Raw genomic sequence first — 40552 nt, 5'->3', positions numbered from 1 at the left:
CTTCCTTCCCCCACCCGCCCCCCGCGGGGGCCCCCCCCCGGCGGGCCCCGCCCGGGGGGGGGGGCGCCCGGCGCGCCCCGCGCCCCCCCCCGGCTCCTCACGGCGATCCCGTCACTTCCGGTCCGCGTGAACGGAGTTGGCGTCCTGGATCTTCCGCCAGGACTTCGGTTCCGCCGGCCGCCGCCCGTCACCCCGATCCGCCGCCGCACCCGCGCCCGCACCCGGCGACGCGGCGGCCGCGGTCCCGTTCGGCACCGGGCCGGTGGCGGGCTTGCCGGGGGTGAACAGCCAGGTGTTCAGCAGATCGCCGAGGTTCCGGCCGGAGACCTTCTCCGCGTACGCCTGGAACTCCGCAATGGTGGCGTTGCCGTAGCGGCGCTCGGTGGGCCAGCCCTTCAGGATCCGGAAGAACGTCTCGTCCCCGACGGCGTTGCGCAGCGCCTGAATGGCGACCGCGCCGCGCTGGTAGACCGCGTCGGAGAGCTGGTTCTCCTCTCCCGGGTCGCCCGGCTTGACGCTCCAGAACGGGTCGTCGGCCGGGTAGAAGGCGTAGATGTAGTCGGCCAGCTCCTGCGCGGTGCCCTCGTTCTCGTGCTCGGACCAGAGGAACTGCGCGTACTGGGCGAAGCCCTCGTTCAGCCAGATGTCGCTCCAGCGGGAGAGCGAGACGCTGTCGCCGTACCACTGGTGGGCCAACTCGTGCACGACGACCGACGTGTTGGATCCCCGCGCGAACAGCCCGGGCCCGTAGAAGACCCGCGTCTGGGTCTCCAGGCCTCCGCTGCTCCGGACGTTGGGCACGACGCCGCCGACCGAGCTGAACGGGTAGGCGCCGAAGTAGCCGCTCAGCCAGTCCACCAGCTCGCCGGTGCGCTCCACGCTCGCCCGGGCCGCGCCCGCGTTCGCCCCGAGGTCCTTGCTGTAGGCGTTGTAGACCGGCAGCCCACTGGCCGTGGTGTCCTGGCTGATGTCGAACTTCCCTATCGCCAGCGTCGCCAGGTAGGTGGCCTGCGGCTTGTCCTCGCGCCAGTTGTAGCGGGTCCAGCCCGCCCGCGAGGCGGTGCCGGTCAGCACGCCGTTGCTGACCACCTGGGTGCCGTCCGGCACCAGCACCGAGACGTCGAAGGTCGCCTTGTCGCTCGGGTGGTCGTTGCTCGGGAACCACCAGCCCGCCGACACGGGCTCGCCGGCCACCACCGCGCCGTCCGGGGTGCGGCGCCAGGCGGTGTAGCCGCCGTACTTCTCCACGGTCGACGGCACGTCCTTGTAGCGCACCACCACGGTGGCCTGGGATCCTCTGGCCAGCGGCCGGGCCGGAGTGATCTCCAGCTCCTGATCGCCGCTGGTGGCGAAGGTGGCGAGCCGCCCGTTGACCCGGACCTCGGAGACCCTCAGCGCGAAGTCGAGGTTGAACCGGGAGAGGTTCTGGGTGGCCGTGGCCAGGATGGTCGTCGTGCCCTCCAGCTCGTCGGTGGCGGGCTGGTACTTCAGCCGCACGTCGTAGTGCGAGACGCGGTACCCACCGTTGCCGAGGGTGGGGTAGTACGGGTCCCCCAGGCCGTCCGCACCCGGCTGGAAGCCGGAAGCCGAGGCGGGGACGGCCAGGAACAGACTCAGGGCACCGGCGGCAGAAGCGATCAACCTCTTGCGCACGTGGTCCTCCAGGGATCACCGGAACGATCGGGTCGAACCGATCCTTGTCCCGGCGACCGCCCCGCTACTCCCCGATGGTGAGAACTTCATGAAGAGGCCCCGGCGGCGCCCCTCCCGTCGGCGCAGGTGGGCGGGCGCCTCGGCGTCGCGACCGACGTCGGGGCCGTGGTTCTAGGATGCGGACATGGACAGGATCACGCCGCCACCCGGAGAACCGATACCGATGACGACGCGGCGAACCCGCTGGCAGGAGGCGGGGCAGAGCGGGAGCTTCGGCAAACGGTTCGCCGAGCTCATCGCCGCCGGCGAGGACGTCGACGGCGAGGCCCGGCTCGCCGACACGCTCCTGCGGCGCGGCGCCCGGGTGCTCGACGCCGGCGCCGGCATGGGCCGGGTGGCCGCGGCCCTCCTGCGCCGGGGGCACGACGTGGTGGCGATCGAGCCCGACGAGGCCCTGGTCCGGCAGGCCCGGGAGACCTACCCCGGGCTGCCGATCGAGGAACGCGACATTCTCGGCCTCGGTCCCGAGGACGGCCCGTTCGACCTGGTCGTCTGCGTGGGCAACGTCCTCGTCTACCTCGCCGAGGGCACGGAGCGCAGGGCGCTGGGCGCGATGCGCGACGTGCTCGGCGAGAACGGCCGGATCCTGGTCGGCTTCCACCTGCAGGACCCGCCGCCGCACGCCAGGAACTACACCGCGGCCGAGTTCGAGGCGGATCTGGCCGCCGCCGGACTGCGGGTCGACCTGCGAGCGGGCACCTACCAGCTGCATCCCGCGAACGACACCTACGGCGTCTGGGTCCTGAGCCGCGCCTAGGGTTCCCCCGTCTCCCGGGGCCGACCCCCCGGGAGACCTCCAGGACGACTCCCCCACCGCGACCACGCCCCCTCGCCGCCGGACGCCGGCGCCGCGTCCCGGCCAAGTGATCATCTATCGGACAGGCCACAACCGGCCGGCCATGGCCAGGCCGGCCTCGCAGTTGTCGATCGCCCGCTCGTCGCGGCTCTGCGGGGGCTGTTCCCGCAGTATCGCGAGGGCCTCGCGGAAGTAGGTGGTGGCGGCCTCGTACTGCTCGGTGAGCAGGCTCTGGTGGCCCAGGTTCCCGAGCACGTGGGCTTCGCCCGCGCGGTCGCCGACCGAGGCCAGCAGCGCGCGGGCCGTGCGCAGTTCGCCGAGGGCGGGTTCGTGCCGGCCCTGCGCGCTCAGGGCGGTGGCCAGGTCGTTGCGGGCATGGCCCTCGCCGCCGCGGTCACCGATCCGGCGGGCCGCCGCGACCGCCGACCGGTCCGCCACCATCCAGTCCGCCAGGTACGGGCCGGCCTGGAAGTGGCCCCAGAGCGCCACGGGCAGCTGCCAGGCGTGGCCGTCGAGGCCGTGCTCGGCGGCGTACCGGACGGTCTCCATCAGCTGGGGGTGCTCGCTCTCGCACCACTGCCGTGCCTCGGCCGGGGTGGTGAAGCCCGGCGGCTCGTACCAGGGGCCGACGGCGGTGAGCGGCAGGCGCCGACGCTGCGGGGTGAGCAGGCGGGCCGCCGCCTCCGCGTGGTGCAGGTACCAGGAGCAGAGGCGTTCCCGGGCGGCGGCGCGGTCGGCGGGGCCGGTTTCGGCGGTGGCGCGTTCGGCGGCGTAGCAGCGCAGCAGGTCGTGCAGGCGGTAGCGGTCCGGGCCGGCGGGGTTGAGCAGATGGGCGGCGGCGAGGTGTTCGAGCACCGGCCCGGTCGCGGCGGGGGCCGAGCCGGAGAGCGCGGCGGCCGCGGCCGTGCTGATGCGGCTGCCGGGGGCCAGACCCAGGAGTCGGAAGAGCCGCTGGGCGGTGGGTCGCAGGGCGCGGTAGGAGAGGTCGAAGGCGGCCCGGACGGCCGAGGTGGCGTCGCCGTCGATCTGGAGCGCGGTGAGGCGGTCCTCCGCGTCGCGCAGTTCGGCGGCGTGGTCCACCAGGGTGCGGTGGGGTCGTTCCGCGAGGCGGCCCGCGGCGATGCCGAGGGCGAGCGGCAGGTGACCGCAGGCGGCGGCGAGTTCGGCGGCGGCGCGGGGTTCGGCGCGGGTGCGGTCGACGCCGGTGATCCGGGCGAGCACTTCGACGGCTTCGGGCTGGGGCAGGACGTCGAGCACCAGCCGCCGGGCGCCGTCGCAGGCGGTGAGCCCGGCCAGCCCGTCCCGACTGGTCACCAGGGCCAGCGAGCCCGCCGAACCGGGCAGCAGCGGGCGGACCTGCTCGGCGTTGCGGGCGTTGTCGAGCAGTACCAGCACCCTGCGGTCGGCGAGCAGCGACCGGTACAGGGCGGCGCACTCGTCGATGGTGCCGGGTATCTGCTCGCGGTCGGTGCCGAGGGCCCGGAGGAAGCGGGCCAGCGCCTCGTACGGGGCCAGCGGCGGGCCGAAGGCGTACCCGCGCAGGTCGAGGTGGAGCTGACCGTCGGGGAAGCGCTCGCGGACCCGGTGCGCCCAGTGCACGGCGAGGGCGGTCTTGCCCGTCCCGGCGCCGCCGGTCACCACGCCGATGCCGGCGGCGACGACCGGGCCGGCCGGGTCGGCGAGGCCGTCCAGGACGGCGAGTTCCGCCCTCCGTCCGACGAAGGTGGCCAGCGCGGGCGGCAGTTGGGCGGGCCTGGGCACCTGCGGCCGGGTCCCGGGCGAGCGCACCGCCGGGGCGGGCCCGCCCTTCAGCAACTCCTGGTGCAGCACCTGGAGTTCCGGCCCGGGGTCGAGGCCGAGTTCGTCGGCCAGCTGTCGCGCGAACCGGCGGTAGGCGGCGAGCCCGTCGGCCTGTCGGCCCGCCCGGTGCAGGGCCCGGACGAGCTGTGTCACGAAGCGGTCCCGGAGCGGGTGTTCGGCGACCAGCGCGGTCAGCTCCGGGACGGTCTGCCGGTGCCGGCCGAGTTCGGCCTCCAGGTCCAGGCAGTTCTCCCAGGCGGTGAGCCGCAGTTCGTTCAGTGCCACCGAGCCGGCGGCCAGCAGGCTGCCGGACAGCCCGTCCAGCACCGGGCCGCGCCACAGGCCGAGCGCCGACCGGAACTCCTGGACGGCTGCGGCGGGTTCGCCGCGCTCGGCCAGCCGGCGCGCCACCGACACCCGGTGGGCGAAGGTCAGGGCGTCCACCGGGTGGCCGTCCGGTGCGATCCGGTAGCCGGGGCCGTCGGTGAGCAGCACCGGCGACCCGTCGTGCGCGGCGGCGAGCTTGCGCCGCAGCAGCCCGGCGAGGTTCCGCACCTGGCGGTGGGCCGTGGCGGGCGGTTCGTCGTCCCAGACCGCGTCGACCAGGCGGGCCACCGGGACGACGGCCCCGGCGTTCAGCAGCAGGGTGCCGAGCATCCGCTCCTGCTTGGCGCCTTCCGTCCGGGTCCGCCGACCGTCGTCGGCCCACACTTCCAGTGGCCCCAGGATCTTGAACTCCATGTGTCCCTCCCGTGGTTGGCCGACGTCGAGGCGACCCGGACACCTTCGAGGCTTGTGACCATTTCATGACGGACTCGTGTCGACTTTGTGCATCCGGTTGGGAGTCTTCTCTCACCGGCCCCGCTGGGCCGGCTCCCCCACACTCAAGGAGCAGTTGGATGAAGCGCATGAAGCAGGGCGCGGCCCTGGCCGTCGCACTCGGCCTGGCCCTCGTGCCCCTCTCGGCGAGCACCGCGCAGGCCGCCGGGCCGGCCACCCACAAGGGGATGACCTGGCAGGTGCTCGCGACGGGCCCGGACGGGACCGTCCAGGTCGGCGGCCCCCAGCACTCGACGCCGAGCGACCCGTACAACGGCGACACCCTGCCGTCCGTCTCGCTGCCGGTCCTCTGCATCAACGTGGACGACAGCCCGGCGCCGGACGGCATCAGCATCGGCTTCTACAGCGGCTGGTCCGGCGGCACCGTCGCGCTCAGCCAGCCGGTGAAGGGCTCGCGACTGAACAGCCAGGCCGCCGCGAACAGCGTCTGCCAGGCGTCCTTCGGCATCGGCTGGCGCCAGGCCGAGTTCCACGACGGCCGCTACGGCCCGAACCTGGAGTACGTCGGCGGGTGGAGCTTCTGGGCGTACGGCAACATCAGCCCCAACGCCCGCTTCTGGACCGCCATCAACGACCAGCAGGCCAACCCCTGGAACTGACGGCGGCGCGGTGGTGACGGCCGGGCGGGGCAGTGGGCAGTCCGCCCGGCGGTACCGCCTACGGTGCCGGTGCCGGTGCCGGTCCGGAGCCCTCGGGGCACGGCGTGAGGGCTCCCGTACGAGCGGCCCGGTCACCCTCGGGTGGCCGGGCCGTCCGGCGTTCGGGGTTCCTCGGCGGTACGGGAGGCAGGGCGGGGGTCTCGTCGGCCGGCGGGGACTCCGGGGTGAGGGGCGCGTGGCACGGGGCAGGAACTCCTCTGCCGGGAAGGTGTCATGGGTACGGGGGCGGACCCCGTCGCAGGGGCGGCGCCGGGACAGACCCTCCCATCCGGCGGCGACCGGTGGCATCCCAGGTTTGCAGGGGGCGCGACGCCTCTTCCCTGTGGTAGGAGGACGACCCGTTGCGGACCGCTCAACGACCAAGCCCCAGGTCAGTGACCTGGGGCCCGCGTGCTGTCCGGGCGCGTGCCGGGTTCCGGGGCGGGACCGGCCGGGTGGGGGCGTCAGGCCGGGGGACGGCCGAGTCCGGCGGTGTACGGGGCCGCGAGGAGCGCGACGAGTTCGCGGCGGCTGCGGACGCCGGTCTTGGTGAAGGCCGACTTCAGGTGGTCCTGGACGGTGGCCGGGCTCAGGAAGAGCCGGTGGGCTATGTCCCTGGTGCTCAGGCCCCGTACTGCCTGGAGCACCACCTCCTGCTCGCGGGGGGAGAACCGGTGTGCCAGCAGGGACAGCGGGATGACGTCGACCGGGCTCGCGGGTTGGGCGACCAGGGCGACGCTGCCCCGCGGGCTCCGGTCGAGCAGCGAGGCGCGGACCGCGAGCCACTGGCCGCTGGGACGGCGCAGCCGGGCCCAGGCGTGGGCGCCCGCGTTCGCGGAGGGCACGTGGGTGCGGGCCCGCTCCGAGAGGTAGACCAGCGCGGTCGGCACTCCGGCGGGGCGGTACTGCGGCTCGGAGAGTTCCTCGAACAGCTGCCGGGCCCCGGAGTCCGCGGAAGTGAGCTGACCGGTGGGGCCGATGACGGCGACCCCGAGCCAGTACGGTCCGTCCTGCGGGTCCGCTCGGACGTCCTGTCCGTCAGGGCCGCCCGCGGCGGGCAGCGCATAGTCGCGAAGGGCGGCGGCCACCGCCCGGGCGGCCCGTTCGGCCAGTCTCTGCTCGCGCGCGCCGAAGGGCGCCGAACCGGCCTCGCGCATCAAGGCGGCGGCTCCCCACCGTCCGCCGCCGACGTCGAAGTTCATCCGCAGCTCGTCGCCCAGTCCGAACTCGGCGAGCAGCTCCCGGTAGCGCACGCTGCGTTCGGGGCGGCCACCGGTGGCGCGGTGGACGGTCTCCACGACGCGTCCGGCGGCCCGGATGTCGACGAACCGGGTGGTGTCGTCGGACCACATCTCCAACCGGATGGCGTGCTCGAAGGCGGTCGGCTGCAGGCCCTCGGCAACGGTGGAGGTCAGGAAGCCGGTGACCGGATCGGCCCCGTGCAGGCAGCCCGCTTCGGATCCGAGAGCGGGCCCGAGGACGGTGAGGAGCTGCCGGAAGAACTGTTCGAGCGGAAGCTTCGCCGCCGCCAGATCGTCGATCTCTCCCATCATGCGGCGTTCCCTGTCGCGGAATGAGGTCATCTCTTTACCATAGGGCCGAAGTTGGCGTACTCCCCACAGTCCTGGGACGTCGCCGGTCGCCACCGACCGAGGAAGGGCGGCAGTCGCGCCAGGTGCCGGTCGGCACCGACCTGACCACGCCTGATACCTTGCAATCGCCATGGTGTTCGGGAAACCGGTCTGAGTCCGGTGCGGCCCTCGCCACTGTTGCCGCGGAGTATCGCGGCCCTCGCTGACCGGCTCCGCCAGCGGTCAGGACCACTGGGCGGGCTGGAAGAGCCGCCCGGGAAGGTCGGCTGCGGTGTGTCGATGCGGAAGCCAGGAGACCGGCCACGGCGCGACATGTTCCACGAGGGTTTTGGAGAACACGTGCCCAGCGCTCTGCCGCGCCCGTTCCGATCCATGCGTTCCGCACGCCCCGCAGGCCCGACGCGTGTCGGCCGGACGGTCGCGGCCGTCCTGTTCACCGGCGTGCTCAGCGCCTGCGCGGGCGCCCCCGCGCCCGTCGCGTCCAGTGCGACGACCGGAAGTGCCGAGCCGGTCAGCGTGGACAACTGCGGGACCACCGTGACGGTCGGCGCTCCGCCCGACCGGCTGGTGACGCTCAACCAGGGTGCCACCGAGGTGGCCCTGGCCCTCGGCCTGCAGTCCCGCATGGCCGGCACCGCCTATCTCGACGACGCCGTCCCGGAGAAGTGGAAGGCGGCCTACGACTCCGTTCCGGTGCTCTCCAAGGGCTATCCGACCAAGGAGAAGCTCCTCGCGGCCCGTCCCGGCTTCCTGTACGCCTCCTACTCCAGCGCGTTCACCGACAAGGTCGCGGGCACCCGGGAGGAGCTGCGCGGCCAGGGCATCCCGTCGTACCTGTCCCCGTTCGGCTGCTCGGACAAGAGCCAGGTGCCGCCGACGACCTGGCAGGCGATGTGGGGCGAACTGAACGACGTCGCCAAGGTCTTCGGCGTCGCGGAGCGGGCCACCGCGATCCAGCGCCAGCAGGAGCAGCAGCTGGCCCGGTTCACGGCGGCGGCCGCGGGCAAGGACCTGAAGATCCTCTGGTTCGACTCCGACACCAAGACGCCCTACGTCGGCGCCGGCCACGGCGGACCTCAGCTCGTGCTCGACGCCGTGGGCGCCCGCAACGTCTTCGGGGACCTGCCCGGCAGCTGGCAGAACGTGAGCTGGGAGAAGGTCGTCGCCGCGGACCCGGACGCCATCGTGCTCGCGGACGCCGACTCGGACACGGCCCAGTCCAAGATCGACTACCTGGAGAACGACCCGGTGCTGAGCAGGCTCACCGCCGTGCAGCGCAAGGCCTTCGTGGTGGTGCCGTTCTCGGAGTCGACCCCCGGCGTGCGGCTCGCCGACGGCGCCGCCCGGGTGTCCGAGGGGCTGGCCGAGCTGCGCCCGGGTTCATGACCACGGCAGCCCGCCCCGCCGTGCGGCCCGCCGGTCCGGGCCGCGCGGCGGCGGCCCTGGCCGTCGCCGCGGCCCTGCTGCTGACCACCGTGCTCCTCGGCCTGGCCGTGGGCTCGCACCACGAGCCGGTCCGGACGGTGATCGATGTCGTGGTGCGCCGCCTCGGGCTGGGAGACCCGCAGGTGACGCTGCTCGACGACCGGATCGTCTGGCAGCTGCGGCTGCCCCGGGTCCTGGGAGCGGCCGCCACCGGCGCCGGCCTCGCGGTCTGCGGCGCGGTGTTGCAGACGCTGACCGGCAACGACCTGGCCGATCCCTTCCTGCTCGGGATCTCGGACGGAGCCGCCGCCGGCGCGGTCACCGTGATCGTGCTCGGCGTCGGCGTGTCCGGCGCCGTGGGCACCGGCGCGGTGGCGACGGCGGCCTTCGCCGGTGCCCTGATCGCCGCCGTCGTCGTGCTGGCACTGGCCGGCGCGCGCACCCGGTCGCTGCCGACCACCCGGACCGTGCTCGCCGGCATCGCCGTGGGACAGATGTGCGGGGCCTACACCTCGTTCGTCGTGCTGGTCCTCGGGGACCGCAACGCGGCGCGCGGTGTCATGGAGTGGACGCTGGGCTCGGTCGCCGGCGTGCGGTGGCCCACCGCCGTCTTCCTGACCGCGGTCGCGCTGGCCGGTGTCACGGTCCTGGCCTCCTCGGCCCGCGACCTGGACGCCTTCGCCTTCGGCGAGACCGCCGCCCGCTCCCTCGGCGTCCACGTCGAGCGCACCCGCTGGCTCCTCGTCGCCACCGCCGCGCTGGTGACCGCGTGCCTGGTCGCCAACACCGGCGTCATCGGCTTCCTCGGCCTGGTCGTACCGCACGTGGTCCGGCTCGTCTGCGGCCCGCGCCACGCCCTCCTGCTGCCCGTGTCGGCGCTGGTGGGCGCGTCCCTCCTGGTGGGCAGCGACATCGTGGCGCGCTCGGTCCTCCCCGACCGGGAGATCCCCGTCGGCGTCATCACGGCCGGGCTCGGAGCGCCCTTCTTCGCCTGGCTGCTGTGGCGCCAGGGGCGGGCCGACGGGAGCGGTCAGTGACGGCGACGCCCGCCGGGCTGCGCGCGGAGGGACTTCGTGTGCGCATCGGCGGAGCCACGCTGCTCGACGAGGTCTCGCTCGCGTTCGCCCCCGGCCGGGTCACCGGCCTGCTCGGACCCAACGGCGCCGGGAAGACCACCTTGCTGCGCGCGGTCGCCGGACTGACCCGGCCGAGCGCGGGACGGGTCCTCCTGGACGGCGAGGACCTCCACGCGCTCACGGCCCGCCGGCGAGCACGCCAGGTGGCCTTCATGGAGCAGCAGGCGGACACCCGGCTGTCGCTGTCGGCCCGTCAGGTCATCGACCTCGGACGCACCCCGCACCGCGGCCGCTGGCCCGTGCCGGCGGACGCCGCCGCCGACGCCCACGAGCGGGCGGTGTTCGCCGGTGCCGTCGCGGCGGCCGACGTCGGCCACCTGCTCGACCGGTCCTGGCCGACGCTGTCGGGCGGCGAGCGCCAGCGGGTCCAGCTCGCGCGGGCGCTGGTGCAGGAGCCCGGGGTGCTCCTGCTCGACGAGCCCACCAACCACCTCGACCTGCGCCACCAACTCGCCTTCCTCGGCACCGTGCGCGGGCTGGGCATCACCACGGTGGCCGCGCTGCACGACCTCGAACTCGCCGCCGCCTACTGCGACGAGGTCGCCGTCCTGCTCGACGGCCGGCTGGTCGCCCACGGGCCCGGCTCCGACGTGCTCACCTCGTCGATGATCGCGGACGTCTACGGCGTCGACGCCACCGTGGAACGACACCCCCGGCACGACCGACCGCACATCCGGTGGAACGGACTGCTCCACGAAAGGACAGCACCATGACCTCCCCGGTCCCGGGCGCCCCCGCCCGCCGCAGCGCCGTGCTCCTGGTCGGCATGTCGGCCGGGGAGGCCGTGCGCCGTGACGAACTCCTCCGCACGGCCGCCTCGCACCGGGCCTCGATCGCGTTCCTGCAGCAGGCGGACCCCTCCCTGTCGGCCGAGCTGACCAGGCTGGCCGACGCGGGCGCCGAGACCGTGGTCGTGATCGGCGTCCGCCTCGCGGCGTCCGGCCCCGCCCAGTCCTGGCTGCGGCGGATCGCCGCGTACTGGTGGCGCGAACGCGCGGGCCACCGCCCCGAACTCCTCGTCGCGACCCGCCTCGCCGACTCGCCGGACGCGGTCGCCACCGTGGCCGCGGCGACGAAGGCCATCACCGGCGATGAGCCCGGCCTCACCTCCGCGGCCTGGGAGGACGTCCCCGGTCACCGGCACCAGGTCCTGGTGTGCCGCGGCCCGCGTTGCACGGCCAAGGGCGCGGAGGAGGGGCTACGCGCCCTGGTACAGAAGCTGACCGAGCAGGGCCTCGGCGACGACGACGTGCTCGTCACCCAGACGGGGTGCCAGTTCCCCTGCAACCAGGCCCCCGTCGTCAGCGTCCAGCCGGACGACATCTGGTACGGGAGGATCGACCCGGCCGCCGCCGGCCGCATCGTCACCGAACACCTCGCCGACGGCCGACCGGTGGAGTCCCACCGGCTCCCCCGCCACAAGAAGGAGCAGGCGGACCACCACAGCTGATCGCGATCACCAGGATCGGGGCGAACTCCATGACCGGCTCACCGCGATCCACCCGCGCCGACCTGCGCAGCCAGGCAGACGGCGACGCGGAGGGGCTCACACGATCGGGGACCGCCAGTGCGCGGTGGAGCTGACGACGACGATGCCGACGCCGCCGTGCCGCTGACCGAGTTCGTCGGCGAGGCGGGCGATGGCCTCGGCGTCGGTGACGCGCCGGCGGTCGCGGCCGGCGAGCAGGACGAGAACCGCCCCGCTCCACCCGTCCCCGCCGTGCTGTCGAGCACCGGCCGCCGTCACGGGGCCGGGCGCTACCCGCGTCCTGCCGATCAGTGACACCGTCCCGTGTCACCGGGCCGCGGATCCGATCGGCCGCTAGCGTCGGCGGCATGAGAATCCTGGTCACCGGCGGCGCCGGCTTCATCGGCGCCACCGTGGTACGAGCCCTGGTCGCGGCCGGACACCGAGTGCGTGTCCTGGACGCCCTGCTGCCCGCGGTCCATCCGACCGGGAGGGCGCCCGCGCTGCCCGCGGGTGCCGACTTCCGGCGCGGTGACGTCCGGGACGCGGCGACCGTCGAGGAGGCGCTCGCCGGGGTGGACGCGGTCTGTCACCAGGCGGCGATGGTCGGCCTGGGACTGGACCTCCAGGACGCACCGAAGTACGTCGGCTGCAACGACCTCGGTACGGCGGTGGTGCTGGCCGCGATGGTGCGGACCGGCGTCCGGCGGCTGGTCCTGGCCGGATCCATGGTGGTCTACGGGGAAGGGCGCTACCACTGTGCGAAGCACGGCGAGGTGGCACCGGGGCCGCGGCGGCCCGCCGATCTGGACGCCGGACGGTTCGAGCCGCCCTGCCCGGTCTGCGGTGCCCCCCTGCGGCCGGGCCTGGTCGCGGAGAGCGCACCGGCCGATCCGCGCAGCGTCTACGCGGTGACCAAGCTCGCGCAGGAACACCTCTGCGCTGCCTGGGCACGTGTCTGCGGAGGAACCCTGCTGACGCTGCGTTACCACAACGTGTACGGCCCCGGGATGCCGCGCGACACCCCGTACGCGGGGGTGGCGTCGCTCTTCCGGTCGGCCCTCGCCCGGGGCGAGGCGCCCCGGGTCTTCGAGGACGGCGGCCAGCGCCGGGACTTCGTCCACGTCGACGACGTCGCCGCCGCGAACCTCGCGGCGCTCGCGGCCGTGGGTGACCGGCCGCCGGGCAGCGTCCGGGCGTACAACGTGGGCAGCGGCGAGGTGCGCACCGTCGGTGAGATGGCGGCCACGCTGGCTTCGGCCTACGGCGGTCCGGCGCCGACGGTGACGGGCGAGTACCGGCTCGGCGACGTGCGGCACGTCACCGCCGACTCGAACCGGCTGCGCGCCGAGCTGGACTGGCTGCCTCGTGTGCCGTTCGACCAGGGCATGACGGACTTCGCCGCCGCACCGCTGCGGGTCTGAGGCCGGCTCCGGCGGGCGGCAGGGCGATCCCCGGGCAGCAACCGTCCGTCACGCTGCCCACGCGGTCACGCCCGGGTGGCCACGACGGCGCCCGGGTGGGCCGTCGGCGGGACGTTCGGCTTCCGCGAGGAAGCGGCACCACCATCCCGGGCCGGCACACCCTTAGCGTGGGCGGCGTGACCTCCGTTACCCCTCGTTCGTCCGGTGTCGACGTCATCCTGCCCTGCCTCGACGAGGCCGAGGCGCTGCCCTGGGTGCTCGGGCGCGTCCCTCCGGGCTGGCGGGCGATCGTCGTGGACAACGGTTCGCAGGACGGCTCGGCAGAAGTCGCCCGATCGCTGGGAGCGACCGTGGTCGAGGAGTTCCGGCGCGGATTCGGCGCCGCCTGTCATGCCGGACTCCTCGCCGCCACCGCCGAGCTGGTCTGCTTCCTCGACTGCGACGGCTCGCTCGATCCCGCCCAACTGCCCCGGGTCACCACCCCGGTGACCGAGGGCCAGGCGGACCTGGTCCTCGGCCGCCGTCGGCCGGTGACCATGAACGCCTGGCCCGCGCACGCGCGGCTCGCCAACACCGTGCTGGCCCGCCGGCTGCGGGCGCGCACCGGCGCCCCGCTGCACGACCTGGGCCCGATGCGGGCCGCCCGACGGGAACGCCTGCTGGCGCTGGGTCTGGGCGACCGCCGCTCCGGCTACCCGCTGGAGATGGTGCTCGCCGCCTCGGCCGCCGGGATGCGGATCATCGAGACGCCGGTCGACTACCTGCCGCGCGCGGGCCGGTCGAAGGTCACCGGCACGGTGCGCGGCACCAGGCAGGCGGTCCGGGACATGCGGGCCGTGCTGGCCGCCCCGCCGCCCACCCTGCTGGTCATCGCCAAATCGCCCGTACCGGGCCGGGTGAAGACCAGGCTCGTCCCGGCATGCACGCCCCGGCAGGCGGCGGCACTGGCCGAGGCCGCGCTCTCCGACACACTGCACACCCTGTCGACCGTACCGGCCGGGCGGCGCCTGCTGGTCCTGGACGGCGAACCGGGCGGCTGGCTGCCGCCGGGGTGGCACGTGCTCCCCCAGAGCGGCGGCGGGCTGGACGTGCGGCTGGCGGCGGCCTTCGGGCACGCGGCCCGGCTGGCCCCGGACGCGCCCGCGCTGCTGGTCGGCATGGACACTCCGCAGCTGAGCGCGGCCACCCTCGCCGAGCCGCTCTCACCGATGGGCCGGGCCGGGGCGGACGCCTGGTTCGGGCCCGCGTCGGACGGCGGTTTCTGGGCTCTCGGCCTGGCCCGGCCGACCGAGGACCTCGCCCGCCGGCTCCTCCTGGGGGTGCCGATGTCGGCCCCGGACACCGGGCAGGTACTCCTCGACCGGCTCGGGACGGCCGGCCTGACGGTGCACACCCTGCCCGAAGCCACCGATGTGGACACCATCGAGGACGCCCGGCTGGTCGCCTCCCAGGCGCCGCGGAGCCGGTTCGCCGCCAGCCTGCGATCCTTCCGGGCAGCCCCCGAGGTGGCGGGTTGACGGGCACCTCGACGGCATGGATCGACGACCCGTTCGCCGACGCCGTCCGCACCGGACGCGGTCCGCTGTGGCTGCGCGACGCCGACGGGCGCCGGATCCCGCTCGACATCGAGCGCTGGTGCGCACCGGCCGCCGGCGGCGACCACAGCCTCCTGATGCGCTGCTTCCACCTGTCCGCGCCGGTCGTGGACCTCGGCTGCGGGCCCGGCCGACTGGTCGCCGCGCTCCTCGCCGTGGGTGTCCCGGCGCTCGGTGTGGATGTCACACCCGCGGCCGTCACCCGCACCCTGCGGATCGGCGGTGCGGCCCTGTGCCGGTCGGTGTTCGACCGGCTTCCCGCCGAGGGCCGCTGGGGCGCGGCCCTGCCGGCGGACGGCAACCTCGGCATCGGCGGGAACCCCGAGGCCCTGCTGCGGCGCGCGGCCGAGCTGATCGCGCCGGACGGGCTGCTGCTGACGGAGGTCGAACCGCGCGAGGTCGACGAGCGCGTCACCGTCCGGGTCGAGGGCCTGGACGGGCGACTCGGGCCGCCCTTCGCCTGGGCGCGCCCAGGACCTCTCTTTCGGATCACGCCGGGCGGTCGCCGCCGGAGCACGCACGCCCCCAGCCTTCGGCCGGGAGGTACCCCCACGCCGACTTGTCGTCCGTCGCCGATGCTCCGCATGGACTCCCTCCTCCGCGCCGCCGATGCACGCACTCCAACGACGCCCGCTTGTCCGACGTGATCCGAAAGAGAGGCCCTAGGGGCCAGGGCCGCCGTACGGCGGGCCTGCGGTGCCGGGCTCGTCGAGGCGGAACGGTGGACCTCCCACGGCCGGCACTTCCTCGCCCTGCGCAGGTGCGACGCACCCGCCCGCTGAGACCGTCCGCCACCCCGACGGCGGCGGGTCCGGGTCCGCCGGCACCGGCGGTTCGACCGGGACGGCCGCGGCCCCGCCAGGGTCGGCCGCCATCGCGTCAGAGGTCCGTCGGTTGTCGGCCCCCGTCACCGCGGCTGCCCGCCCCACCCGGTACCGGCGCAGCAACGGGACCAGGAGGACGACGCACAGGGCCGTCCCGTAGGCGAGTCGCTGTGCCTCCTGGCCCGCCGTCAGGTAGAGCGCCTGTCCGGCGGCCGGGACGGCCAGCCACTCCCAGCGGCCGTCGAGCGCCACCAACGCGACCACCAGGAGCCCGTACCACGGGTAGGTGGGCGAGACCAGCAACAGCGCCGTACCCGTCACCAGGAGCGCTCCGGCCCACGGCCGGCACCGGTCGCCGCGCCGGAGGACCCGGACCACCACCGCTGCCAGGACGAGCGCCGCCGCCCACGGCGCGAGGCGGTCGGACAGCACCAGCCGCAGCAACCCGAACCGGTCGATGTGGCCCTGCTCGTAGCCCTCCTCCTTCAGGTAGCCCGGCAGGTAGCCCAGGACCGAGGTGCCCGAGACCACGACGTACGGGAGGTAGGACAGGGCGAAAGCGCCGAGCGCCGATCCGACCAGCAGGACGTGCTTCCGAGACGGACGCCCGGCCGGCAGGCCCGACAGCGCGCCGGGGAGGACGAGGGCCGGCAGCAACTTGGCCGCGACCGCGCCGCCCAGGAGGAGCCCCCCTCGCACGGCCCTCCCGCGCGCCGCGCAGCCGAGCCCGGCGACCGTCAGCAGGGCTCCGAGCGTGTCCACGTGCGCGTCGTTGACCGCCCACACGGCCACGCCGGGGAACCACCCCCACAGCGCGGCCCGCCGCTGCTCCCGCCCCACCCTCAGCAGCAGGGCGGTCGTCGCCACCGCCAGCACCGCGCCGCCGGCCTGCACCCCGCGGACCCCGCCGCCGAACGGGTGCACCACGGCGAACCAGGCCTGCGCCACCGGAGGATAGACGGTGTGCACGGCCGGGCGGTTGATCCGGGTGCAGTCCCCGGCGGTGGTGCGCCGCTCGTCCCAGCCCGTGCAGCCGTCACCCGCCGGGAAGAGTCCCGGATCACGCAGCCGGGCGAGCACGGGATCGTCCGGGGTGCGGGCGTAGGGCGAGATCCCGGCGGCCTGGACCCGGCCGTCCCAGACGTAGCGGTAGGCGTCGTCGCTGGTGCGCGGCGGGGCCAGCAGTCCGACGGCGGCGACGGCCGCGCTGCCGGCCAGGACCAGCGGCGCGACCCGTCGGCCGGGCACCCCGCGCAGCAGCAGCACCGCGACCGCGAAGAGGGCCGCGTCGAGGAGGTACCAAACGGGGAGCGGTACGGAGCCGTCGTCGGTGACGGTCAGCGCCAGAGCGGTGACCAGGGCCGCGAGCGCGAGGGCGCAGGACGGAACGGTACGGTCGATCACCCTGCCCACCCTCCCACCGGCGAAGCCTCGCAGCCCCGGTGGCGAGGCCGCCGTTCGGGTTCCGTCGGCGCGTCGAAAGCCACGGGGGGCGTGCCGGGGTGCTTCGACCGACGGGTGGGATGCGCCCGGCGCCCTCGCCGCCCGCCACCACCACCCGCCGCCGCCACCCGCTCCCCGCCGTTCCTGCGCCGGGGCGGGCCGTCAGACGCCGGGTACCCCGGGAAGACCGGTCGTGAGACCGTCCAAGGCGTGCGGGCAGGGGCACTCACGCACCAGCGGCAGCCGTTCCACCGCCTTGAACAGCACGGTCCGCAGTCGGTCGACGTTGCGGGCGAACTCCTTCAGCACCTCACCGTGGGTGACGCCCGCACCGCGTTCCACCCCGGCGTCGAGATCCGTGACCAGGGCCAGTGAGGTGTAGCAGAGCCCGAGTTCACGGGCGAGTACGGCCTCCGGATGTCCCGTCATGCCGACCACAGACCAGCCGTTGCCCGTGAACCAGCGGGACTCGGCGCGGGTGGAGAAGCGCGGGCCCTCGATCACCACCAGCGTGCCGCCGTCCACCGGCGCCCAGGCCGCCTCCCGGGCGGCCCCCAGCACCGCCTCCCGCCCCGCCGGGCAGTACGGGTCGGCCATGGACACGTGCACCACCTCCGGCACCACGCCGTCCGGCAGCGGCAGGCCGTCGTAGAAGGTCTGCGGGCGCCCCGAGGTCCGGTCCACGAACTGGTCGGGCACCAGCAGCGTGCCCGGCCCGTACTCCGGGCGCAGCCCGCCCACCGCGCAGGGCGCGACCACCGTCCGCACGCCCAGCGTGTGCAGCGCCCACAGGTTCGCGCGGTAGTTGATCCGGTGCGGGGGAAGCCGGTGGCCGCGCCCGTGCCGGGGCAGGAACGCGACCCGGCGGCCGGCCACCTCTCCCAGGAACACCCGGTCGCTCGGTTCGCCGTACGGGGTCTCCACCCGCACCTCGGTCACGTCGTCCAGCAACTCGTAGAGCCCGGAGCCGCCGATGACGCCCACCTCGGCGCTCAACAGGACGTCCTGGTCGACCGTCATCCCGGTCCACCTCTCTTCTCGGGAACAACCTCCCGGCAACTGTAGGAACGGACCGTGCCGGAACCCGGACGCCATGCCTGACGCATCACGAAGGTTCCCGCACCGCGGGCTGGACGGCGGTCGCACAGCGAGCAGCCGGGAGGCGCATCCTCGCGGCCGGTCCCGGCGCCTACTCGGGTTCTGCCACCGCCGGCTCGCGGCGGGGTCCGCCCGGCCGCCGCCGGACCGTCGCGGCGAGCAGGCAGAGCGCCGAACAGGCGAAGAACGCCGCGGTCAGCAGCAGCCAGCGTCGGAGAAAGACCTCGGGATCCAGGCCGGTGGCCGAGTGGTAGCCGGGGACACGGCGCAGGACGAGCGGGTACCAGACGACCAGCAGCAGCAGCGAGAGGAAGGCGGGGACACGGACGTAGTTGACCGCCGGCATCCGGTGCGTCCCGCCCACCGGAGCCCCGCGGACGCCCGTCAGGGCCTGGGCGGCCCGGTCGGTGAGCGTGTAGAGCGGCAGCAGGACCAGGTCGTGGAGCAGCGCGGCCCCGACGAACCAGATCGCGACCCCGAGCGGATCGCCCTCGAGGAGGCGGATCCCGGCGTACAGGGCCAGGGCGAAGGAGCACACGACGAGGAGCAGGTGCAGGGGGGAGGCGCCGTAGCGCTCGCGGAATCCGCCGAGGCGGGTCATCCGGTGGCTCCGAAGGTGAGACGGGTGACCCATTTGGTGTTGTGGACACCAGGGTTGGCGGGAACGATGATCCGGGCCGGGTAGCCGTGGTCGGGCGAGAGGTCGGCGCCGTTGACGCGCAGGGCCAGCAGGGACCGGGCGTCGCGGACCTGGTTGTCGCGCAGGACGGTGGAGCTGAAGGACCCGCCGCGCTGGACGGACTCCACGAAGACGTCCGGTGGGCCGTCGGTCAGGCCGACGAGCGCGGCCAGGTCGGTCAACCGGACGCCGGTCCAGTCCTGGTCGGGGGTGGACCATCCCTCGACGCAGGCGATGGGCAGGGCCGCGGTGGTCTGCGGCAGGCGCCTCAACTGGTCCAGGGTGAGGACGGCTTCGCGGCCGGGGCCGCGGACGGTCAGGCGCCAGTCGGGACCGATGTCGGCGGGGCGGATGCCGACGTCGGCGGCGGTCTTGTTGATCTGGAAACCGTTCGGGCCGGTGCCGGGCTCCTGGCCGTGCGGGGCGAGCAGCGCGGTCCTGCGCCACCATCCGCCGATGCTCTGGCCGACCGTCACCGCGAACAGCGTCAGGGAGCCCGCACCGACCACGGCGAGGGCTCCGCGCCGGGAGACGGTCGCGGGGGCGGGACTCGGGGAGACCAGGCCGGTGGCGTCGAGCGGCTCGGGCAGCGTGTCGGCGGCGCCCGTGCGCAGTTCGGTGCGCAGGCGTCGGCTGCGCACCGCCCGGACCACGACCGGGATGCGGAACACCACGTGGACGACGAAGGCGCCGATGAAGACCCACGCGCCGTAGAAGTGCAGGGTGTAGAAGGAGCCGGGGAAGATGTAGTGCAACTGGATGTTGAGGACGCCTGTGGCGAACTCGAACAGTGCGCCGCCGACCAGGAGCAGCAGCGACAGGCGATCGACCGCCTGGGCGGGCGAGCGGAGCGGGGGCCAGGAGAAGAGCCTGGGGATGACCGACCAGAGCTTGGCCAGCAGGACCGGGATCAGCACGACGCCGAGGGTCACGTGGATCCCCTGGTTCAGCCGGTAGAGCCAGCTGGGACTGGTCGGCCAGGAGAAGAGGTAGAAGCCGAGCCGGCCCTTGTCCGGCGTCTGGTCGTTGACCGCGGCGAGGTCGGGGTTGTAGGCGGCGTAGGACAGCAGCCCGGTCACGAACATCACCGTGATCCCGAACAGCAGTACCAGGCCGAACACCGAGGTGATCCAGGGGCCGCGCAAGGGGCTGCGCCAGAACTCCGGGCGCGCGGGCCCGGGCGGGGGTCCTCCGGCGAGCGCGGCGTGCAGGCGGGAGCCCCTGGGCCGGGGAGCTGTGCGTGTCAGCGCGCGGGGAGCCGGCCGTCGTCCTTCCACGGTGTGGTCGCGTGACGGCTCCGGGGGCCGGTCGGGCCGCGGCGGCGACGGTGGGGGTCCGGCGGCCGGCTCGCCCGCGGAGGGCTGCGGTGCTGGAACCGGCCCGGGCTCCCGCTCGGGGCCGGGTGGGGGGCGACGGGGCCCGTCGGCGTCGTCGTCGTGAGCGTTCAGGGTGGCGCTCCTTCCCGGATGCGCGCGGAGGCGGAACGGCCGCGCTGACACGACCGTATGCCGCAGATCACCCGTGGTCCGGCAATCGGCCCATGACGGATTTCGGGTCGTCGTCGGCAGCGAGGGAGCGCCCTGCGACTCGAGTCCCCTCGTCACGGATGTCGACGGCCTGCACGCCCCTGCCGGGATCACCGGGCGCGAGGATCCGCACGCCCTGCGCGGCACGGCGCAGCCACCACGACAGCCGGCCCACCGGAGTCCCCATGGGGCGGCCCTGCCGGCCACGGTCTCCTGACCGGGGGCCTCCGACCCGGGGACACCAGCCCGCGGCCCGGGTCGGAGGCCCCCTGCACCCTGCCGTCGCCTCGGGGCGACGGTTCAGTAGAGGCCCTCGGGGGACGAACTGGTGGTCTGGAGGGGGCGGACGTTGGCGACGCCGTCGGTGGGCCAGCGGTCGGTCGGGTGACGGAGGGCTTGGTCGCGTTCCAGGATGTTGGGCAGGAAGAGGTCCTCGTGGAGGACGGTGAGCCGTACCTGGCCGACCGTGCCGGGGGCGACCGGGGTCGAGGGGTCGGCCTTGTCGACCACCGCCATGGTGACCTGCGGGTAGTTCGGGACGTAGCTGATCAGCTCGCCGTCCCGCTCGATGTCCAGGCAGGCGGCGTTGCCGAAGGTGTTGCCGTAGGTCAGTCCGCAGATCCCGCCCTGCAGGGCGGTGGTGAAGGTCCGGTACATGTCGGCGCTGATCTGGGTGCCGCTCAGGCGTACGCCGTCGAGGGCGGCGACCAGTTCGGGCCGGTGCTGGCGGAGGGCCTGGAAGAGGGCCGGGGTGGTGTTGAGGTAGTGGACCCGGCCCTGCTTGAGGACGTCGGTGATCTGCTCCAGCAGGTGGGTGGTGTAGTCGCTGACCTCGGCCAGTCGTCCCGCCCGGATGAGGCGCTTCACCCACCGGGGGTCCATGTCCACGGCGTAGACCTGGCCGGCGTGGAGTTCGGAGACCTCCCGGACGCCGTTCCCGATCAGGTGCGGTCCGGTGGGGGTGGCCTGCAGCCAGGTGCGGCCCGGTGCGAAGCCTTCCCTGACGAAGGACCAGCGGCGCCAGAGCGCCCGGTGCAGCAGCATGTCGGGGGTGTAGAACGCCCGGCAGGGGGTGCCGGTGGTGCCTCCGCTGTCCCAGACCCGCCCGGCGAGCGGCCTGGGCACCGACAGCGGGACGAGGTCCGCGGGGTCCTCCGCGCGCAGCCGGTCGAGCGGGAACGGGCCGAAGGCGCCGAGCTGGTCGTAGCGGGTGATGTCGCGGGGGTCGAAGTCCAGCCGGGGGGCTTGCCCGAGCCAGTAGGGGCTTCCGGACACCGGGTCGAAGTGCCGTCGGACCACGGTGCGGGTCCACTCGTCGAGGTCGGTGTCCAGCCATCGCGCGATCTGGGCGTCCGGGTCGGCGCGGGTGGCGGCGGTCACGGCAGGGCCGGGGCGCCGGAGAGGTCGATGCCGAGGTCGTAGGCGGTGGTCAGGGCCTGCTCGATGTGCTCGGGCTGCTCGATGTGCACCACCGGGAAGGGGAACGCGAGGATGCCCTCGGGGATCGAGGGGCCCATCACCAGCCCGAGCTGTACGCCCTGCTCCTTCATCCCGGCGTAGACGTCGACCAGGCTGATCGGGTCCGTGGAGTTGCGCTGGAAGAGGTCCCTGACGTCGGCCGCCGTGCGCAGGACCTTGGGCTCCAGGCAGGACAGCAGGGGGATTTCGGGGGCGGTGAAGGGGATCGCGTCGATGCGCGGGGCCATGAAGTCGCGGTAGGGCCGGCGCAGCGGGGTGTGGACGGCGATGGTGCGTCCGGGGAGCGGTACGACCGTTCCCGGCGGGGCCTCGGCGGCGAGCAGGCCGAGTGCTTCGGCATGGCCGGCGAGCATCATGATGCGCCGGGTGCCGTCGGCCGTGGGGCCGAAGTCGCCTGCCAGGTAGATGCCGGGGACGTTCTCGCCGGGGTGGGAGGGGGCGCCTTCGGCGAGGGAGCCGAAGGCGATGGCGATCCCCTGCTGCGGGTCTTCGGCGGGCGGTTCCGGGGTGTCGCGGGAGCCGGCCAGCATCTCGAACAGTTCCCGTCGCCCCAGCGATCCGGCGAGGCAGCTGGCGGTCATCGCGCCGAGGCTGAGGCCGCCGATGGCCGCGGGCCGCAGGTTGAACGAGGCGAGTACGTCGTGCACGCCGATCGCGAGGGCGGCTTCGCGGACCGTGCCGACGCTCTGGCGCTCCTCCTGGGCGGTCGGGAGGTCTTCCTCCAGGATCTGTCCGACCGTCAGCCCGGTCCATGCGGAGACTTGCTCGTACCAGCCCCGCACGACCTCGTAGGTCCGGTAGAGCTCCAGGCCGTGCGGCTCGGTCCCGACGCCGCCGCCGAACAGGTACCCCAAACTCATGACAGCTCCTGTGAATCGTTGTGAAAGGAGGGGACGGTGGTGCGGCCCATGCGTAGTGCGGCAGAAGCGGGCCCGGCAGCACAAATGCCGCAGAATCCGGCGTTCGATCGGACGCCGGGAACCCGTCTCGTGGCGCGACATCGATGCGATATCCGGGTCTGGGAAAATATCCGACAGCACACCGGCGGAATGCGTTTCCGCCTTCGGAAAGGACTTCTGTGCGGCCCGTCCTCCGGGAGGCGGCTTACGGGGGGAGATCAGGGAAAAGTGCGCTCCGCCCTCTTCTGGGACTCAAGGAATTCCGGGAGAACGCGTGGTGGCCATGCCCCGACGCTCAGCACACCGAGGGAGTGCGCCCGGGATACCAGGGCGGGCCGGTTCGCGGCCTGGAAATGGCGCATCATCAGCCCGATGCGGTACTCGATGCCCTGCCGGCTCAGATAGAGCGATGCCGCCAGCCGTGCGGTCGAGGTGCCGATCGCGACGCCTTCCAGGATGCGGACGTCCACGGCGGTCAGCCGCCGGACGCCAGGGCCGCCGGCAGGGCCCCCATCCGCCGGAAGGGCGTCGTCAGCGGGCTCGGACCGCGGCGGCGGCGCGGGCTCGATCTCCTCAGAGGTCGCTGACGCTGTCACTCCTCCGTCCCCCCTTCCCTGTCGTCCGTGGTCTCAGGTGCGCAGCGCGCCGGCGAGGTGGTCGCGGAGCATGCCGGTCACCTCGTTCGCCCGGCTGCTGAGGTAGAAGTGCCCGCCGGGGAAGACCTTGAGGTCGAACGCCGCCGTCGTGCGGTCGCGCCAGCGCCCGGCCTCGGGGACCGGCGTCCAGGGGTCCCGGTCCCCGACCACGGCGGTGACCGGGCAGGTGACCGCGGCGTCGTGGTCGGCCCGGTAGGCCCCCAGGGCCCGGTAGTCGCCGCGCAGCGCGGGCAGCACCATCCCCAGCAGTTCGTCGTCCTCCAGGAGCCGGGCGTCGGTGCCGCTCATGGCCCTGACCTCGGCCACGATGCCCTCGTCGTCGAGCGGGTGGGAGGGCTCGGGCCCGTCCGCGGACGGCCCCTTGCGGCCGGAGACGAAGAGGTGGTCGATCCGACCGCCCGCGCGCTCGATCCGCCGGGCCACCTCGAAGGCGACGAGCGCGCCCATGCTGTGCCCGAAGAGAGTCAGGGGGAGGTCGTCCCAGCGGCGCAGCGCTTCGGACACTTCCTCGGCCATGCGGTGCAGGTCCTGGACGCCGGGTTCCTCCCGGCGGTCCTGCCTGCCGGGGTACTGCACGGCCAGGACGTCGGCCGGGCCGCACAGTGCGGCGGACACCGGGAAGTAGAAACTCGCCGAGCCGCCGGCGTGCGGAAAGCAGACCAGTCGGCGCGTGGCCGTCGGCGAGGGATGGAAGCGACGGCACCACCGGTCGCTGTCCAAGGAGAGGGAGGTCATGTCGGCCTTTCATTCCTTTCTCGAAATCCGCGCGGTGCCGGCGGGCGGGGTGTGGTGAGCACGTGGGACATCCGCGGCACCGGTGGGCCGGCTGGCACTTGCCAATACGGGGAGATCCGCTCCACGGCGATCGGCGAGCCACGGGCACGGCATATGACAGCCTGCCATGCCCGTCGGAATGTCAGCAAGTACGCATCGGAGCGCATCCCGGCCCACTCATGTCCGGGTTCAATTCCGGCCGATACTTCGGCAAATGGTGAGAACGTCGCAGTGCGGAGCAATCCTGTGGGATCCACTCGGCTCCGACTCGGCGGCAACGGTCCGGCCGGACCGCGCACCGCGGCCCGGTCGAGGAGGCGGGGGCGCCTCAGGGCAAGGCCGTACGCCGTCAGCGACCTCCGTGTCGCCCCTCCGGAGCACACGCCGGGATGGGCGGCCCGGTCCCGACTGCCGTGATGGTGCCGCGCAGCGTAAACCCGGCATGAGCGCAAGACCTGCGCTCTAGGAATACATCTAGATACGACGGGACCGCGTTGACCCGCACATGGCCACCCAAGACGCTGGGGGCAGTCTTGCCCACCGGTCGTGCGATCAAGAGGACTCCCGTTGAACTTCCTGTTGCTGGGCCCGCTCTCCGTCCGGTTGAACGCGCGTGAGGTGCACGTGTCGGCGCCGAGGCAGCGCGTGGTCCTGGCGGCGCTCCTCCTCAACGCCAACCGGGTGATCTCGGTCGACCGGATCGCCGAGTACGTCTGGGACGACGCGCCGCCGCCGAGTGCCGCCGCGACCGTCCGCACCTATGTGATGCGCCTGCGGCAGTCACTGGGGGAGCACGCCTCCGCCCGGATCCTCACCCGGGCGCCCGGCTACCTCCTCGAACTCGGCGAGCACGAGAGCGATCTCGGGCAGTTCACGGCCCACCGCCGGCGCGCGGCGGAGCTGGCCGACCGCGGAGACCTGGAGGGCTCCTCCGCCGAACTGGCCGAGGCGCTCGCCCTGTGGCGCGAGGAGCCGCTGGCGGACATCCCGTCGCGGACGCTGCGCGATGTGGAGGGCCGCTACCTCCAGGAGCTTCGCCTGCAGACCATGGAGCTGCGGTTCGACGCGGAGCTGGCGCTGCTGAGGCACGCCGAGGTCGTGCCGGAGCTGGTGCGGCTGGTGCGGAAGCACCCCTTGCGGGAGGCCCTGGTGGGCAAGCTGATGCTGGCGCTGTTCCGCTCGGGACGGCAGTCGGAGGCCCTGGACCTCTACCGGCGCACCCGGGTGCTGCTCGTCGAGCAGCTCGGCGCCGAGCCGAGCGCCGATCTGCGCGAGATCCACCGGAACATCCTCTCGGCCCACGACCGGCCCCGTCCGCCCGACCCGCTGGAGCAGCCCGCGACGGCCCCGGAGGCGGCCGTCGCGACGGCCCCGGCCGCGGTCCGGGAAAGGTCCTGCTGGCCGAGTCCGGCGCAGCTCCCCTCGGTGCCGCTGCCGCTGTCGGCCCGCTCCGGTGCGCTGGCGCGGCTGCAGCACTTCCTCACGACCGGCACGATGCCCGCGGGCATGGTGGCGACGGCGGTGGTGACCGGCCGGGGCGGTGTCGGCAAGAGCGCGCTGGCCCTGCACGCGGCGCACGCCGTGCGCGGTTCCTCGGTGCACGGCCAGCTCTACGCGGATCTCGGCGGAGCTGCGCGGCCGCTGACCGCCCGGGCGGTGCTGCCGCGGTTCCTGGCGGACCTCGGTGTGCCCCGGGACGAGGTACCCGAGGAGGAGCCGGAGCAGGAGAGCCTCTACCGCTCGCTCACCGCGGGCCGCCGTCTGCTGGTGGTACTCGACAACGTCTCCAGCACCGCGCAGGTGCGGCCGCTGATACCGGGCAGCGGGGGCAGCAGGCTGCTGGTGACCAGTAGACGGCGGCTGGCCGATCTGGAGGGGGCGCGCACCCTTCTGCTCGACCCGCTGGACGAGGCCGGATCGCTGGAACTGCTGGGCAGCATCGTCGGCCCGGCCAGGGTCGGTGCCGAGCCGCGGGCGGCCCGTTCGGTGCTGACGGTCTGCGCGGGCCTGCCGCTGGCGATCCGGATCGCCGGGACCCGGCTGCTGGAGCGCCCGCACTGGAGCATCGGGCACTTCGCCCGGCGGCTCACGGAAGCCCCGCGGCTGCTGGACGAACTGTGCGCGGGCGACAACGGTGTCCGGCCCTGCCTCGACGCCGACCACGCCGGGCTCCGGCGGACGGCTCCGGCCGGGGTCGACCCGGCCGAGGCGTTCACCGCGCTGGGGGCTGCCGGAGCGTGTTCGGTCTCCAGCAGTAGGGCCGCGGTGATGTTCGGCTGCTCCGAGGCGCAGGCCGAGGAGGCCCTGGACGCCCTGGTCGAGGCGAATCTGCTGGGTGCGCCGCTGGGGGGCCGCTACCGGCTGGACGCACTGCTGCGGGCCTACGCCCGTGAGCGGGCCGAGGCGGTCGCCGTACAGCAGCACGGTCACCCGTACATGCGCGCCGGGTGACCGTCCCGGCGGCCCGGCGACGGACACCCGGCGCCTGATCCCCCTTCGCCCCGATCCTTTCCGCCCCGATCTCCTTCGACCCGATCTCCTTCGAGAGGACCCCTTCGCCATGGCCGACCAGACAGCAGCCACCCCCGCCCTGCTCGCCTACGTCCGGGAGGTCTCCCTCCGTGACGACGATCTGCTCAGGGAGCTGCGGGAGACCACCGCGGACCTGCCGGGCGGTACCGCCCTGCAGGTGATGGCGGAGGAGGGCCAACTGCTGGCCCTGCTGGTCGGGTTGACGGGGGCGCGGGCGGTGCTGGAGATCGGCACCTTCACCGGCTACAGCACCCTGTGCATGGCCCGCGCGCTCCCCGCCGACGGGGTGCTGGTGTCCTGTGACATCGACGACCGGTGGCCGGCCGTCGGCGCCGACTTCTGGAAGCGGGACGGGGTCGACTCGCGGATCGACCTGCGGATCGGCGATGCCGCCGCGACCCTGGACGCACTGCTGGCGGAACGCGGGCCGGAGAGCTTCGACCTGGTGTTCATCGACGCGGACAAGACCAACTACGTCCGCTACTACGAGACTTCGCTGGCCCTGCTGCGCGCCGGCGGCCTGATCGTGGTCGACAACACCCTCTTCTTCGGCCGGGTCGCCGATCCAGCCGCCACGGACCCGGAGACCGCCGGGGTCCGGGCATTGAACCGGCTGCTGCACGAGGACCCCCGGGTGGAGCTGTCGCTGCTGGTGATGGCCGACGGGATCACCCTCGTCCGCAAGCGCTGAGGGCAGCGGACCGGAGCCCGGGAGCGCCGGCCGCTGCGGCGGTCACGACGTTCCCGGGCCCCCTTCCGGCACGTTCAGGTCGGGTGCGTCCACGCTGATGACGGTGGACACCACGCGCGGGCCGGGGACCAGGTGCAGGCGCTGGAGTCCGGTGTCCTCCGCAGCCGGTGCGAGGACGGCGGCGCACGGGCACGGGGCTTCGTCCAGGCCCTCGAAGCCCGCGAACCGGTAGGCGATCTCCATCATCCGGTTGCGTTCGGTCGCCCGGAAGTCGGCGACCAGGTGGACTCCGGACCGGGCGGCGGCGTCGGCCAGCCAGTTCAGCAGGGTCGCGCCGGCGCCGTAGGCGACGACCCGGCAGGAGGTGGCGAGCAGCTTGAGGTGCCACAGGCCCGGGCGCCGCTCCAGCAGCAGGACGCCGACCGCGCCGTGCGGGCCGAACCGGTCGGTGAGGGTGACCACCAGGACCTCGTGCCGGGGGTCGGTGATCAGGCCGCGCAGCACCGCGTCCGGGTAGTGCACCCCGGTCGCGTTCATCTGGCTGGTGCGCAGGGTGAGTTCCTCGACCCGGGACAGCTCCTCGCCGGTGGCCCGGCCGATGCGCATCCGCAGGTCCAGGGAGCGCAGGAACTCCTCGTCGGAGCCGGGGGCGGCCGCCCGTTCGGCCTCGCGGCGGAAGCCCGCCTGGTACATCCGGCGGCGCCGCCGGGAGTCGACGGTGCTGGTCGCGGGGGTGAACTCGGCGAGTTCGGGAAGGGCGAGGACCTGCTCGGCCGGGTAGCACCGCACGTCGGGCAGGTGGAAGGCCACTTCGGCGCGTTCGGCGGGTCGGTCGTCGACGAAGGCGACGGTCGTGAGCGCGAAGTTCAGCCGGTCGGCGATCCGGCGCACCGACTCGGACTTGGCGCCCCACCCGATCTCCGGCAGGACGAAGTACTCGGCCACGCCGAATGCCTCCAGCCGGGCCCAGGCGTGCTCGTGGTCGTTGCGGCTGGCGACGGACTGGAGGATGCCGCGGGAGTCGAGCTCGATCACCACCTTGCGCACCTCGTCCGGCAGGTGCACCTCGCCGTCCTCCAGCAGGGTGCCCTGCCAGAGGGTGTCGTCCAGGTCCCAGACCAGGCACTTGACGGTCTCGGCCATGTCGTCCTTCCTCGTCTCGTCGGCCGCGGGCCCGCTCACGGTGCCCCCTGAGCGGAGAGGGCGTGCTGGGCCAGCATCAGCCGGCACAGCTCGTTGCTGCCCTCGATGATCTCCATCAGCTTGGCGTCCCGGTACGCCCGGGCCACCGCGTGCCCGTCCCGGGACCCGGCCGAGGCCAGGACCTGGACGGCCGTCGCCGCGCCCCGGGCGGCCTGGGTCGCGCTGACGTGCTTGGCCAGTACGGTCGCCACCACCTGGTCCGGCGATCCTTCGTCCCAGCAGCGGCTGGCGTGCTCGCAGACCCGCGCGGCCACCTGCTCGGCCGTGTAGAGGTCGGCGAGGTGCCCGGCGACCAGCTGGTGCTCCGCGAGCGGCCTGCCGAACTGCTCCCGTCCGGCGGCGTGTGCGGTGGCCGCCGCCAGACAGGCCCGCAGGATGCCCACGCACCCCCAGGCGACGGACATCCGCCCGTAGGCCAGCGCGGTCGTCACCAGCAGGGCGGGCGGCAGTCCGTGACCGCCCAGGACGCTGTCGGCCGGCAGCCGGACCCCGTCGAGGTGTACGTCCGCGTGTCCGGCCGCGCGGCAGCCGAGCGGGTCGGCGATCCGCTCGATCCGGACGCCGGGCGTGTCGGCGGGCACCACGACGGCCACCGCGCCGTCCTCGAAGCGGCCGACGATGACCAGCAGGTCGGCGTAGTGGGCGGCGGTCACCCACTTCTTGTGTCCGTCGACGACGACCGCGTCGCCGTCGCGGCGGATGGTCGTCGTCATCGCCGCGAGGTCGCTGCCGGCGCCGGGCTCGCTGAAGCCGACCGCCGCCAGTCCGCCACCGGTCAGCCGGGGGAGGTGGACGGCCGACTGCTCGGCGGTGCCCAGGCGCTGGATGGTCCATGCCGCCATGCCCTGGGAGGTCATCACGCTGCGCAACGAGCTGCACAGGCCGCCCACGTGGGCGGTGTACGCGCCGCTGTGCGTGCTGCTGAGCCCCCAGCCGCCGTACTGCTCCGGGACTTCGGCGCACAGTCGGCCCTCGGCGCCCAGTTCGCGGAGCAGGTCCAGCGGGATGAGGCCGGTCCGGTCCCACTCCCCCGCCAGGTCGCCGACCCGCAGGGTGACCGAGGCCATGGCGCCGCTCAGGTCCTCACCCATGCCGGCCCCCGGCGGCGGGCACCCGGAGCCGGTCCACCAGCTCCGCCATCCGCCGCACGGTGCGGAAGTTGTCCAGCCGCAGGTCCGCGCCGCGGACGGCGATGGCGTAGGTCTTCTCCAGGTGCACCACCACCTGCATGGCGAACAGGGACGACAGGCCGCCGGCGTCGAACAGGTCGGTGTCGGCGTCCCAGGCGGTTCCGGTGCGTCCTTCCAGGAATCCCAGCAGTTCCTTCTCCAGGTCGTGGGTGTTGGGCGTGTCCGCTGTGGTCATGGCCGTCTCCTTGTCGGGGTGATCAGGTGTAGTCGTAGAAACCGCGCCCGGACTTGCGGCCCAGTCGGCCCTCGCGGACCAGCCGGAGCAGCAGTTCGGTGGGGCGGCAGCCGTCGTCGCCGGTGCGTTCGTGGAGCACGGTGAGGGAGTCGACGAGGTTGTCGATGCCGATCAGGTCCGCGGTGCGCAGCGGGCCGGTGGGGTGTCCCAGGCAGCCCTGCATCAGGGCGTCGACGTCCTCGGCGGTCGCCGTGCCCTCCTCCACCACCCGGGCCGCGTCGTTGATCATCGGGTGCAGGATGCGGCTGGTCACGAAGCCGGGTGCGTCCCGGACGACCACCGCCCGCCGCCGCAGTGCCGTGAGCAGGGCTGCCACGGCGGCCATCGCGGGGTCCCCGGTCCTGGCGCCGCGGACCACTTCGGCGGTTCCGATCAGATAGGGCGGGTTCATGAAGTGGGTGCCGACCAGTTCCTCGGGCCGCTCCAGGGCCCCGGCCAGTTCGTCGACGGGGATGGAGGAGGTGTTGGTGATCAGCAGGGTTCCGGGCCGGACCAGTCCGGAGACCTCGGACAGGACAGCGGCCTTGATCGCGGCGTTCTCGGTGACCGCCTCGACCACGGCGGTGGCTCCGGCCGCGGCCTTGAGCGAGGTGTCGGTGGCCAGGGTGCCGAGGGCCGTCCCGGCGGGCAGGGCGCCCATCAGCTCGGCCAGCCGGAGTTCGCCGTCGATCAGGTCCGCGGCCCGGTCGAGCCGTTCCCGGTCGATGTCGACCAGGTGGACCGGCAGGCCGTGTCCGAGGGCGAGGACGGTGATTCCGACGCCCATCACCCCGGCTCCCAGCACGGTGAGGGCGTGTCGCGGGCGGGAATCGTCGTACGGGGCTGTGGTCAACGGGTTCTCCTTCGTCTTCACAGGTCGTCGGGGGTGCGGAGGGTGGTGCCGAGCCAGTCGGCGACGGTGTCGCCGGTGCTCGCGACATGCTGTTCCATGATCGAGAAGTGGTCTCCGGGAACGTCGACGACGGTGTCGGCACCGGCCCAGGACGAGCGCCAGTCACCGGCTTCGGCGGACGGGCGGCCGAGCGGGGTGGAAGCGCGGACCAGCAGCAGCGGGGCGCGGACCGCCGGGGGTTTCCAGTCGTCGAGCAGGCGGAAGTAGCCGCCCATCGCGGTCAGCCGGGTCCCGTCCATCGGGGCCGCCCGGTCCTCGCGGGCGAACATGCCGCCCAGCAGGACATCGTTGAACTGGGTGATGCCCTGGTTGTCGGAGAGGTAGGTGTCCAGCAGCACCACGGCCGCCGGGCCCTCGCCGCGCCGCTCCAGCGCGGCGGCCACTCCGTGGGCGAGCGTGCCGCCGGAGGAGGAGCCGGCCAGGACGAGCGTCCGTCCGGGCAGTTCCCGGAGCAGTGTCGTCGCCTGGAAGTCCAGCAGGGCCGACATGTCGGCGGGCAGTTCCTCCTCGGGGGCGAATCCGGGGGCGTCCAGGGCGGCGACGGCGTAGCGGTCCCGGAAGCGGGCGGCGAAGCGGGCGTACTGGTGGGCGCCGCCGAGGGCGACGACGGAGCCGAAGCAGACGAGTACGGGGGCGTCGGCGCGCTCGTGCAGGCGCAGCAGCCGCGGGCCGGTGCCGGCGGCCGCGAGGTCGCTGCCGCTGTGGAAGGCCGGGCGCAGGGCGGAGGCGTTCTTGAGCAGGGCGATGCCCTCGTCGATCCGGCCGAGTTCGCAGGCCCGGCGGAACAGCACGCTCACCGGGTCGGTGTCGGCGGCGTCGGGTGCAGCGGCTCCGGTTCCGGTTGCGGGTGCCGTTCCGGGCCGGGGGGTGTCTTCCGTCCGGGCCTCGGCGGCGAGGCGCGCCGCGAGCGCGGCGGGGGTTCCGCTGTCGAAGACGGCGGAGGGCCGCAACCGCAGTCCGGTGGCGGCGGCCAGCCGGTTGCGGAGCTCGACCGCGGTCAACGAGTCGAATCCGACGGAGAGGAAGGGCACCGTCGCGGACAGCGCCCCGGAGTCCGTGTGGCCGAGGACTTCGGCGGCCTGGGCCAGGACGAGTTCACGCAGGACCAGCTCGCGTCCCTGTTCGTCGGCGGCGGCGTCGAGCCGCTGCCGCAGCGCTGCGGCAGCGGTCGGCGTCCCCTTCGCCCCGGTCGTCGCGGTCGGACTGCGCCGGACCAGGGATTGCAGCATCGGGTGCACCGGGCCGTCGCCGCGCACGGTGAGGTCGAGGTGGGCCAGGACGACGGGGCTCCCGTCTCCCGGCGGGGCGGCGTCCGGGGCGCACACGGTGTCCAGCAGGGCCATGGCCTCCTGGTCGGAGAGGCCGCGGGCGCCGCGCCGGTCGATGCGCTGCCGTTCGGCGCCGCCGAGCTCCGCCGTCATTCCGCTCACCCGCTCCCAGGGCCCCCAGGCCAGGGACAGGCCGGGGAGCCCGAGCCGTCGGCGTTCCGCGACAAGGGCGTCGAGCGCGGCGTTGGCGGCCGAGTAGGACGCTTGGCCGGGGCTGCCCAGTACGCCCGCGGCGGAGGAGAAGACGACGAACGCGGAGAGGTCCGCTCCGCGCGTCAGCTGGTCGAGGTGGCGGGCGGCGTCGAACTTGGGCCGTAGGACGGCGGTCATCCGCTCCCCCGTCAGCCCGTCCAGCAGACCGTCGTCGAGCACTCCGGCGGTATGGACCACGGCACACAGCGGATGGCGTTCGGGGATGGCCGCCAGGGCGCCGGCGAGCGCCTGACGGTCGGACACATCACAGCTGAGGGCGGCCAGTTCGGCCCCGGCCTCGGCCAGCTCCGCCGTCAGCTCCGGCATGCCCGGGGCGTCGGCGCCGCGGCGGCTCAGCACGAGGAGGTGGCGTACCCCGTGCGCGGCGACCAGATGGCGCGCCAGGACGGCCGCGAGAGCGCCGCCGCCGCTCACCAGTACGGTCCCCTCGGGCGGCCCGAACGGGCCCGCCGACCGGTTCGCTGTCGCGGGGGCGGACGCGGAGGTGGTGGCCGTGGCCGTGGCCGTGGTGACCGTGGTGGCCGCCGGCCGTATCAGTCGGGGCGCGTACAGGACGCCGCCGCGCAGGGCTGCCTGCGGCTCGCCCGTGGCGAGGAGGTCGGCGAGCGCGTCGCCGAGACCGTCCGGGTCCGGCCCTTCGGTGTCCAGCAGCACGAACCGGTCGGGGTGTTCGAGCTGAGCGGCCCTGAGCATGCCCCACACGGCCGCCGCGCCGAGGTCCGCCGGCTGCGGCTGCGGCTGCGCGCCGAACGGGCCGGTCGCACCCCGGGTGAGCACCACCAGGGGTGTCCGGGCGGTGGTGTCGTCGGCCAGGTGGGCCTGGACGCGGTCCAGGACCCCGGACGCGACCGCGTGCACCGCCGCGGGGTCCGCGTCCCGGGCGGGGGCGTCCGCGGTCGCACCGTCCGCGGTCACGGCGTCGGCGGACGGGGGGCAGGTCAGCAGCATCGCGTCGGGTGTCGCGGACAGGGGTTCGGCGGCGAAGGCGGCCGGCAGCAGCCGCTCGTCCCGCGGGCCGAGGAGGCCCCAGCGGGTGACCGGGCGCGGCCCGGGCCCGGCGGTGACCGGTGTCCAGCCGACGTGGAAGACGGAGCCGGAGGACGCCCGCAGTGCGGCGGTGGACGCCGTGCGCAGGGTGAGCGAGCCGACCGTCGCCACCGTGCGCCCCGAGGGATCGGTGATCCGCGCGGCGACGGCGTCCGGGCCGTCGGGGCGCAGCCGGACGCGCAGGACCGGCGCGTCGGAGGTCTCGATCGCGACGCGCTGCCAGGAGAACGGCAGGGGGACGCCGTCGGCAGGCTCCGCGGTCGCGGCGCCTTCGCGCAGACCGGTCGTCTGGAGGGCTGCGTCCAGGAGGGCCGGGTGCACTCCGAAGCCGTCCGCTCCGGTGCCGGGGAGGCCGTCGGGCAGGGCCACTTCGGCGTGGACCGCGTCCGTGGTGCGCCATGCGGCGCGCAGGCCCCGGAACGCCGGGCCGTAGGCGACGCCCCGGGTTTCGAGCAGCCCGTACAGTTCGTCCACGTCGAGGGGGACCGCGTCGGGCGGGGGCCAGGTGCCGGCCGGTTCGGTCGTGTCGTCCCGGTTGGCCGAGGGGTCCCGGGGGCCGACCGCGCCGGTCGCGTGCCGGGTCCAGGGCCGGTCGGCGGAGCCCGGGGCGGCCTCGGGCCGGGAGTGGAACTCCACCGGGCGCCGTCCCGTGCCGTCTTCGGCGCCCACCCGTACGCGCAGTTGCACGGCCTGATCGTCGGGCAGCAGCAGCGGGGCGGCGAGGGTCAGCTCCTCCACGAGGGCGCAGCCGAGGCGGCGGCCCACGTGCGCGGCCAGCTCCACGAGGGCCGCGCCGGGCAGGATCACGGCTCCGGCCACGGCGTGGTCGGCGAGCCAGGGGTGGGTGGCCGAGGAGAGCCGGCCGGTGAAGAGGGTGCCCGCGTCGTCGGGCAGTTCGACCACGGCGCCGAGCAGCGGGTGGTCCGCGGCGGACTGACCGGTGGCCGCCTGGTCCCGGTCGGCCGGAACGGCGTCCAGCCAGTAGCGGCGTCGTTGGAAGGCGTAGGTGGGCAGGTCCACCCGCTGGGCACCGGTTCCCGCGAACAGTCGTTCCCAGTCGACGCGCAGGCCCCGGACGTGTGCCTCGGCGAGCGCGAGCTGGAGTCGGCGGAGCCCTCCGGCCCCGCGCCGCAGGGTGTCGAGCACCAGCGTCTCCGGAGCGCCCGCGTCGGCGGCCGTGTCCTCGATCGCGTACATCAGGGCGGGCTGGGGGCTGGACTCGATGAAGACGCGGTGCCCGGCCGCGAGGAGCGAGCGGGTCGCCCGCTCGAACTCGACGGTCTGCCGGAGGTTGCGGTACCAGTACTCGGCGCCCAGGGACTTCGTGTCCAGCAGGCCGCCGGTCACGCTGGAGTAGTACGGCACCGCACCCGCGAGGGGGGTGATCCCGTCAAGGTCGGAGAGCAGGCGCTCGCGGATCTCCTCCACGTGCGCGGAGTGCGACGCGAAGTCGGTTTCGATGCGAGTCGCCCACACCCCTTCCTCCAGGAGTTCCTCCACCAGGGCCGTGACCGCGTCGGCGTCGCCCGACACCGCCACCGACGACGGGCCGTTCACCGCCGCCACCGAGAGCCGGCCCGCCCACGGGGCGATGCGCTCCCGTGCCACGTCCACCGGCAGGGGCACCGACGCCATCCCGCCACGGCCGGCCAGCGCACCCACCGCACGGGAACGCAACGCGACCACCCGCGCCCCGTCCTCCAGGCTCAGACCACCCGCCACCACGGCCGCGGCGATCTCGCCCTGCGAGTGGCCCACCACCGCGTCCGGAACGACGCCGAACGCACGCCACACCTCCGCCAGCGACACCATCACCGACCAGAGCACCGGCTGCACCACATCGACGCGCGCCAACAGCGCCTCCGAACCCAGCGCCTCCGCCAACGACCAATCCGCGTAAGGCGCCAGAGCCCGCTCGCACTCCGCCATCCGTTCCGCGAACACAGCCGACTCGGCCAACAGCTCCGCGGCCATCCCCACCCACTGCGAACCCTGACCCGGGAACACCAGCACCGAACGGCCCGGGAGCAGCCCGCTGCCGACCGTCACGCCCGCCGCACGCACGCCCCGCGACAGGGCGGCGACACCGGCCAGCAGTTCGCCCCGGTCCGCTCCCACCACCACCGCGCGCTCCGCGAACCGCGAACGCCCCGCCGCCAGCGAATGGCCGACGTCCGTCACGCTCAGGCCCGGTTCCGCCACCACCCGCTCGTACAGCGCCGTCGCCTGGGCGCGCAGCGCATCCGGAGTACGCGCCGACAGGATCCAGGGGACGGCGGCGGGCACCGGTTCCGGCGTGGCGGGCCCGTCGGAAGCCGCCGGGTCGGCCGGGGCCTGTTCGAGGATGACGTGGGCGTTGGTGCCGCTGGCGCCGAAGGAGGACACCCCGGCCCGGCGCGGCCGTCCCGTCTCCGGCCAGGGGGTGGCCTCGGTGAGCAGGGAGACGGCTCCCTCGGTCCAGTCGATCTGGGGCGAGGGACGGTCGACGTGCAGGGTGCGCGGCATCACGCCGTGCCGCATCGCGAGCACCGACTTGATCACCCCGCCGACGCCCGCGGCGGCCTGGGTGTGGGACAGGTTGGACTTCAGCGATCCCAGCCGCAACGGCCGCCCGGCGGGCCGGTCCTGCCCGTACGTGGCCAGCAGCGCCTGGGCCTCGATGGGGTCGCCGAGGGTGGTGCCGGTGCCGTGCGCCTCCACCATGTCCACCTCGGACGGGTCGAGTCCGGCACGGGCGAGCGCGTCGTTGATGACGCGCTGCTGCGCGGGCCCGTTCGGGGCGGTCAGCCCGTTGCTGGCGCCGTCCTGGTTGACGGCCGAGCCGCGGATGACGGCCAGGACGGGATGCCCCGCGCGCCGGGCGTCCGAGAGCCGTTCCAGCAGGAGCAGGCCCAGGCCCTCCCCGAACCCGGCTCCGTCCGCCGCGGACGAGAAGGACTTGCTGCGCCCGTCGGGCGCCAGGCCGCGCTGGCGGCTGAATCCGACGTACAGGCCGGGGGTGGACATCACGGTCACCCCGCCGGCCAGGGCGAGGGTGGTGTCGCCGGAGCGCAGCCCCTGGCAGGCGAGGTGGACGGCGACCAGGGAGGACGAGCAGGCGGTGTCCAGGGTGACCGCCGGGCCTTCCAGGCCCAGGGTGTAGGCGATCCGGCCCGAGGCGACGCTGGGGATGGTACCGGTGCCGAGGAAGCCTTCCACTTCGTCGGGCACCCGGCCGAGCCGGGACCCGTATTCGCTGTAGATCACTCCGGTGTAGACGCCGGTGCGGCTGCCGCGCAGGGTCGTCGGGTCGATGCCCGCGCGTTCCACCGCCTCCCAGGACGCTTCCAGCAGCAGCCGCTGCTGCGGGTCCATGGCCAGGGCCTCGCGCGGAGAGATGCCGAAGAAGCCGGGGTCGAAGCCGGTCGCGTCGTGCAGGAAGCCGCCTTCACGGACGTAGAAGGTGCCGGGGGCGTCGGGGTCGGCGTCGAAGCCGCCCTCGACGTCCCAGCCGCGGTCGGTGGGGAACGGCGAGACCGCGTCGCGTTCCTTGACCAGCAGCTCCCACAGGTCTTCCGGGGTGCGTACGCCGCCGGGGTAGCGGCAGCTCATCGCCACGATGGCGATGGGCTCGGCGGAGTCGTCGCGGAGCCGTCGGTTCTCCTGCCGCAGGCGCTGGTTGTCCAGCAGCGAGGCACGCAGGGCGGCGACCACCTGGTCCGTGTCGGTGGGCATGGGGTCGGGCTTCTCCTTCTGCGACTGTCGGTCAGTCACGTTCTGCGGCTGCCGGTCAGTCACGTTCGCCGTCCAGGGCCATCCGGACGAGTTCGTCGACGGCCATGCCGTGGATGTCGGCGGCGGGAGCCGGTGTCTGCGGTCGGTCGGCGAGGTCCAGGAGCGCGTCGAGGAGACCGGCCCGACGCAGTGCGGCGGGCGGGATCGCGGCGAGCAGGGAGCTGATCTCGTGGTCCTCGCGGTCCACCCGGCGCGGCGCCCCGGCGGCCTTCCCGGTGGCGGCGGGGCCGCCCGGCCCGTCGGGTACCAGGCGCCGGGAGAGGTAGGCGGCGACGGCGGCCGGGGTGGGGTGGTCGAAGACCAGGGTCGCGGGCAGCCGGCGGCCGGTGGCGGCGCTGAGCCGGTTGCGGAGTTCAACGGAGGTGAGCGAGTCGAAGCCGAGGTCCTTGAACGCCTGGTCCGGGTCGACGGCCGCGGCTCCGCCGTGGCCGAGGACGTCGGCGCTCCGGCTCCGTACCAGGTCGAGCAGGGTGGCCACGCGTTCCTCCGGGGTGAGGGCGGTCAGCCGGCGGCGCAGCGAGTCCGCTTCGGCGGCGTCCGCCCCGGAGGCGGGGCGGCGTGCGGTGCCGGGGACCAGGGCGGAGAGCAGGGCCGGGACGGGTGCGGTCCGGGCCGCCGTCCGGAGCCGGCCGAGGTCGATCTTGACCGGGACGAGCAGCGGTTCGTCCAGGGTGAGCGCCGCGTCGAACAGTGCCAGACCTTCTTCGCTGCCGATGGCCGCCGTGCCTCCCCGGGACATCCGCCGCAGGTCAGCGGCGGTGAGCGTGCCGGTCATGGTGCTGCGGCGCGCCCACAGGCCCCAGGCGAGTGACTGGGCGGGCAGCTTCAGGGCCCGGCGGTGCTGGGCGAGCGCGTCGAGGAAGGCGTTGGCGGCCGCGTAGTTGCCCTGCCCGGCGTTGCCGACCGTGGCGGAGGCGGAGGAGAACAGGACGAAGGCCGACAGCGGCAGATCACGGGTGAGGGCGTGCAGGTTGAGGGCCGCGTCGACCTTCGGCCGCAGTACGTGGCGCATCCGTCCGGGGGTCAGCGACTCGACCGTCCCGTCATCCAGGACGCCGGCCGCGTGGACGACCGCGCTCAGCGGACGGCCGGCGGGGATGCCGGCGAGCAGGGCGGCGAGCGCGTCCCGGTCGGCGACGTCACAGGCCTCCACGTCCACCCGGGCGCCGAGTCCGCGCAGTTCGGCCGCGAGGTCGGCCAGGCCCGGGGCGTCCATGCCGCGCCGGCCGACGAGGAGCAGGTTCCGTACGCCGTGCGTGGTCACGAGGTGCTGTGCCACCAGGCCGCCGAGCGCGCCGCCGGCCCCGGTGACGAGGACGGTTCCCCCGGTCACGGCGATACCGGACGGTGTGTCCGGGGCCGGGTCCGGGAGCGCGTCCGTGCCCGGGTTCGGGTCCGTGGCGAGGGTGGCCCTGGTGAGGCGGGCGGCGAGGAGTTGTCCGGCGCGTATCGCCAGTTGGGGTTCCGTTCCGGCCAGTGCCCGGGGCAGCAGGCCGGTCACGGCGTCCGGGTCGTCGGTGTCGATCAGCAGGAAGCGGTCCGGGTGCTCGGACTGGGCGGAGCGGACGAGGCCGCGGACCGCGCCGCCGGTGAGGTCGGTGACCTCCTCGCCGGCTGCCGTGGAGACCGCGCCCCGGGTGACGAGGACGAGCCGGGTGCCGTCGTCCCACCGCGGGTCGGCCAGCCAGTCCTGGACGAGCCGCAGGGCGTCGTCCAGTGCGGTGTGCACGGATGCGGCCTCGGGCGGGGACGGGAGGTCCGGGGCGCGGTCGCACCAGGCCAGCACCGCTGCGGGCGACGGTGCTCCCCCGTCCAGCGCGGCACCGAGCGCGGCCAGGTCCGGATGGCCGTCCGGGAAGAGCTCGTGGCCCCCGAGGACAGCGACGTGCCCGAGGGGCTCGGTAGGTGCGGTGGCGGGCGCTGCCGACCACTGCACCCGGTAGAGGGATTCCGGGCCGCCGCCCGGGCGGAGGGCGTCGAGGTCGATCGGACGGACGGCGAGCGCCTCGACCGACGCGACCGGGAGGCCGTTCGGGTCGGTCGCGTCGATCGACACCGACCCGTCCGGCCGGAAGCCGAGCCGCACCCTGAGCGCGGTGGCACCGGAGGCGTGCAGCCTGACCCCGCCCCAGGAGAACGGCAGTCCGGCGGACGGTCGGTCGGGGTCCGGTTCGGTTTCCGGCCGAGCGCGCAGGAACAGCCCCTGGAGGGCGGCGTCCAGGAGGGCGGGGTGCACGCCGAAGGCGGAGGCGGACCGGTGCTGGTCCTCGGGCAGGCGTACCTCGGTGAAGATCTCCTCGCCCCGGCGCCAGGCGGTGGTGAGCCCGCGGAAGGCGGGGCCGTAGCCGTAACCGGAGGTGTGGAACCGCTCGTACAGGTCGTCGACGGGGATCGGGACGGCGCCGGGCGGGGGCCAGGAGCCGGCGTCGTCCGGTCCGGGTGCGGGCGACGGCTCGTGGGTCGTGGCGTCGGCGGTGAGTGCGCCGGTCGCGTGCGCGGTCCAGGTCGGGGTCGCCGCGTCCTCGCGGCAGGAGAACACGTCCAGGGAGCGGCTGCCGTGCGCGTCCGCCGCGCCGACCCGCACCTGCAGGCGAACGGCGGTGTCGGCGGGTATCAACAGCGGTGACTGGAGCGTCAGTTCCTCCACCGTGCGGCATCCGGCCTCGTCCGCGGCGCGTACCGCGAGCTCCGCGAAGGCCGCGCCGGGCAGCAGGACCGTACCGGCCACGGCGTGGTCGGCGAGCCAGGGGTGGGTACGCAGCGACAGCCTTCCGCTGAGCAGCAGTTCACCCGTGTCGGCCAGCTCGACGGCCGCTCCGAGGACGGGGTGGTCGGTCGGGTCGAGCCCGGCCGAGCCCACATCGGCCGCCGCGGTGGACGCCGGCTCGGGCCAGTAGCGGGTGCGCTGGAAGGCGTACGTCGGCAGCTCGACGCGCCGCGCCTGCGGGAACGCACCCGACCAGTCCACCCCCAACCCCCGCTCCCACGCACGACCCACCGCACGCAACACCTGTTCCAGGCCGCCCTCCCCACGGCGCAACGTCCCCAGCACCGCGGCATCCGCACCGGCGGCCTCCACCGACTCCCCCACCGCGACCGACAGCACCGCATGCGCGCTCGGCTCCACGAAGAACCGGAAACCCTCCCCCAACAGAGCTTCCGTGGCCCGCCCGAACTCCACCGTCTCCCGCAGGTTCCGGTACCAGTACCCGGCGTCCAACGCCTTCGTGTCCAACCAGCCACCCGTCACCGTCGAGAAGAACGGCACCGAAGCGGAGAGAGGGGTGATGCCCTCCAGGTCGGACAGCAGGCACTCGCGGATCTCCTCCACGTGCGAGGAGTGCGACGCGTAGTCCACCTCGATCAGACGCGCCCGCACACCCTCCGCGACCAGTTCTTCCACCAGGGCCGTGACCGCCTCCGCGTCACCCGACACCACCGTCGACGACGGACCGTTCACCGCCGCCACCGACAACCCAGCCGCCCACGGGGCGATCCGCTCCCGCACCGCATCCACCGGCAGAGGCAGCGAGGCCATCCCACCACGACCCGCCAGCACCTTGATCGCGCGGGAACGCAACGCCACCACCCGCGCCCCGTCCTCCAGACTCAGACCACCCGCCACACAAGCAGCAGCGATCT

At 74.2% G+C, this 40552-nt stretch carries 29 protein-coding genes, 1 pseudogene and 1 riboswitch (1 of these 31 running past the window's edge); of the genes and pseudogenes, 12 read left to right on the top strand and 18 right to left on the bottom strand.

The window, feature by feature from the left end:
* Positions 1-111: 111 nt before the first annotated feature.
* Positions 112-1653, bottom strand: coding sequence for a M1 family metallopeptidase (locus ACFVUH_RS13525; RefSeq protein WP_355361262.1), 1542 nt, complete (start codon positions 1651-1653; stop codon positions 112-114).
* A gap of 223 nt (positions 1654-1876) precedes the next feature.
* On the opposite strand from ACFVUH_RS13525, the gene ACFVUH_RS13520 reads away from it, so the two are divergent.
* Complete coding sequence (locus tag ACFVUH_RS13520; protein ID WP_355361264.1) at positions 1877-2470, top strand: class I SAM-dependent methyltransferase; 594 nt, start codon at positions 1877-1879, stop codon at positions 2468-2470.
* 114 nt (positions 2471-2584) lie between these two features.
* Here the strand turns inward: ACFVUH_RS13520 and ACFVUH_RS13515 are convergent, their stop codons facing one another.
* Positions 2585-5050: a BTAD domain-containing putative transcriptional regulator gene (locus tag ACFVUH_RS13515; RefSeq protein WP_387913137.1), complete on the bottom strand. Its 2466-nt coding sequence runs from the start codon at positions 5048-5050 to the stop codon at positions 2585-2587.
* 158 nt (positions 5051-5208) lie between these two features.
* Between ACFVUH_RS13515 and ACFVUH_RS13510 the strand changes: the two genes are divergently transcribed.
* Positions 5209-5748 (top strand): hypothetical protein, encoded by a 540-nt coding sequence (locus tag ACFVUH_RS13510; RefSeq protein WP_387913135.1) that lies wholly within the window; start codon positions 5209-5211, stop codon positions 5746-5748.
* A 503-nt stretch (positions 5749-6251) separates the two neighbouring features.
* Here ACFVUH_RS13510 and ACFVUH_RS13505 read toward each other — a convergent pair.
* Positions 6252-7370, bottom strand: a complete 1119-nt coding sequence (locus ACFVUH_RS13505) for a LuxR C-terminal-related transcriptional regulator (RefSeq protein WP_387913134.1) — start codon at positions 7368-7370, stop codon at positions 6252-6254.
* 123 nt (positions 7371-7493) lie between these two features.
* Positions 7494-7699, top strand: a riboswitch (cobalamin riboswitch).
* Between the two features lie 52 nt (positions 7700-7751).
* Here ACFVUH_RS13505 and ACFVUH_RS13500 point away from each other — a divergent pair.
* Genes ACFVUH_RS13500 through ACFVUH_RS13485 form a run of 4 tightly spaced genes read left to right on the top strand, consistent with a single transcriptional unit; the run spans position 7752 to position 11390 of the window.
* Positions 7752-8765 (top strand): ABC transporter substrate-binding protein, encoded by a 1014-nt coding sequence (locus ACFVUH_RS13500; protein WP_387913132.1) that lies wholly within the window; start codon positions 7752-7754, stop codon positions 8763-8765.
* The gene (locus ACFVUH_RS13495; protein WP_387913130.1) at positions 8762-9841 is read left to right on the top strand and encodes a FecCD family ABC transporter permease; all 1080 of its coding nucleotides are present in this window, start codon (positions 8762-8764) and stop codon (positions 9839-9841) included. The genes ACFVUH_RS13500 and ACFVUH_RS13495 overlap by 4 nt, the downstream gene beginning before the upstream one ends.
* Positions 9838-10653 carry an ABC transporter ATP-binding protein gene (locus tag ACFVUH_RS13490; protein ID WP_387913128.1) on the top strand — a complete coding sequence of 272 codons (816 nt, stop codon included), beginning with the start codon at positions 9838-9840 and terminating at the stop codon, positions 10651-10653. Before ACFVUH_RS13495 ends, ACFVUH_RS13490 begins: the two co-directional genes overlap by 4 nt.
* A complete protein-coding gene (locus ACFVUH_RS13485) occupies positions 10650-11390 on the top strand; it encodes a ferredoxin (RefSeq protein ID WP_387913127.1) in 741 nt (246 codons plus the stop codon). The genes ACFVUH_RS13490 and ACFVUH_RS13485 overlap by 4 nt, the downstream gene beginning before the upstream one ends.
* Before the next feature lie 96 nt (positions 11391-11486).
* On the opposite strand, the gene ACFVUH_RS13480 is transcribed toward ACFVUH_RS13485, so the two are convergent.
* Positions 11487-11687: a hypothetical protein gene (locus ACFVUH_RS13480; protein WP_387913126.1), complete on the bottom strand. Its 201-nt coding sequence runs from the start codon at positions 11685-11687 to the stop codon at positions 11487-11489.
* Between the two features lie 89 nt (positions 11688-11776).
* On the opposite strand from ACFVUH_RS13480, the gene ACFVUH_RS13475 reads away from it, so the two are divergent.
* The 4 genes and pseudogenes from ACFVUH_RS13475 to ACFVUH_RS13460 all read left to right on the top strand — a co-directional run bounded on the left by ACFVUH_RS13475 (position 11777) and on the right by ACFVUH_RS13460 (position 15074).
* Positions 11777-12832 carry an NAD-dependent epimerase/dehydratase family protein gene (locus ACFVUH_RS13475; protein WP_387913124.1) on the top strand — a complete coding sequence of 352 codons (1056 nt, stop codon included), beginning with the start codon at positions 11777-11779 and terminating at the stop codon, positions 12830-12832.
* A 176-nt stretch (positions 12833-13008) separates the two neighbouring features.
* Positions 13009-13722 (top strand): annotated as a pseudogene (locus tag ACFVUH_RS13470) (glycosyltransferase family 2 protein); the annotation flags it as partial.
* Positions 13723-13728: 6 nt separating this feature from the next.
* Positions 13729-14349, top strand: a complete 621-nt coding sequence (locus ACFVUH_RS13465) for a DUF2064 domain-containing protein (protein WP_387913188.1) — start codon at positions 13729-13731, stop codon at positions 14347-14349.
* Positions 14346-15074 carry an SAM-dependent methyltransferase gene (locus ACFVUH_RS13460; protein WP_387913122.1) on the top strand — a complete coding sequence of 243 codons (729 nt, stop codon included), beginning with the start codon at positions 14346-14348 and terminating at the stop codon, positions 15072-15074. The genes ACFVUH_RS13465 and ACFVUH_RS13460 overlap by 4 nt, the downstream gene beginning before the upstream one ends.
* A gap of 15 nt (positions 15075-15089) precedes the next feature.
* Here ACFVUH_RS13460 and ACFVUH_RS13455 read toward each other — a convergent pair whose 3' ends face one another.
* The 8 genes from ACFVUH_RS13455 to ACFVUH_RS13420 all read right to left on the bottom strand — a co-directional run bounded on the left by ACFVUH_RS13455 (position 15090) and on the right by ACFVUH_RS13420 (position 23766).
* Entirely contained in the window at positions 15090-16655 is a 1566-nt protein-coding gene (locus ACFVUH_RS13455) for a glycosyltransferase 87 family protein (RefSeq protein ID WP_387913121.1), read from the bottom strand.
* Between the two features lie 201 nt (positions 16656-16856).
* Positions 16857-17714 carry an S-methyl-5'-thioadenosine phosphorylase gene (locus ACFVUH_RS13450; RefSeq protein ID WP_355361285.1) on the bottom strand — a complete coding sequence of 286 codons (858 nt, stop codon included), beginning with the start codon at positions 17712-17714 and terminating at the stop codon, positions 16857-16859.
* 169 nt (positions 17715-17883) lie between these two features.
* The gene (locus ACFVUH_RS13445; RefSeq protein WP_387913119.1) at positions 17884-18393 is read right to left on the bottom strand and encodes a hypothetical protein; all 510 of its coding nucleotides are present in this window, start codon (positions 18391-18393) and stop codon (positions 17884-17886) included.
* Entirely contained in the window at positions 18390-19682 is a 1293-nt protein-coding gene (locus ACFVUH_RS13440; protein WP_387913187.1) for a molybdopterin-dependent oxidoreductase, read from the bottom strand. Before ACFVUH_RS13440 ends, ACFVUH_RS13445 begins: the two co-directional genes overlap by 4 nt.
* A gap of 615 nt (positions 19683-20297) precedes the next feature.
* The gene (locus tag ACFVUH_RS13435) at positions 20298-21377 is read right to left on the bottom strand and encodes an arylcarboxylate reductase (RefSeq protein ID WP_387913117.1); all 1080 of its coding nucleotides are present in this window, start codon (positions 21375-21377) and stop codon (positions 20298-20300) included.
* Positions 21374-22336 (bottom strand): ACP S-malonyltransferase, encoded by a 963-nt coding sequence (locus ACFVUH_RS13430; RefSeq protein WP_387913115.1) that lies wholly within the window; start codon positions 22334-22336, stop codon positions 21374-21376. Before ACFVUH_RS13430 ends, ACFVUH_RS13435 begins: the two co-directional genes overlap by 4 nt.
* A 257-nt stretch (positions 22337-22593) precedes the next feature.
* Complete coding sequence (locus tag ACFVUH_RS13425) at positions 22594-22845, bottom strand: hypothetical protein (RefSeq protein ID WP_355361292.1); 252 nt, start codon at positions 22843-22845, stop codon at positions 22594-22596.
* 159 nt (positions 22846-23004) lie between these two features.
* On the bottom strand, positions 23005-23766 hold the full coding sequence (locus ACFVUH_RS13420) for a thioesterase II family protein (protein ID WP_387913113.1): 762 nt from the start codon (positions 23764-23766) through the stop codon (positions 23005-23007).
* A gap of 606 nt (positions 23767-24372) precedes the next feature.
* Between ACFVUH_RS13420 and ACFVUH_RS13415 the strand changes: the two genes are divergently transcribed.
* Together ACFVUH_RS13415 and ACFVUH_RS13410 are read left to right on the top strand one after the other, a co-directional pair.
* Entirely contained in the window at positions 24373-26256 is a 1884-nt protein-coding gene (locus tag ACFVUH_RS13415; protein ID WP_387913112.1) for a BTAD domain-containing putative transcriptional regulator, read from the top strand.
* A gap of 109 nt (positions 26257-26365) precedes the next feature.
* Positions 26366-27028: a class I SAM-dependent methyltransferase gene (locus ACFVUH_RS13410; protein ID WP_387913110.1), complete on the top strand. Its 663-nt coding sequence runs from the start codon at positions 26366-26368 to the stop codon at positions 27026-27028.
* A gap of 42 nt (positions 27029-27070) precedes the next feature.
* Here ACFVUH_RS13410 and ACFVUH_RS13405 read toward each other — a convergent pair whose 3' ends face one another.
* The 6 genes in view from ACFVUH_RS13405 to ACFVUH_RS13380 are tightly spaced (at most 55 nt apart) and all read right to left on the bottom strand, a layout consistent with a single transcriptional unit that may run on beyond the window.
* The gene (locus ACFVUH_RS13405; RefSeq protein WP_355361541.1) at positions 27071-28171 is read right to left on the bottom strand and encodes an HAD-IIIC family phosphatase; all 1101 of its coding nucleotides are present in this window, start codon (positions 28169-28171) and stop codon (positions 27071-27073) included.
* 35 nt (positions 28172-28206) lie between these two features.
* The gene (locus ACFVUH_RS13400) at positions 28207-29322 is read right to left on the bottom strand and encodes an acyl-CoA dehydrogenase family protein (protein WP_355361300.1); all 1116 of its coding nucleotides are present in this window, start codon (positions 29320-29322) and stop codon (positions 28207-28209) included.
* Positions 29315-29596 carry an acyl carrier protein gene (locus tag ACFVUH_RS13395; RefSeq protein ID WP_387913108.1) on the bottom strand — a complete coding sequence of 94 codons (282 nt, stop codon included), beginning with the start codon at positions 29594-29596 and terminating at the stop codon, positions 29315-29317. Before ACFVUH_RS13395 ends, ACFVUH_RS13400 begins: the two co-directional genes overlap by 8 nt.
* Before the next feature lie 22 nt (positions 29597-29618).
* Complete coding sequence (locus ACFVUH_RS13390) at positions 29619-30488, bottom strand: 3-hydroxyacyl-CoA dehydrogenase family protein (RefSeq protein ID WP_387913106.1); 870 nt, start codon at positions 30486-30488, stop codon at positions 29619-29621.
* Between the two features lie 17 nt (positions 30489-30505).
* On the bottom strand, positions 30506-36850 hold the full coding sequence (locus ACFVUH_RS13385; RefSeq protein ID WP_387913105.1) for a type I polyketide synthase: 6345 nt from the start codon (positions 36848-36850) through the stop codon (positions 30506-30508).
* A 55-nt stretch (positions 36851-36905) separates the two neighbouring features.
* Positions 36906-40552, bottom strand: partial view of a type I polyketide synthase gene (locus tag ACFVUH_RS13380; protein ID WP_387913186.1) — the end only. It continues 6658 nt past the right edge of the window; the window shows 3647 of its 10305 coding nt (coding positions 6659-10305); its start codon lies off the right edge, out of view — the gene reads right to left on this strand; its stop codon occupies positions 36906-36908.

Source organism: Kitasatospora sp. NPDC058032, from assembly GCF_042885845.1.
Lineage (GTDB): Bacteria > Actinomycetota > Actinomycetes > Streptomycetales > Streptomycetaceae > Kitasatospora.
The sequence above is the reverse complement of the archived record's forward strand: the minus strand, read 5'-3'. Positions and strand labels throughout refer to the sequence as shown.

What these genes read in the sequence shown, in the direction of transcription:
- ACFVUH_RS13495 (WP_387913130.1), top strand. Translation starts at nt 8,762, where the DNA reads ATGACCACGGCAGCCCGCCCCGCCGTGCGGCCCGCCGGTCCGGGCCGC.
- ACFVUH_RS13515 (WP_387913137.1), bottom strand. Translation starts at nt 5,050, where the DNA reads ATGGAGTTCAAGATCCTGGGGCCACTGGAAGTGTGGGCCGACGACGGT.
- ACFVUH_RS13420 (WP_387913113.1), bottom strand. Translation starts at nt 23,766, where the DNA reads ATGACCTCCCTCTCCTTGGACAGCGACCGGTGGTGCCGTCGCTTCCAT.
- ACFVUH_RS13445 (WP_387913119.1), bottom strand. Translation starts at nt 18,393, where the DNA reads ATGACCCGCCTCGGCGGATTCCGCGAGCGCTACGGCGCCTCCCCCCTG.
- ACFVUH_RS13450 (WP_355361285.1), bottom strand. Translation starts at nt 17,714, where the DNA reads ATGACGGTCGACCAGGACGTCCTGTTGAGCGCCGAGGTGGGCGTCATC.
- ACFVUH_RS13520 (WP_355361264.1), top strand. Translation starts at nt 1,877, where the DNA reads ATGACGACGCGGCGAACCCGCTGGCAGGAGGCGGGGCAGAGCGGGAGC.
- ACFVUH_RS13395 (WP_387913108.1), bottom strand. Translation starts at nt 29,596, where the DNA reads ATGACCACAGCGGACACGCCCAACACCCACGACCTGGAGAAGGAACTG.
- ACFVUH_RS13485 (WP_387913127.1), top strand. Translation starts at nt 10,650, where the DNA reads ATGACCTCCCCGGTCCCGGGCGCCCCCGCCCGCCGCAGCGCCGTGCTC.
- ACFVUH_RS13505 (WP_387913134.1), bottom strand. Translation starts at nt 7,370, where the DNA reads ATGACCTCATTCCGCGACAGGGAACGCCGCATGATGGGAGAGATCGAC.
- ACFVUH_RS13475 (WP_387913124.1), top strand. Translation starts at nt 11,777, where the DNA reads ATGAGAATCCTGGTCACCGGCGGCGCCGGCTTCATCGGCGCCACCGTG.
- ACFVUH_RS13400 (WP_355361300.1), bottom strand. Translation starts at nt 29,322, where the DNA reads ATGGGTGAGGACCTGAGCGGCGCCATGGCCTCGGTCACCCTGCGGGTC.
- ACFVUH_RS13510 (WP_387913135.1), top strand. Translation starts at nt 5,209, where the DNA reads ATGAAGCGCATGAAGCAGGGCGCGGCCCTGGCCGTCGCACTCGGCCTG.
- ACFVUH_RS13405 (WP_355361541.1), bottom strand. Translation starts at nt 28,171, where the DNA reads ATGGCCGAGACCGTCAAGTGCCTGGTCTGGGACCTGGACGACACCCTC.
- ACFVUH_RS13430 (WP_387913115.1), bottom strand. Translation starts at nt 22,336, where the DNA reads ATGAGTTTGGGGTACCTGTTCGGCGGCGGCGTCGGGACCGAGCCGCAC.
- ACFVUH_RS13410 (WP_387913110.1), top strand. Translation starts at nt 26,366, where the DNA reads ATGGCCGACCAGACAGCAGCCACCCCCGCCCTGCTCGCCTACGTCCGG.
- ACFVUH_RS13500 (WP_387913132.1), top strand. Translation starts at nt 7,752, where the DNA reads ATGCGTTCCGCACGCCCCGCAGGCCCGACGCGTGTCGGCCGGACGGTC.
- ACFVUH_RS13385 (WP_387913105.1), bottom strand. Translation starts at nt 36,850, where the DNA reads ATGCCCACCGACACGGACCAGGTGGTCGCCGCCCTGCGTGCCTCGCTG.